Here is a 57,671-nt window from a genome sequence, read left to right as displayed (position 1 = left end):
GACGTTCACCATCTGATGGATGCTGCTCTTCAACAGGTGTTTGAATGGAATCTTCGTCTTTGGAATGGATATTCACTTTAACATCCGTCTCCGACTCAGTTGCAGGTTCATGGGCAACTGCAGGCGCTTCTTCCTTTTCATCATGAGAACCATATCTGTTCTTGCTTGGCTCGATATATTTGCCGGTTTCATAAAGGGACTTGATTTGTTCTTCTTCCAGTGTTTCCACCTTCAGGAGGGTTTGGGCAATCAATTCCAGCTTATCCCGATGTTCAAGAAGCAGCTTCTTGCATCGATCATATTCTGCCTTTACAAATCGCTGAACTTCCTGGTCAATTTCAAAAGCGATTGCATCACTGTAATTTTGCTCGTTCTGAATATCGCGTCCAAGGAACACTTGGCCGCTGTCATTATTACCAAACTGCATTGGTCCAAGTTTGTCGCTCATACCAAATTCGGTAACCATGCGGCGAGCAAGATTGGTGACACGCTGCAAGTCGTTGCTCGCTCCGGTCGATATTTCGCCAAATGTGATTTCTTCTGCTACACGACCGCCGAGCAACCCGCAAATCTTTTCAAGGAGTTCCGGCTTCGTCATGAAATAACGATCTTCTTTAGGAAGCGAAACGGTATAACCGCCCGCCTGTCCACGCGGAATTACCGTTACTTTGTGCACCTCATCAGCACCCTCTAAAGCGAGGCCAATGATGGTATGACCAGATTCATGATACGCAACGATATTTTGTTCCTTTTGTGAAATGACACGTGATTTCTTGGCGACACCAGCAATAACACGTTCTACTGCTTCATCGATGTCTTCCATGTTAATCACTTTTTTATTTGCTCGAGCAGCTACCAGCGCAGCTTCATTAAGCAAGTTCTCCAAATCAGCACCTGAGAAGCCTGGGGTCAATTTGGCAACAGTCTTTAAGTTAATTTCTTTTGCCAACGGCTTATTTCTCGCATGAACACGAAGCACTGCTTCACGTCCTTTAAGGTCCGGACGACCGACAGGAATCTGGCGGTCAAAGCGTCCGGGACGGAGAAGCGCAGGATCAAGAATATCCGGTCGGTTGGTTGCGGCAATGATGATGATTCCCTCATTTGCACCAAATCCGTCCATTTCAACAAGCAATTGGTTCAAAGTCTGTTCACGCTCGTCATGTCCGCCGCCAAGGCCCGCACCACGCTGGCGCCCTACGGCGTCAATTTCATCAATGAAAATGATACATGGTGAATTTTTCTTAGCTTGATCAAATAGGTCACGGACTCGAGAAGCACCGACACCGACAAACATTTCAACAAAATCTGAACCGCTAATAGAGAAGAATGGGACACCAGCCTCACCCGCAACAGCACGCGCGAGCAACGTTTTACCAGTACCAGGAGGTCCCTCAAGCAATACGCCCTTTGGGATCCGGGCACCAAGTGCAACGAACTTCCTTGGATCTTTCAGGAAATCAACAATTTCTACTAATTCTTGTTTTTCTTCATCGGCCCCAGCAACATCTCTAAAGGTTACTTTCTTCTTGTCCTCTGAATAGAGCTTTGCCTTGCTTTTGCCAAAGTTCATCACACGGCCGCCACCGCCCTGCGCCTGATTCAGAAGGAAAAAGATCAGGAAGAAGATGATCGCAAACGGGATAAGTGATGTGACGAACGTGATCCATCCGCTTGTCCGTTCCGCCGGTTTTACATCCAGATTATATTGCTTTGCTAAATCTGTGACCTGATTAACCGCTTTATCGCTTGCCGGCAGATACACTTTAAACGTTGTATTTTTATCAGCACTCTTCAAATGCCCCGTTGCCGCGTAGACACCGCCTTCCGGTTGTAAGGTTAACTGATCCACATTGCCATCGCTTAAGTTTGTCTGAAAAGCGCTGTAAGTCATCGGCTTTACAGTACGGTTAGTCTCTGTCAGCCAACTAACGATACCGATGATGACGAGAGCAATAAACAAATATATAATAATGTTCTTAAAAAGTCGATTCATGCCTTACCTCCTCCCGCTCTAAACCAAATCATACTTTATAGTACCACATAAAAATGAAAAGCCTCAACAAATTGCATTTCTGCAAGCAACATAGCAAATCCGACTGACCTTAAATTGCAAATCATGTCTTAAGCAGTGTAAATCTCAGGTTTCAGAATTCCGATAAACGGAAGGTTGCGGTATTTCTCCGCATAATCGAGACCATAGCCGACAAGGAACGCATCGGGAACGGTAAATCCTGATAAATCAGGTGCAATATCCGACTTTCTGCCGGACGGCTTATCAAGCAGCGTCACAATCTTTATAGATTTTGCCTTTCTGGTCTTAAATAATTCGACCAAGTAACTCAGGGTCAGACCGCTGTCAATAATATCCTCAATAATCAGAATTTCCCTGTTTTCCACTGAAGTATCCAGATCTTTAAGAATCTTTACTTCTCCTGAGGAAACTGTAGAGTTACCATAGCTGGAAACATCCATAAAATCAATTTCGATCGGCGTTGTGATCTGTTTGATCAAATCAGCCATAAAGGGCAGTGCCCCCTTCAGTACACCAATCACCAGTGGAAAGGACTCCGCATATTCATCGGAAAGCTTCTTTCCGAATTCACGCACCTTTTCCTGAATCTCTTCTTCCGTAATTAATATTTCCTTGACATCTTCCTTCATGCCTACGTCCTCCCAAAACCAGCAAACGGTATAAATTTAAGCTTCAAATAGTTTGTTTTGTCAGCTGAATGATTGGCCGGCAACGCCAATCCCCGCTTTAATAACGGCAGCCACAGTACACGCCCCTCAGCATCAGTAACTAACGGCCAAAACGTCCGCAGGTCACGATCAACCTTTTCATTAATAAAGATACGCTGAATTTTTTGATCACCCTTCATTCCATTAGGCCTCATGCGATCACCCTGATGAGCGGTGCGGATGAAAAGCGGGAATGGGACCTTATTGCCGTCGACAATCAGGCAATCACTTCCCGTGTCGCATCGGGATAAATCGTCCGCTTCTAAATATTCAGCCTCGAAACTTCCCGCAATACATAAGGTTTCACCGGGAATCTGCATTTTTAATTCCTCAGCGACTTTTCGAAATTCCGTCATAAAACCGATCCAGCAGCGATCATAAGATTTTCTAGCCGTAAGCCCTTTCGGAAAAAAAGTGCCTCCGGAAGGATGACCGGAGCGTATCAACTGCAATAATTGCTCAATATGTATAGATTGGTGCAACGGCTGTAGCTGTTTATTTGTGTACAGATAACATAATACTAGATGAATTGTCCGCCTTTGTAAAGCTGGATGAAGGCTCAGTAATCTGGGAATTGAAAGCGCATATTTTGCTTTGCTTTTCTCTAAAATCACCTCTGCCAACTTCTCCTCTGCCATCTCTGATAGCAAGGATTCGTCTTCTGCAATGCGCTCGCTTTCGTATTGAAATTTGAGATGTACGGATGGGTTTTCTTTTTTTAAAAAGGGAAGAACATATTTCCGGAAACGATTCCTCGTATGCTCATCAGATTCATTGGTAGCGTCTTGCCTCGGAACGATCCCATTTTGAGCACAATAATGTTCAAGTTCCTGCTTCGTCAGTGTAAGCAACGGGCGAATAATTACCTTACTGCCAAATGGACGTCTAACAGGAATGCCTGCCCTTCCTGCACCGATGTTTCCACGAACTTGGCGCATGAGCATCGTCTCCACCTGATCATCTCCATGATGGGCCAGCACAAGTGTGCCTGCGTCGAATTCATTCAACGCTTCAGCAAAAGCCTGATAACGCAGCTCACGCGCTGCCGTTTCAACACTTATTTTTTCCCTGCTGCAGTATGCCTGCACATCTACTGTTTTCCCAATAAAAAGGATATCCCTTTTCTTACAGAATGATGCGACATAAAATAAATCATTGGCACTTTCCGATCCTCTGAGTTTATGATCAACTGAGCAAACAGCAAGTTCCAGCTGCCATGACAGTCTTTTTGCGTGAAAATAGTGAAGAAGGGCCATTGAGTCAGCACCTCCGCTGACACCGAGTACGAGCCGATCTCCTGTACGAATCAAGTGGTGGCTTTCAATAAATTTTGTAACTGTTTCATCGAATGTCATCTCGGATTTCTCCTTATAGAATCTGTTCAAAAAGGAGGACAAAAAGAGCCGAGGTCAGGCAAAACGCCACGTCCTGTAGCATACCTGACACTAGCCCGTCCTAGGCGTCGAAGATATAAATCCATTCATAATCTAGGTATGTCCACCATACTCCAAATATTACATGACGTAAATAATGACAAACAGGATATAAGCAGTCAGCAGAACAGAAGCTGCAAGCCAAGCAGATCTCCAGTTCTCCCGATTGCTTACCACTCTTTTTCTCCGAGTACTCCTTAACGGTGCCTGCTTTTCATCTCTCTGATGCGCCATAATTACATGCAATAGGTCATGACGCATTTGATCAGCAGTTGTATACCTCCCAGTTAGTGCATTCATGATGACTTTACGAAAAGGGATCAGTTTTGGCTGCATTTTTACTTGTTGGAGCAGCTGCATTTCAGGATTATTCGAACGATCTATACGTTTTCCAGTTGCGGCGTACAAAAAAATCATTGCGCAGGCAAACAAGTCATAACTTGGTTCCGCTCGCCGGCTACCGAATCCCCAGTATCCGCGGTCATAAAATTCGGTATACTCTCTTACCGATCGTCCTATCCGTGTCGCACCGCCAAAGTCTAGACAGCGGATCGAGTGTCCGGGATGCATCAGAATCAGATTTTCCGGTTTTAAATCACCGAAAATATAACCGGAATCATGCAGTTGCTGCAGTTGTTTTAACAGCTGAAGCACGTACACCAGTGCCCAATCAAAAGGCTTTTTCTTTAGAGCTTCTTCAAGTGACACACCATCCAGATATTCCATAACACAAAAACCAATAGTTTTTCTGTCGGTCAGCCAGTCATCACTATCATATAAAGAAGGCCCCAAAGGATCCCCTTGGAGCTTTTCAAACTGCTTCAGTACATTGGCCTCCGAGATCAACGACGCGCGATCCTTTGCCAATTTTATCGCGACTGTCTGCGTACCGCTTTTTCCTAGATACACAGTACCCTGAGCACCGCTTCCGAGCCACTTAATCAGCTGATAACGTTGTCTGTGCCATTTGCCTTCAATTACTGTGCCAGGCGCAAAGCGTAAATTATCTTGGCCCGTCATCATAAGCCTCATGCTCATCTTCGTAAATAGCAGTTTTTCTTGAAACGGATTCAAAGCTTCTCACTGCTTCTTTAATTGCAGGGCCCGTCGGTGTTACACCATGTGAACTGATTTTATCAAACGTCCGTTCAATACTGTCCAATTGCGGCGTCCACGAAATAACCTTTTGAACCGACTTTCTTTTCCCGGGAAATAATAACAGGCAAAATTGATTTTCTCCCATACGCGCGGACAGGCTTAGTGACAGATCAGTGAGCGCTTCTCGAACAGTAGGCAGCTTATTTTTCATGCTCGCACTCGTATCAACTAAAATGCAAACGTGCAGATCTGCCGTTTCGCCTAGTTCATCAACGACTTCCATCACTTTCCCGCGCTTTTCCGGGGGCAAATCCTCTACGGTTCCTGATTCGCCAAGAATATCTTGAAGCTGCTGATTGATGACACCCTTAATGGTTTGCGTCATTGCCTGCTTAGTCACCATTTGTACCGTTTGCGCCAGTTGCCGGGTTTGAACAATCTGGCTAATTCCGCCGCCCGCCTGAGCGATGGCTTCTACTTCCTGAAGTCCTCTGCCGTCTTCCGAATCATAACGATCCAGCACGCCGATTACATTTACGGTAATGCCTTGTTCCTTGGCGAGTGCTGCCATGGCTACCGGATCTTCGCCTTGATTGGAACAGCCATCGGTGATTAACAAAATTTGTTTTAACGTCCCTTTCTTCACTATCTATTCACTCCTCCTTGAATCTAGCATTATGATAGACAGGAAGAGTAGTTTCTATACTGCTTTCACGAATTTTTAAATCTAGTGACCTGTCATTCAAGCATGCCATGGTGAAAATCATAGATCCGGTTTAGTGCTTTCTGTTATTCTGCCCGACTGAAACGTTTTTCACCTCGATCCGTTGAAAAAGCTGACCACTCCGGGATATGGTGACTGATTCGCGCAGCGATTACCGTCATGTCATCGTCAATACTTCCGTCACCAACCCTGATCACTTCTTCAAGCAGTAGATCCGCGATTTCTTGAGGATCATTAGTCTGCAACTCTTTAATCTTTCTCTTGACCCAAGCTTCTTTGTTTTCAATATGTTTCGGTGCATCGAATATGCCGTCACTCATCATAATTAATAGATCACCGGACTTTAATTGTTCTGTCTTCACATCCACATCAAAATCACGGATGATTCCGATCGGCAAGTTGCCGGCGTCAAGCATGATGACACGGCCGCCACGCTTGATAAAGCTTGGATTTGAGCCAATTTTTAAAAATTTCGAAGTTGCATTTTGCAAATCGATTAAAGCAAGATCTAAAGTCGCGTAAATTTCCTCAGTTGAACGCAGGGACAATATGGAATTGATCGACTTGATCGCCAGCGTTTCATGTATACCGGATTTGAGTACCTTTTTCAGCAGCTGCAAGGTATCCTGACTCTCCATATCCGCACGCTCGCCATGCCCCATTCCGTCACTGATCGCCAACACATATTTTTTTGAACCAATTTCAAAAAGGGAGTAATTATCTCCGGAGACGAATCCGCCGCCCCGTGCAGCGGTAGCAACTCCTGTTTCAAGGTCATAGGCTCTTGCAGATATGAAGACAACTCGGCTCGGCCCGCCTGGAAGATCAGATGCCTGCTTCTTCTCAACGACGATACTCTCTCCTAAAATATCAGAAAGGAGTGGCGCAATGACCTTTTCGCAGGCACCATAATTATCATTGGGCAGCACAGCCTCAATATCAATGGCTCCAGATTCAAGATTATAGATTTCAATGCTTTCCACACGAAGACCGACACCATTCAGTTTGGATAAAATCATTTCTTCCTGCCACTCATGCAGCCCGCGCTCACGCTTCATTTCACTGGCGAAATCCCCCATCACCTGCGAAACACCTTTTAGCTGATCCGCTACAAGACGACGACTTTCCTTAACATTTCTCCTCATTTTTTCCTGAAGTTCCGAAAGACCTTGCTCTTTGCGAATCACATCCATCGTTTTATCCGCTTTCGAACAATGCTCGCGCCACAGACGATGAAGGTGAGCATTTTCATCCCGATTTCCCTTTCTCGATTCCTCTCGCAGTTCAAGCATTAAATGCTGGGTCTGTTCGAAATTTTTCACCCAGCAGGACTCTTTTTTGAAGCAGTTCTGGCAGGTTTTCGCAGTAACCTTGCTCAAAAACAGATCGTCATCCGGGCGATCCTCCTCGGCAGGAGGATAGAAGCTTTTGGCAAGTGTTTGAAATAATCCTGAAAACTGTTCAACTCGGCCAACGGTTACGTCTCTGAGTTTCCGAACATATTGCTGCTGCTCCGCTTGATATTCACGAGTTCCCGGGATAAAAGAAGCCATTTGCCGAATTAGGCTTTTCGGAGTGAAAAGAAACAATATAAGTGCCGCAGCAGAGTCAATCACTTCACTACCGAGACCTGCATAACCTCCGCCATACACTCCAATGAGCAGGGTGGCAATCAGCAAGCCGGCAGCAACGCCTGTTTTTCCTGCTTCCTTCAGTAATCCGCCAAGCACACCCGAAAAGGCGAGCAAACTCATTTGATAAAGGCTGGTCACACTGGCCATGCCTAGAATCAGTCCGATCACTACCCCAACTGTAGAACCAATAGCCGCTCCTCCCGCATACGCGAACAGCAGCACTGCATATCTTGCAAGCACATGATCGACTGATAAATCGTACACATGCCACCCGATCGTACCGGCAAGAACCGATGATATAAGGATAACAAAGCAAATAATTTCTTCATTTCTAAAAAGCTTATGATTCACCCGAGTCGACATAAGCGGCACACTCTGCATGAAGATCAACGTCACCAACGCGGACAACGATGCCTCCGCACCAGCTGTTAGAACATCCGTCCATACTAAGTTGAGTGTAAACGCAGCCTGGCAGAGCAATCGGACCAGAATGCCGGCAATGAAGACAAGCGCAGGCAGCCAGCGCTCCTCATGCGCGCGATGAAATGCAGTCATGATCTGTCTTCCTGCCAAAAAAATAAGCAACGCCAGCAATCCATAAAAGGCTTGTCCAACTGAAAGGGTCAGTCCGCCGGCTAAAACAGCCAGCGAATCCGCCCATCTCTTTTTGCGTTTCATCCAGAATACGGTTGCAAAAAACGGGAGAACAAATGGGGTCAGGCTCGTGATAATGACCGCGCGCCCAAGTAAAAATCCTGCCGCCAAAAAAAACAGATCCGTTCGAAACAACACACCCAGCAGAAAAGTTTGAAAGGATCGACCTGTCTTGGTTTTCCCTTGATTTGCTCGCTCTCTGTTCACATAAGGGTCCATTGCGCCTGCAGTCAGACTACCAAATTTTTGAACCATACCACTCGCCGCCTTTGTAACTTATGATTGTATGATCCATTAAAGCATAATAGACGTTCGTAATTTGTCAGAATCGCGATACAGTTCTCAAAAAAACTTCGACGACTTTCCTGATGGTCAGCCACAAACGGCATTTGTACGCATGTGCTGTCGATTCGGCTCTATTCATTTGTCATTCGATTCGGACCATAAGCGGTCCGTATGTACCAATCACTACACCATTGAGCTTTAACATAGCCTAAATTTAAAAACACCCAGGCTTTATCTGCCTGGGTGCTTCACATTTTGTATTTAGAAACGTTTAGAGGTTGCCTCAGCCTCGTCTTGCGCCGCGGCCCCCACGTTTGGATTCCGTTTGGCGTTTAATCGTTGAAAGACGATCTTCACTATCCTTCAGATATTGGGAGATTTTGTCTTCAAAGCTTGGTGCACGTGTAGTAAATCGTTTGCCTCCACCATGTCTCGGACCTCTGGAAGACGACGTTACCTTTGGTTTATCGACAGCTTTACGGATCGATAGACCAATCTTTCCATCAGGAGCGACCTGCAACACCTTTACAGTTACTTCATCACCCACTGACAGAACGTCATGAATGTCTTTCACGTACCGATCCGCAACCTCACTGATATGAACCAACCCTGTTTTTCCATCGGGCAAATCTACGAAGGCTCCGAAGTTCGTAATTCCTGACACTTTACCCTGCAGCTTGCTGCCTGCTTCAATTGACATAAAAAAAAGCTTCCTCCTAAAGTGGTATCACTAATTATATTATTATACATAGCAAAAAAAGTGCCTGTCAATCCTTGTTGTGATCGGGTTTTGAAAAAATAATTTCGCCTTTGTTCGATAAAAGATAATCGCGTCTTGCAATCTCGCCAATGTATTTTTTGTTATGAAGCAGCTGAATGCGTTTCTTCAATGCACTCGCTTGTTGCTTCGAATCAACAAGTTGTTTTTCAAGTCCGGCCTTTGTCTCCAGAGCTTGGCTCAGGTGGTGTGACTGCGAAAGCAGAGATGAAATCATGAACGTACAGGCAAGAGCGAACACAACAAAAAAAGCGACTAAGCGGCGGACTAAACCTTTGCGCCTTTTTCTTCTTCTTTTTTCATTCATTTCCTGCGATTGCAGATAGCTTGTCTGCAGTCGCGTCACTCGCTCTGCACCAGCACTTTCCATGCGATTTCCCCCCGCTCATTTACGTCTTTTCAGCATCGTCATCCATTGCCTGAATTTGTGCTCAATCTGAATGCCTTTATTTCTCAAAAAGATCAGCCAGCGATCCGGCACAATGAGCCGAATTATACCTCTAAGAATCTTAAGAGGAATGGCGAGCAGAAAAAGCACAATCTTCAAAACAATGCTTACTGTCATTCTACACAATCTGTAGACGAGCATCAATAGATAAAAGAGCGGATACAGCAATAATTGATAGACAGTTTTTGCGATAAAACGTCCCGTTCGGACAACAGCAGTTACAATTTTGACGAATAAGAACATAAATGGTTTTTCCAGCAATGCTTTATAAAATGCGTAACCGAGCGCAATGCCCAGAAAATAATAGAGACGCAATTGCCCCTCGTTGACGGGCAGAAGCAAAGAAAACAGCAACAAAGCCTGTACAATCCAAAAGAGAGGGTCTGAAATCAACAGAATCCAGCGGCGCCCTTTTCTCGGATGCACATAACGCTGATAAACCGAAAACGAAGCGCCAATCCATACACCCATAGCGATCATCAGAATGAGCGAGACGTATTGTTCCTGAAGTGTCATCGAAACAGCTTGCTGAAGAAGCCCTTACCGGTTTCTCCGCCCTGATCGTCCAGATAGCTGATTTCAATGATATGACCCTCAATCAATACTTGTCCCTGCTCAACATTCAGATTTTGCATCTTCAAACCCGAGCCTCGGACGGCAAGATAGCCGAGTACCGTCTCCAGCAGGAATTCTTCATGATCAAAACTGTCTACATGTTTGACTCCTGTGATCTCAATCGACTTCCGGTTTTTAACGACAATGTTCTGATTTTGCACCGGCTTGTCTTTATTCGGGACCTGCGACGAATAGAATTGACTCATTGGACTCCCTCCTCTTTTTCATAAGCTATGAGGAAGCGGATTGGTTTAGAACCCTTGACGAGCGCAATGAGCCAATTGTTTTAACTGTATTATTATTTCTCTGCTGCTTGTTCGTTAACGACCTCGTAGAGTGAAGCAGCTTCTTCTTTTTTAACGACTTCTTTTAATAGCAGGATACGGACCGTCATCGGTTTCTGACCAAAATGAAGCGTCAGCGTATCGCCGACAGCGACATTTGAGCTCGCTTTCCCTGGTTGTCCGTTAATGTCGACACGGCCCTGGTCGGCGAGTTCTTTCGCCACGGTTCGCCGTTTGATCAGTCGTGAGATTTTCAAATATTTATCAAGTCTCATTTTTTCACGGCATCCTTTAATTTATTGCCCGCCCTGAATCCGGGAACGCGAGTCGCCGGAATGGTGATCGTTTCACCGGTTTGCGGATTTCGGCCAGTCCGGCTTGCACGTTCACGCACTTCAAATGTGCCGAAGCCGACAAATTGAACTTTCTCGTTTGCATTCAAAGCGCTGATCACTTGTTCAAGTGTTTCATTGACTACTGTTTCTGTTTCTTTTTTCGAGATTCCTGTCTTCTCAGCCACTTTTTGGATCAGTTCATTTTTATTCATTAAAATCATTCCTCCACATGAAGTATTCATTATTTTAAAGCATACTTAGCCATCATTTTTCATTCATTTTATCATAAGTTGCCGGCCGATCACAGTTTCCGGGACTTGCCCGAAATGCCAATCGTTTTCGTGTTGGATCGTCTGAATGTTTTCCGATAACGAGAAATGGGAAGTCGGCTCCAGTCGCGCTTGTCCAAGTAATGGACAAAATAAAGGATGGTCATAAAAGTTAAACCGCCGAGAATTGCGCCAAAAAGTGCAGTCACTGCAGCAAAAGGGCGAGGGGCAAGGGCTGCTGACCAATGCATCATCCCAATTTTCCAAAAGAGAACAGCGCCAGTCATGCCTATGATTGAAATGCTTAATTTTGCCAGCGTCTTCCATGAAAGACGCTTGGTTAGCTGCACGCGCCTCAGATAACGAAGACACAATACCGCTGTTACCGCCGTCCCAAGACATGTCGCTGCCGCCGCACCTGCAATCGACAGGCGGGGGATTAATAAATAATTTCCTACACATTTCACACACGAGCCGATAAGAAGAAAGTAAAAAGGAATCCATGGTTTTCCGGCCGATTCAAGTATGCCTGATGCTGTCAGGATCAGAGATAGTGTCAGCATTGTCAACGCTGCAATGGCAAATGCGAGCGTCCCATTAGCATTTCGAAATAACATAATGTTGACTTCACGGCTGATTGACATGAGCCCCGCGGCGGCGGCGGCGCCAAATGCCAGGCTCACCTTAAGCGCAAGTGTCGCCTCAAGCTGATAGGCACGTTTTCTTCGAAGTGAAGCAAGCTGGGCAAGACGCGGAACGATAGCCGCCGTCAGTGACGCTGCAGCTATCATTCCAAATTGAGTCAGCTGATAAGCACGGTCATAGATCCCTTTTTCAGCGCGCGGAAGGGCAAGATGCGCTTTTTCCAGAAGACGAAGTACCGTCAGAGAATCGATGAGCTGAAAAAGAAGGAGCGGCAGAGCAAGGATGGAAAACAAACAGCCGCTGACAATCAGCTCCTTAACCAACGGCCAGTTTACCGGAGCAGTAACCTGACCAAAGATATTTTTAAAGAATGCGCCTTTCCCAGGAAGAAAAAGCATTAGAATAACCATTGATACAAGCGGTGCAAAGGCAGAACCAGCTGTCGCCGCAAAGCCAAATTGATAAGCGTTGCCATGATTAACAAACAAATACCATGAAACGCCAAGAATGAACAGGACTCGAGTCGCTTGTTCCCCGATTTGAGACAGTGCTGTTGGCAGCATATTTTCCTTGTCACCCTGGAATGTTCCTCGCAAGATCGCGATGATTGGAACAAAGAGATAGATGGAGGCTGCAATACGTATTAGATTAGTGAGCTGACGATCACCAATGATTACTGTTAATGGACGGGCAAAGAAAAAAAGAACAGCAAAAAACAGGCTGCAAAGAATGAGCAGGGCAAGTAGAGCATGCCTCTGTACGGACGCCTTGTCCTGTCCCGACTTCCCGTTCGTTTCTGCCATATATTTGGATATCACAATTGGAAAACCCGTGCTACCTAGCGCGACTGCAAGTGCATAAAAAGGATAAACTTGCTGATACACATAAAAGCCGACATCACCGGCAAAGTTTTGATAGGGAAGTCGGTATAGTGCGCTCATTAGCTTTACTAACAGCGCCGCACCGGTCAGAATGGCAGCACCTCTCCAGACCAAGTGGCTTTCCCTTTTTTCGTTGCGCATGACTTCTCTCGCTTTTCCCTGAATTCTAAATTGGATTATACCATATCTTGCCGCATTTGAAAGTTAGCTCCTCATGTTACTGCTCTTTGGATGACTTAACTCAACTTGTCTATTGATTTTCATGCCATGTGCTCGCTTTGCATGGGCAGCAGGTTCCCAGAAAATTTTCGTAAAAAAGGAGGCGAGTTCATCGCCTCCTTTTGAGCTTTTCTTCAATGTTCCATTTGTCTGCCGAGAAACCCTGCAGCTGTCTCCGCGAGCTTCACTTCCACTTCGCTCATTGCTTTCTTATCCTTGTCGATCAGGATGATGGTACCGATGGGATCGCCTCCAGCGATTATCGGTGCAATGACGTAAGGACCGGATAAGTTTTCATGCGATTCGATCAAGGGTTCGCCGCGATTCTGTTCAAGAATGGTCTGCCGCTGCTCCATTGATTTTTCGGGTAAGGAAAGCAGCCTTTTCTCCAAATAATCCTTTTTGGGCCCGCCTGCGACTGCAATCACGGCATCACGGTCGCTGACCAGTGTCAATTTGCCTGAGTTCTCAGCCAATGATTCCGCATATTCCTTTGCGAAATCTCCGAGCTCGCTCATCGGTGAATATTTTTTTAAGATCACTTCACCGTCATGATCAACAAAGATTTCTAATGGATCGCCTTCGCGAATACGAAGCGTTCGCCGTATTTCTTTGGGAATAACCACCCGCCCAAGATCATCGATTCGGCGGACAATGCCAGTTGCTTTCATACAAGGATGTCCTCTCTTTCCGCTTCTGCAAAAATCATCTATTCCTTGCATTATTATCTGCGCTCCTGGACAAAGTATGCATTTTCCGCCAAAATTAACCTACTTTTTCGGATGCCTTCTGAATCTGCTCAATACCGCTTAGCAGTTTAGCGACTTCCTCCAGCATTGGACCCGCGTGCCGCATGTTTTGTTTCATGGTGACCTTCATTTTCGTACCGTCTGATCCAAGTCCGACACCCGACCCCATTCTACTGATGGACTTAAATAAGGATTCACGATCTAACGTTTTCCAGCCAAGCTCCGAAAAGATAATGGTGACCTCTGCATTCTGCTGTTTAATTTCTTCAACCATCAAGTTATTAGCGATCACACGCACTTCGGCAACCTTGAACAGATCAGTCACTTCCCTCGGGTAATCACCAAAGCGGTCGATCATCTCATCCTTCAGTTCTTCAATATCTTGGAGTGATTCCGCCGCCTTGAAACGTTTGTACATATCAATCTTCTGCAACGAATCTTCAATATATAGATCTGGAATATACGCATCTGTATCCATCTCAATGGTAACTTTTGGCGGCAATTTATCTGCCGGTTCTTTGCTACTCCGTTCCGCGATCGCATCTTTAAGCATTTGAGAATAGAGATCAAAACCAACAGAGTCAATAAATCCATGCTGCTCGGCACCCAATAAGTTTCCTGCCCCGCGAATCGACAAATCACGCATGGCAATTTTGAAACCGGAGCCCAATTCCGTGAATTCTTTTATTGCTTGAAGCCGCTTCTCAGCCACTTCGTTCATGACTTTATCCCGCTGATACGTAAAGTAAGCATAGGCGACACGATTGGAACGCCCGACTCGCCCGCGCAGCTGATACAGCTGAGATAGCCCCATACGGTCGGCATCATACACAATCAACGTGTTGACATTCGGAATGTCGACACCGGTTTCAATGATTGTCGTGCTGACCAGTACGTCATCATTCCCGTCAAGAAAATCGATCATTGCTGATTCAAGCTCAGATTCTTTCATCTGCCCATGTGCAAAGGTTACCGCGGCATCAGGAACAAGACTGGAAATAATTTCTGTCATGCGCTGAATGGATTCCACCCGGTTATAAAGAAAATAAACTTGACCTCCGCGTGCCATTTCCCGTTCAATTGCTTCCCGGATCAGCGACGCATTGTATTCCATCACAAAAGTTTGGACTGGAAAACGGTTTTCCGGCGGCGTTTCGATAATCGACAGATCACGCACGCCCAGCATCGACATGTGCAACGTACGAGGAATTGGTGTTGCCGTTAACGTCAACACATCGATATTCGCCTTCAGCCGTTTAATTTTTTCCTTATGTGTAACACCAAAGCGCTGCTCTTCATCGACAATCAACAGACCTAGATCTTTGTATTGAACGTCTTTAGAAAGCAGGCGGTGTGTGCCAATCACCAGATCAATGGTCCCTGCCTTTAAACCTTTAAGCGTTTCCATTTGCTCTTTTCTCGAACGAAACCGGCTGAGCAAGCCGATTGAAACAGGAAAATCTTCAAAACGCTCGCGCGCCGTCTCAAAATGCTGCTGAGCCAAAATAGTTGTCGGAACAAGGAGCGCAACCTGTTTCCCGTCAGCAATTGCTTTAAAAGCAGCGCGCAAAGCTACTTCAGTCTTTCCATAGCCCACATCGCCGCAAAGAAGACGATCCATTGGCTTGTCATTCTCCATGTCTTTCTTGATTTCCTCAATCGCCTGAAGCTGATCCACAGTTTCCTGGTATGGGAAAGCCGCTTCAAATTCTTGCTGCGCTTCACTATCTTTGCCAAAGGCATAGCCTTTGCTTGCCTCTCGCTTCGCATACAGCTTAATCAAATCATCCGCAATATCCTGAATTGAGGAACGTGCCTTGCTTTTGACTTTCTTCCATTCGCTGCCGCCAAGCGCATAGATCTTTGGTTCCTTGCCTTCCGAACTGACATATTTCTGTACCTGATCAATGTGTTCCACAGGTACATAGAGCTTGTCATTGCCTTTATAAATAATTTGCAAATAGTCCTTATGCGTTCCATTGACTTCAAGAGTCTCAATACCAGCATAGCGTCCGATTCCGTGGTCTACGTGGACGACATAATCACCGACTTTAAGCTCGCTGTAATTTTTTAAGCGTTCCGCGTTTGACAGCTTTTTCGCTTTGTGGGCTGCTTTTGCAGCTTTTTTTGTAAAGACTTCTCTTTCAGTCACCACGGCTATTTTTTTTAACGGCAACTCAAAACCGTTTTCAAAATGACCGATGGTAATCTGGCTGATGCCATGAACGGGAGGTGTATCTGGCTCAACCGACTCTGACTGTACGCCGTAATCAGACAGCACCTGGGCGAGACGTCTCGCCCTTTCCTTATCTGAGGCAAGAAAAGTTACAGCAAAACCGCTCTTCTGCCAACGCTCCATTTCCGTCTTGAGCAGCTGAATCTGCCCATGAAAATTCTGCATGGCTCGGCAGGTCATGCTAATCACATTCTGCGGTTGGAACTGTCCATGATATCTGAGAAAGAGGGAGAGAAGAAGGAGCGGATGAGAAAGACGTTCAGTCAGCTGCTGCCAATCCATGGTTATCGGGAGTCCGCCAACCATTTCTCCTCTTTGCAGCATGTCAACCTGCCACTCGCCTTCCTCACGGTCCAGTTGCTCAGACATTTCTTGAATTCGGCTGATCTCATCAAACATGATCAGTGCGTTCTCTGGTAAATAATCACTAATTGTTGTCATCTTGCTATAGAACAAAGATGTATATTTAATCATTCCGTTAAATGGCTGATGCTGTTTCAAAGCCTCAATGTCCGCACCAATCCGTTCACTAAGCAGTTCTTGGGCTTTTTGGTCCGTCATCCTGGAAAGCGTTCGCGCAAACTCACGTTCAAGCCCTTCTGCAGCAGCTGAATAACTCTCCTCATAGAGTAAAAGTTCTCTCGCCGGCCCAACCAGCACACTGCCTCGAACCATTTCAAGTGAACGCTGGGACTCACTGTCGAAAAAGCGAACAGAGTCAATTTCGTCATCGAACAATTCAACACGAATCGGATGCTCTTCAGTCAATGGAAAAATATCAATAATGCCGCCACGAAGGCTGAATTGTCCCGGTCCGGTGACCATTGTCTCCCGTTCATATCCGATCGCCGCCAATTTGTGCAGCAAATCATCGAGATCGACGCTTTTACCCGTCTCAAATCGAATAAGGCTTGCTTTCCACAGATACAGCGGCGCAAGCAACTTCTTAAGCCCGGCGACCGGAATGATCACTAAACATTTCCGGCTTTGTGCCAGATTATTCAGTACTTCGATACGCTGGGCTAGCAATTCCGGGCTAGCCACAGCGAGTTCTGACGCAATCAGATCATTTGCCGGGTACAAAAACAGCTCCTCTGAATCTATTAATCCTTCTAGATCATTATAGAGTTTCTGTCCTTGATACAAATTATGCGTCACCACAACAGACGCTTGTTTTCTTTTCTGATAAAGCGCCGCGATCCAAAGTGATTTCGCGCCGCCGGAAAGTCCGGATACCAGCTGCTGCGTCATGCCCTGTTCATAACCTTCAAGAACGGTTTGGATTTCATCAATTTTTTGTTGGTAATAGTGGCTCAGGCCAAGCATTGGCTACCCTCGCTTTCTTTAAACCGAAAAACGCTTTGGCGTACGCCAAAGCTCTGGAATTATTCCTCAGAACCTTAATAAACTGAAATAAACTTCTATGATTATGCCCGCGCGCCGGATTACTTATTCGCATTATAAGTATTCATCACCTGCGGAAAAGGTAACGTCATCCAAGCTTCAGCTGCCTTGGCTGCACGCTCGATTGCAGAATCGATCTCCATCTGTTCTTCACCCGAGAAGCCTTGCAGCACATGGCGGACTACAGCTTCATGTGTGCGCTGTGGATGCCCGATACCTACTTTGATTCTCGCGAATTCCTGTGTCTTTATATGCTGAATCAGTGATTTAATGCCATTATGGCCGCCTGCGCTCCCTTTTTGCCTCAATCGGATTTTCCCCACCGGCAAATCCATGTCATCCTGGATGACCAGTAGATCTTCTGCCGACAATTTAAAAAAGTGAAGCAGCGGACCGACCGCTTCTCCTGAAGCATTCATATAAGTAAGCGGCTTCACAAGAAGAAGTTCTTGACCGTCAATCGTCCCTTTTCCAAACAGTGCATTGAATTTTGTCTTTGTCAATTGAATGCTGTGCTGCCCGCTGAGTGCGTCGATGACTTCAAAACCTATGTTATGCCTGGTATGGGCAAATTCAGAACCGGGGTTTCCCAGTCCAACGATGACTTTCACATTTCTTCCTCTCTTTCATAAGAGATAATCCTCCATGAACACTCATTGCCAGTACCCTAATATCTATCGGTTCTGCTTATTAAAGAAAACTAGGAGAGATCATGCCTTTTTGTACAGCAAGATCCATAGTTTCTTGTTCATCTCCATTTATCTCTAAACTTATATTCCTTCTTGCTCGTATGAAAAAAGACGTAACGCATTGGTTACGCCCTTTCCCGTTATTTCCAAAAGTTCGGTTATTCTGCAGCGCCATCGCCTGTTGATTCGGCAGCATCAGCTGCTTCCTCTGTTTCTTCAGCCACTTTGGCACCGTAAGAAAGCGTGACAATAACTTCTTCCGGGTCGCCGAGAATAGTATACTTGCTTGTACCTGAAGCCAGATCGCTGACACGAATCGCATCACCAACAGCAAGCTTGGACACATCGACTTCGATCGTACTTGGCAGATCATTAGGAAGCGCGCGTACAGTCAGTTCAGACAACTGGTGGTTTAGAACAACGTCTCCTGCTTCAACCGCTTCAGCACCTTGGAGCACAACCGGTACAACAGCATCGATTTCTTCGTTCATATTGATTTCCAGAAAATCGATATGGCGAACTGTACCTTTAATTGAATCAAACTGCAGTTCGTGAGCCATCACCGTGTACTTCTTTTTGCCTTCAATATCTAAGTTGATAATTGCGTTACGTCCTTCGCTGCGGAACAGCTTGCTCACTGCGCCTGCATCAACTGCTACAGATTCATTGCCTACTGTTTTTCCATAGACAACGGAAGGAATCTTTCCTTCATTTCTCAATTTTTTTGCGTATGATTTTTTGAATTCACCGCGAATTGTCGCATTTAATGTTGCCATGCGTTGCACTCCCTTTCAACGAAATACATCTTTGTAATTTTTAACATGTTACATCTTATCTAACCCTGTATTACACTAAATTCCGATCGATGCTTAATTAAACAGCCGGCTGACGGAAAGCTTCTCATGAATACGGATAATCGCTTCCCCGATCAAAGGCGCTACAGACAACTGCACGATTTTGTCAATTTTCTTATCTTCAGGCAGTGGAATTGTGTTCGTTACAACAAGCTCGCTGATTGCAGACGCCTGAATACGTTCGATTGCGGGACCCGACAAAACAGGGTGTGTACAGCAAGCATACACCTTTTTAGCGCCGCGCTCAACCAATGCGTTGGCCGCCAGCGTGATTGTTCCCGCAGTATCAATGATGTCGTCAATAATGATGCAGGTCTTTCCTTGGATATCGCCGATAATATTCATGACTTCCGAGACATTCGGACGAGGACGGCGCTTGTCAATAATCGCGATCGGTGCTTTGAGACGGTCAGCCATTTTTCTGGCACGCGTTACACCGCCATGATCTGGAGAAACAACGACGATATCATCCAGCTGTTTGCTCATGAAATATTCCGACAGTGTTGGAACACCAAGCAACTGATCCACAGGAATATCAAAGAAGCCTTGGATTTGCGGCGCGTGCAGATCCAGCGTTAGAACTCGGGTTGCTCCCGCGGTCTCCAGCAGGTTTGCAACAAGCTTGGCGGTGATGGGTTCTCTTGCACGCGCTTTACGGTCCTGACGTGCGTACCCATAATAAGGTATAACCAAATTGATCGTTTTCGCGGATGCTCGTTTTAATGCGTCAATCATGATCAGCATTTCCATCAGGTGCTGGTTTACCGGATCACTCGTAGACTGGATGACATAAACTTCACTGCCTCGGATACTTTCTTCAATACTAATTTGTATTTCGCCATCACTGAATGACGAAACGATGCATTTTCCGAGCTTGATGCCGATGTGTTCGGCAATTTGCTTTGCAAGATCAGGATTGGAATTAAGGCTGAATACTTTCAAATTTGGATCTAAATAGCTGACCATCTAATGGTTCCCTCCAGTTAATGGTTTGCCCTGTAGTTCAATTTTAAGGCATAGTTTTCTTTGTTTGTCTGCCTGGATCTTGCGATGGCAAGTGCGTTGTTATTCACTGATTGGGTAATTGTCGAACCGGCAGCAACAAATGCACCTTCTCCGATTGTCACGGGAGCAACTAAATTGGCATTACAGCCAATGAAAGCTCCGTCACCAATCTTTGTCGCAAATTTATTTTTGCCATCATAATTAACCGTTATTGTGCCACAGCCCATGTTGACATCTTTTCCAAGTGTTGCGTCGCCGAGATAAGTCAGGTGTGAAGCCTTGCTCCGCTCTCCAATTTCCGTGTTCTTGACTTCAACAAAATTACCCACTTTTGCCTGATCATGGATTTTGGACAGCGGACGAATATGGGCGAAAGGCCCGATCTGCACGTGGTTGCCAATCCAGCTGTCCTCCAGCACAGACTGTTCAATCTGCGTTTCATCGCCGATCACGCAATTTTTGATTTGCGAATGAGGGCCAACCGTGCATCCACTGCCTATACGTGATTGCCCGGAAATGATCGTGCCAGGATAAATAACCGTGTCATTGCCGATCGTGCATTCTGCTGAGAGATAAGTTGAGGCAGGATCAACGAGCGTCACACCATTTTTCATCATCGTTTGGTTGATGCGCTCCTGCATATATTTCCCAGCAGCGGCCAATTGAATTCGATCATTGACACCAAGCGTCTCTTCAAAGCTCTCCGTTTCATAAGCAATCACTTTTTCAGAGCCCTGGACAAGCAGGCCAATCACATCGGGCAGGTAGTATTCCCCCTGAGCGTTATTATTGGTCACTTGTCGTAAAAGAGTGAACAATTTACGGTTATTAAAACAATAAATACCCGTATTTATTTCTTTTACCCTTTTTTCGTCTGAATTAGCATCTTTATCTTCGACAATTTTTGCAACGTTTCCGGAAGCATCGCGAATCACACGTCCATACCCCGTCGGATCTTCAATGGTTGCGGTGAGAACTGCTGCAGCCGCATGTTGCTCCTCTTGAATATGAATCAGCTTTTCAATCGTTTGATGCGTAATAAGTGGCGTGTCTCCATAAAGCACAACTGTTGTTCCATCCAAATCGGCGAGTTGATCTGCTGCTTGAAGGACAGCATGCCCTGTGCCCAGCTGCTCTTTCTGTAATAGACATTCAGCGTCTTTACCAACAGCTGCTTTGACGTCATTTGCCCCGTGACCGACAATCACATAAATTTTAGAAAAGTCGGCCCGGCCTGCTTCGTCCACAACATGGCGTATCATCGGTTTTCCACAAACCTGATGCAAAACTTTATATAATTTCGATTTCATTCTCGTGCCCTTGCCGGCAGCCAAAATGATCGCATATCGATTTGACATGATGAACCCCCATAGCTTTCGCTGATCCTTAGCGTCCATTTTAGACTATAGCTTAAAAACAGCCCTTTTTCAAGATAACAATGGCGAAAGTTACTTTAATCTGTCTTCGTTTTTAGAGTTAGAAAAACCAGGCTTCGCCTGGTCCTTTACTCTCACTCTATATGCGGCTTTGAATCATCAATCTTGTGCTTAACGACACTTCAGCTGCTCGCTTGCCGCGGGCGATCCGTGAGCCTCCTCAAACAAGCAGTCATCTGCGGGGTCTCACTTGGCTCGCGATTCCCGCAGGCGTCTCACGCTTCCGTGTTTGAATCAGAATTTTTTCCGAGTATTACGCCGCTAATATGAACCCTGAATTCACTCGAAATTTTATATAATTTCTTTACTTGCAAGAAAAAAGGAACCTCTAAAGGTTCCCTTTTCATCTATTCGCGCCTTATTACGAAGCGCCAGCTTGTTCGAATGAAGGATCGCCTTCACACGCATGCTCGTATTCACTAAGAATTGCGGACTGTATTTTCTCTCTGGTCCCTGATGTGATGGGATGGGCAATATCCCTGAACTCCCCGTCAGGTGTCCGCTTGCTTGGCATTGCGACGAATGTGCCGTTGTTGCCGTCAATCACCCGGATATCATGAACCACGAATTCCTTATCGAGGGTAATCGAAGCAATCGCCCGCATGCGCCCGTCAGTATGCACAAGCCGCAGTCTGACATCTGTAATCTCCATTAGTAAGACACCACCCTTTTCCCTTATGCGTAACTCTAATACTTGTTTCAACATAAAAAGTGGGAAATCCTGCAAGTAGCAAAAGAAAAATAAATATTTTTAATTCTTTACGCATATGCTGGAGGACGGTGCCTAAGATATTATGAAAATTCATCCTTTATTCACTGATCTGTGATACGGGAATCGACAGCCATTTTGCCACGTTACCGTTTTCAATAGTCAGGGTGTCTTCTTGCTCAAGAATGGACAATTTGAGGAGGGATACATACTGATCAACCAATTTTGGCCGTTCATCGTTTTTTTCGACAAACACTGCCATTCCGGCAACCTCAGCGCCAAATTCCTTGGTTAAATTCATCATGCCTTTCATGGTCCCGCCAGCCTTCATAAAATCATCGACGATCAGGACACGCGCATGTTCTTTGAGACTGCGACGTGGAAGGACCATTGTCTGAATCCGCTTTGAAGAGCCTGAAATATAATTAATGCTTACGGTCGATCCTTCAGTAACCTTGCTGCTCCTGCGCACAACGACAACTGGAACACTGCACTGGGAAGCTACCGCATAGGCGAGCGGAATACCTTTCGTCTCCATAGTCATGACCGCGTCCAGTTTCTTGTCGATAAAAACAGAAGCAATCAGACGTCCGATCGCATTAATGTAGTCCGGCTTTCCAAGGATATCGGTCATATATAAATAACCTCCTGGAAGAAGCCGTTCTTTCTGAGTTATTTGACTCTGCAGATCGCTGAGCAGCTGATTCGCTTCCGTACAACCCATGCATGGCATGTAGCATACTCCGCCTGTCGCCCCCGCCTGTGTCTGAAGTTGCCCGATTTCCTGAGATTCAAAGTTCTCTTTGATAATCGTCAGATCTTCGCTAATCGAGGATTTGGCAGATTCGTACCGTTCCGAAAAGTAGGAAAGCGGGATCACCTGATGAGGATGCCGCAGCAGATATTCCGTCATATCCACAAGTCTGCTGCTTCGCTTGAGTTTCATGATAATCCTCCAAATCCGAATAATTTAAGGCAATTCTACACCATTATTCGTATTCAGACAAGAGGGCAAACGGTTTACAGAGACGAACAGCGAAAACTTGTGAACAATAACCTTTCATTCCATTCATCAGGCGCTGCATTCGCGACTCATGCTGGGTAAGCGCAAATACAGTTGGCCCGCTTCCGCTCATCAGGATACCTTCAGCGCCAATCCCTTTCATATGTGCCTTAATTTTGGCGATATCTGCTACTTTTTTCATGGTCACCGCTTCAAGCGTGTTGCCAAGCAAATGGCAGATACCTTGAAAATCTTCACGTTCAATCGCTTTAATCATTTCATCAACGTTCGGGTGCTTAGCAGGCTGGCTATCCAGATCTTTATAGATTTGCGCGGTTGACACGGATACCGCCGGCTTGACCAAAATCACCCAACACGGAGGCAAAGAAGGCAGCGGAGCGATTTGTTCGCCCCGCCCGGTTGCGAGTGCTGTTCCTCCCTTGACACAAAAAGCGACATCAGAACCAATCTTAGCCGCAATCTCCAGCATATCCTGATAAGTCATGCCAATATTCCAAAGCCGGTTCAAAGCGCGAATCGTAGCTGCCGCATCTGTGCTGCCTCCGGCAAGGCCAGCTGACACAGGTATATTTTTTTTAATTGAAATCTCTACTCCACGGTGAATACCATAAGTTTCCTTAATACATTTCGCTGCCTGATAAGCGAAATTCCGCTCATCCTCAGGCACATAAGGTGCTGATGTCCGAATAGAAATCGTATCTTCCGGCAAATCTTCGCATTCCACTCGATCCGCTAGATCAATCGAGGTCATCACCATTCGCACCTCATGATATCCATCGGCCCTTTTTCCGAGAACGTCCAAGGACAGATTGATTTTGGCGGGCGCTTTCTCAAGTACTCTCAAACAGTTCCCCCACTTCCCATTACTATCTACACTATATAGGAAACAAGCATGAAGAAAAAGGGGGTTCCATCCGTTTCCGGACAGAATCCCCTCTTTTCATGCTCAATCATCGCGCTTTTCTGCGTTTGACAGCTGTTGTTCAGCTTTCTGGATAGCAAGACGTACCATGTTACCGGCGTCTCGGGCTTTGATGCCGCCCCATCCTTCTGTTTTCACCGTATCATAAAAACCCAGCTCTTTGGCAAGTTCCTCTTTAAACGATTCAGACATGATGCCTCTGCGTCTGGCCATGATCGGCACAACCCCTTTCCAATGGTCGAGCAAAATTAGGTTGTGCCAATTTGCTTCCTTCTATTCGCTAAACGTGCTAAAATGAATTTTGACGATGAGCATTATATAAAGCATAAACGCGCATCATCAATTTTGTTCTCACAGTTGGAACAAAAATGTGTGCGCGCATCCGCTAATATAATTGATCTGTTATCATAGAAAACGGACAAGCTCATCATTACTGGCCGCTCGCCATTTCCTCCAAAAAGGTGAGTTCCACCGAGTCCGTCAAAACGTCTGTGTAGCTGTAAGAAACGCGATCATATGCGTTCGAATCTTTGTCCAGCCTCACGATAAATACTGACGGATAGGTCCCTTCCAAAACACCAATGCGTTGAATCGTTTTGCGCCTGCCACCGTTTGCCTTCAATGTCAAACGTTTGCCGACACGTTCATCTAAAGCGCCCTTGATATCATCAATGGTTTTTCCCATCCCGACAATCCACCTCGCTTAATTATAAGTATACCACAATGGATGTCAAAAAATCAAATAGTATGAATTATATCAGGAAACCATTATGACTGTCAATATATTTGCGGCTTCTTTTATCCATTTTTTTCTGCTCAGATTCGACCTAATTTTCACTTCTCAAACAGGTTAATCCGTAGGATAGGGGAGGCCTGTACGCAGCATGCCTCGACTCTCAACGCCGCCAAGGCCACCCGCTCCTGTCAGCGTGTTTCTCAGAACTTCCCACACATTCACGCTATCCATAAAAGAAGTGAAACTGATTCTGGCTGCTAAATACACCGGATCAAGTGCATGAATATTGATCCGGTCAGGCGAACTGGCAAAATTAGCGCCAGCGCGGATCAGGTATTCAAAATGAGATTGGCACGCCCCTGAAAAAATAATCATTTGGTCAAGACTCGGCCAATGATAGCGCACTTCTTTTACAGTTCTAATGAAATATCCCGAATTTCGGTATGCCTTAATATCATCCGCCATCCCCTTATTTTTCATGAACGCGTCATGACCGGTCAGCACAAGAATATCCGGGCGAATCTGGCCGACAAGCTTAGGCACAAGATCAGGCATTTCTGACTCCGGCATGTATTTTCCAATCACCGGCACTCTAAGCTTCTCATAAAAAGCGAGACACTTCTTTAAATAATAAGGATCACCGTCTATATGAAGCACGCGTCCGGGCATTTCAAAATAAGAGGTGTCTTCCCGATAACCATTCGTCGCCGTATAGCCCCGCTTAAGCTTCATCCGCTTGTAGTCCTGCCTGAAAAGCTTGTAGGATTCCGCCTCCTTGGAACTTGTTATTTTTTCGTATTTCTCCCGTTCATCTTCAGTCACTGCCACCAGATCATCCAGTGGAGCATCCGCATAAAGGCGCAGCTCATGGCCAGTTAGTTCAGCGCTCTTTGTATCTTCATGAATCGCCACCACACGAAAAGGAAGATCGCAGTGGTACGAAGTCCGCGCCACGAGATCCCCAACTTGAATCGTCATGTCCCTCTCCCCCCGCGTCCGGCACCTGCAAGCATCAGAGCCATCCTTTCATACTATGATTGCCTGTATTAAAATATGCGCATTTTTAATGGGACTCCTTATATAAAGCTGTTTGCCGCCTTTTTTTCGTAGGTTCTGTAAAATTTTTATGTTGTTTTTTCAGTACGGTGATCTATTTATGCTTCGGCTGCTCACATCAACAGGTGCGGCGCGTGGGCAGAGCAGGAGCCCCTTCCGATAATCCTGCTTGCATTCTAATTTTTCGAATCCAAAAATGGACAAATTAAAGCTGAAAAAAACGAGCCATATTGCGGGCTCGCTCTTTATTAGAGTCTGTTCGAAAAGGAGGACAAAGGATAGGTTTACAGGCTAAGAACGCAACATCCTGTTGCAACGCCTGCACTAGCCCATCCTGGGCGTCGCAAGAAGNCACCGGAGCGTATGCGAATAATACGTGAGGAGCGGAAAAGCAAGTTGACACAGAGATTCGCCGGTAATTTTTCCCGGACTTTTCGAACGCCCTCTTATTACGATTTATTTATGGCTTAACACGTCGCTTAGCCGAGCAAATTCCTCGATGGTCAAGGTTTCGCCACGACGACCGGGGTCAATGCCTGTTTGCTCTAATACCTCAAGAAGCTGTTCTTTTTGTGTTTTATCATACAGATTATTGATCAAGTTATTCATCAATGTCTTCCGGCGTTGCGCAAAACTTGCTCGAACTAATTTATAGAAAAAAGTTTCATCATCCACCTTCACTTTTTTCTCCGGCCGAATATCCAGTCGAATGACTGCCGAATCAACATTAGGCTGAGGTACAAAAACCGTTTTCGGCACCGTCATCACAATTTTCGGCTCAGCAAGATACTGGACGGCAATGGATAACGATCCATAGCTCTTTTCCCCGGGCTCAGCCTGAAGACGACCGGCGACTTCTTTTTGAATCATGACGACAATGGTCTTAATTGGTAAGCCATCGGTAAGCAGCTTCATCAGAATCGGTGTCGTTACGTAATAGGGTAAATTAGCAACGACCTTCACCGGCACACCGGGCGGGCACTCTTGATCGATGATTTGATGAAGATTCAACTTCAGAACATCACCGAAATGAACCGACACGTTGTCAAAGTCTTGAAGCGTGTCTTTTAAAACAGGCTCCAGACGCTGATCAATTTCCACTGCAATGACTTTTTTTCCTCTACTCGCAAGCACCTGCGTAAGCGCGCCGGCACCTGGGCCAATTTCAAGCACATAGCTTTCTTCGTCAATATCGGCGGCTGATGCTATGTTATTCAAGATGTTCTCATCAATTAAAAAATTCTGTCCTAAGCTCTTCTTTAATGTAAATTGATGCTGGCGAATGACATCCTGCATAGTCTTAGGTGAAGAGATCCGTTTGTTCATGACACTCATTCCTCCAATCGGATGGCATCTATCGCCTGCATCAAGTCGCCTTCAGCGATTTGAAAGATGCGCAGCCGCTTGTACAATTGTTTTCCATTAGCGTAACCGATGTTCAGCTGATCGCAAAGCCGTTCACGCAAAGTCCTGGAGGTCTTCCCCCCGAGCAACCCCAGAGTTCTCAATGTCTGCATACTAATCTTTTCTTCAGGCGCTTCAAACTGAGTGTAGACCTTTTCAAGTGCCCGAAGAATCGCGCGCGGAGATGCATGCTCAATGCCCAAGCTTTCATTTGCGGCCCCTTGGCCCTCTACCCGCGTGATAAATGCGTGCTTGCAGCCAGGTACTGCGCTACTGACGATCTTACGGATCCGTTCACCGGGATAATCAGGATCTGTGAACACGATAACACCGCGACGCTCCTGGGCATTTTGAATCGCACGAATCGTTCGCTTGCTGACGCGGGATCCATTTGTTTCTATCGTGTCCGCATCAAGCGCGCGATGAATGGCCTCCGTGTCACTTCTGCCTTCTACAACAATAATTTCTTTAACAATCATTAGACTTCTCCTTGCTCAGTCATTTTCAGGCAGTGCTTGAATGCGGAAACAGCTCAAGGCATTTTCGGTCGTTATTTTTTCAATCGCATCCAGTGGCATCCCTTTGATTTCCGCGAGTTTTTCAGCAACGAGCCGGACGCGTGCCGGTTCATTTCGTTTCCCCCGAAATGGATGCGGACTCAAGAACGGACAGTCCGTCTCGATCAGCAGTCGATCCAATGGCACTTGAGCAGCCGTCTCACGCTGCAATTGTGCATTTTTAAAAGTCAGAGGTCCGCCAAAACTAATGAAAAAGTTCAGATCAATAAATTGTTGGGCCCATTCCCAATTATCGCTATAGCAATGCATCACACCGCCAACGGTCTCGGCATGCTCCTCGCGAAGAATACGTACAACATCCTCTGTTGCTTCACGATTATGAATAATCAGAGGCAATCCTGCTTCTTTAGCCAGACGAATCTGTCTGCGGAACACATCATGCTGCACCTTTTTCGGTGATTTATCCCAATGGTAATCCAGGCCGATTTCTCCCAGCGCGACGATACCCGGATGACTGAGTTCCTGTTTAATCATCTGAAAGTCGTCCTCAGTCATATCGATCGCATCTTCGGGATTCCAGCCAATCGCACCATAAATATATTTATGCCTGTCGATAATCGGAAAGACCCGTTTAATGGTCGACCGGTCAACACCGACAACGATCATCCGTCCAACACCCGCTTCTTCTGCTCGCGTCAGGACATCATGAAAGTCTTCATCAAACGATTCATCATTAATGTGTGTGTGCGTATCAAATAACATGACCGCCCTCCTTGCCTATCCTGTTTCAGCAAATTAACTCAAAAAAAGGCGGGATCTGCGCCCAACCGCTCATTTCCCGCCTTCCTGTTTCAATCAATAATAAATAATCAGCGAATTTTGGTACCGTTCGGCAGCGGACCCGAGACTGTTGCTACTTTTAATGTACCGTCTGCGTCTCCCGCCAGCAGCATGCCTTGAGAAAGTTCTCCTCTCAGCTTCACTGGTTTCAAATTAGCAATCACAATAATCTTCAAGCCGATCAATTCTTCAGGTTTATAAAATTCAGCGATTCCGGAAACAACTTGACGTTTTTCATAGCCTAAGTCTAGCTGAAGTTTCAAAAGTTTGTCCGCGCCTTTTACTTTATCCACTTTTAGTACTTCAGCAACGCGCAAATCGACTTTCTGGAAGTCATCGATGCTAATCTCCGTCGGAGCTTCCACAGGCGCTTTCGATTTCTTTTCTTTATTGCCGTTTGGTTTTGTATCCGCCGCACCACGCATCTGTGACTTGATATAAGCCACTTCCTCTTTAATATCAAGACGCGGGAAGATCGGATCTTCCTTGTGTACGGTCCATTGCCCCTTGTTGGTATCTGCGTTACCAATCGTTTCCCATGCCTGATCTGCCTGATCCTTCACACCAAGCTGACGGAAAATTTTCGTTGGTGTCGAGGTGAAGAACGGCTGGATCATAATCGATACAGCTCGGATCGTATTCACCAAGTGTTCCATAACCGAAGCAAGTTCACTCTTTTTCGTCTCATCCTTAGCCAAAACCCATGGCTGTGTATCGTCAATATACTTATTTGCCTGGCCAACGAGTTTCCAAATCGCAGACAATGCCACGGAGAACTGCAGGTTTTCCATCTGTCCTTCAACAACCGACACCGCATCTTGTAGGGCTGCTTCAAGACCCTTGTCGAATGCAGTTACCTGCCCAGCGTGAGCCGGCACTTTTCCTTCAAAGTACTGGCTGACCATCGCAACGGTCCGGTTAAGCAGGTTCCCCAAATCGTTGGCAAGGTCGAAATTGATGCGTTCCACAAATGCTTCTGGTGTGAAAAGTCCGTCCGAGCCGAAAGGCACTTCACGGAGCAGATAATAACGCAGCGCATCCAAGCCATAGCGGTCGATCAACGGTTCCGGATCGACAACGTTACCTTTAGACTTAGACATTTTTCCATCTTTCATCAGCAACCAGCCATGGCCGAACACTTTTTTCGGCAGCGGAAGGCCCAGCGCCATCAGCATAATTGGCCAATAGATTGTATGAAAACGAACGATTTCTTTGCCGACCAGATGCACATCAGCTGGCCAGAACTTTTTAAAATTCGTTTCATCGTCCGAGCCGTAACCGATCGCTGTTATATAATTAATCAGCGCGTCCAGCCACACATAGACCACATGCTTTGGATTACCCAGAACCTTGATTCCCCATGTATAGGATGTACGGGAAATTGCCAGATCTTCCAAACCAGGCTTAATGAAGTTGTTAATCATTTCGTTCTTGCGCGACTCCGGCTGAATAAAGTCCGGATGTTCTTCATAGTATTTCAACAGGCGATCGACATACTTGCTCATCTTGAAGAAATAGCATTCTTCTTTAACTTTCTCAACCGGGTGACCGCTGTCCGGACTTTTTCCGCCGATGACTTCGCCCTTGTCGTTCTTTTCGATATCCACGAGCTGTGATTCAGTATAGTATGTTTCATCAGGGATACTGTACCAGCCTTCATACTCACCCAGATAAATGTCGCCCTGTCTTTCCAACTGCGCGAAAATCTTTTGAACGACTTTCGTATGCCTTTCCTGCGTCGTGCGGATAAAGTCATCGTAGGAAATATCAAGCTTCTTCCAAAGCTGTTTGATTTGGGCCACCATGCCGTCCACATACTCAATTGGCGAAACGCCCTTTACTTTCGCTTTCTCTTCAATTTTCTGACCATGTTCATCAGTACCTGTCAGGAACATCACATCATAGCCGCGCAGTCGTTTATAACGGCACATCGCGTCCCCAGCCACCGTTGTGTAAGCGTGGCCAATATGTAATCTACCGCTTGGATAGTATATAGGCGTCGTTAGATAAAATGATTTGCTTTCCTCAGTCATAGAGCCCGTGCAACCTCCTTATTTATACCGTTTCCAAAAGATCCCTATCTTTAAAAACTATACGTTCCACTTGATTGAATGTCAAGAAAGCAAAGATCGCGCCAATCCACTTCCGGCGTACGATTTGCTTGGATTTGTTCCAAGCTTTTCCTTGAATAAAGCATGCTATTCATTTATTTAAATAGTGATACAAATTATATAAGAAAAACCGGGCAAAAAGCGCCCGGTTTTTCGATGTCACTCTTTATGCGGCTTTAATTCACCAAACTTGTGCTTCAATGACACTTCAGTTGCTGGCATCAACTGGTGCGACCGCAGGCAGTCCAGGAGCATCCTCGGACATACTTTTGCTTGCGATCAACAGGATCGCTCCGCAGGAATCTCACACTTTTGTGTTTGAATCAGAATTTTCCCCCGAACATTACGCCGCTGATATGAACCCTGAATTCACTCTAAATTTTATATGCTTTCTTTTCTTGTAAAAAAAGACTCACGCGTACGTGAATCCTCGGCTCAGCTTTCAATTTGATGATAGATCCGGTAAATCTCGCGTTTCGGCAAGGCGCGATCGGCTGCCGTCTGTTTGATTGCATCCTTCACAGTGATCTGCTGCTCCCGAACATAGTAATCCACATGCTCCTGAACGGAGAGAGCCGACCACCACAAGTCTTCCGAACGTTCCTCAGATTTGCTGTTTCCTTCGATGATCAGACAAAACTCGCCTTTAGGCATCTCGCCTTTGTTGAGGAACTCAATCACTTCATCAATTGATCCCCGAATAAACGTTTCGTACCTCTTAGTCAGCTCGCGGGAAAGTGAAATCCGGCGATTTTCGAAGGCTTCGGAAAGATCCTTCAGTGTATCTTTCACGCGAAAGGGAGATTCATAAAAAATGATTGAGTACGGAAATTGGCGCAATGATTCGAGTGCCTGCCCGCGTTCTTTCTTCGCTCGCGGGAGAAAACCATAGAATAAAAAGTGATCGGTCGACAAACCGGAGGCGATCAATCCTGTAATCGCAGCATTTGCCCCAGGCAACGGAACTACTGTAATCTCACGCTCGATGCAGGCTGCAGCGAGATCTGCGCCCGGATCAGATATACCCGGTGTTCCGGCATCAGTTACCAGCGCGATTGTCTTTCCATCCTCAAGCTCAGCAATCAGCTTGGCTCCGCTCGTCTTCTTGTTATGTTCATGATAGCTGACAAGCGGAGCGTGAATGTCAAAGTGTGAACATAGCTTCATCGTATGCCGGGTATCTTCAGCAGCTAATATATCCGCCTTTTTCAACACCTCAAGCGCTCGAAACGTCATGTCGTCAAGATTGCCGATTGGAGTTGGGACAAGGAAAAGCGTCCCTTTTCCATCATGATCGTTTTGAAAACTGCGCTGTTCCCACATCTGTGCCGCCCCTTTGGATTAATTCCTGCTTTTCCTTCCGTGTCAAATGCTTAATTGCCCATTCACGCTGCATCGCAGCGGGCTTATCCGATAGTTCTTCCTGATAGACAATCCGTACTGGTTTATGGCTGCGCGTGTATTTTGCACCTTTTCCGCTGCAATGAAGAGCGAACCGTTGCGCCACATCGACTGCGTAGCCCGTATAAAGGCTTCCATCTGCGCATTCCAATATATATACACTATAATGTTTCAAGGTTTAGGCCACACATCCTCTGTGTAGCGGCCGTCCGAGTGATAGACGACAATTGGCGGAAGCACCGAAACGCCAGGCTTGCCGCCTTTTGTCCCCTCAACCAATACAATATTTGCAGGCTTGTTACGATGAGGATGCACATATTGCAACCGTTTCGTTTCAATCCCTTCCGCACGCATACCTTCTACAATATCGACCAGCCGCTCCGGACGATGAACCATCGCGAACTTTCCACCGGGCTTTAGCAGGCTACTGCCGATCTCCAGAACATCCGCGAGCGTGATCATCAGTTCATGCCTAGCAATCGCCAAATGACGATTCAGCTTGATGTCGCGTGCTGCAGACATTGTAAAATAAGGCGGGTTGCACGTGACAATGTCACAAGTTCCACGCCCTATTTTACCTGTAATTTGCTTTGCATCTGCACATAGAAAATCGACTCGGTCTTCCAAGTGATTGAGTACGGCCCCACGTTCAGCGAGCGCACAAACTTCAGGCTGAATTTCGATCCCTGTGATCTGTCCCTTCGTCCGTTCGGATAAAAGGAACGGAATGACACCATTTCCGGAACATAGATCCACTAGCTTGCCACGTTGTATCGGTACATAGACAAATCGGGCAAGCAAGACGGAATCCAGCGAGAAAGGAAAAAGATCACTTGACTGAATGATTTTTAAATGCGTATGAAAAAGATAATCAATTCGTTCGTTTTTGTGATCGTATTGCTCATTCATTCTTTTCACCCATGCTGCCCTAACCACGTGATCATTTTTTATTCAGAAATGAGAGGCAAAACAAGCAGTCGCCATCATTGCGGACGCTGCCGTAATGCAGATTGCAAATATGGAAGCCCTCTTTATACAACCTCGCCAAGTTATCATACCCTTCACCGACGTCCGGCTCAGAAATGGTTCCTGATTTGCGCGTTGTCCGATTGGTCATGCTCTGATCCGTGTGATCGGCATCCTCAATGCGCTTTCTCAAGTTACGATTTTCTAAAGTAAGATTCTGATTTTCTTCCAATAGCACGGTGAGTTGAGCTTTCAAATTTCCAAAATCTACGTAGATTTGCCCCAGCTGTTCCTCCAAATGACTGACTTGTGAGAAAATGTCCTTCTTCTCCAAGTTCATCCACCTCTTATTTAGTTGCTTGCGAAGAAATAACCCCTTCTTCAATAAGCTCATCCAATGTATACTCAACAACTCTATTTTGTTCCTTTAATTCGATCTGAACCAAGTGCTCTAAAATATTCAGCCCGACGACGCGACCGGGACCATAGCTGACATCAACCGACTGGCCAATATCCGGAAGCGCCTTTTTGGCAGATTCATACTGATCATTTTCGTATTTCAGACAGCACATCAGCCGTCCGCAAACGCCTGATATTTTTGCAGGATTCAATGACAGATTCTGATCCTTCGCCATCTTAATCGACACCGGTTCGAAATCGCCAAGGAACGTTGAACAGCAAAGCATACGCCCGCAAGGTCCAATGCCGCCCAGCATTTTCGCTTCGTCTCGGACACCAATTTGCCGTAATTCAATTCTTGTCTTAAATACAGCCGCAAGATCCTTGACCAGCTCACGAAAATCAACGCGGCCGTCCGCGGTAAAATAAAAAATAATTTTATTGCGATCAAATGTATATTCAACATCCACCAGCTTCATTTCCAAGTGGTGATTGTATATTTTCTGAAGGCAGATATCCATTGCGGCCTGCGCGTCTTCCTTATTTTTGCTGACCTGCAATTCATCAGAATCCGTCGCAATACGCACCACTTTTTTCAGTGGCAGGACGACATCTTCTTCGTCAACGGTCTTTCTGCCGATAACAACTGTTCCGCATTCAATGCCTCTTGTCGTTTCCACGACAACATGTGCATTTTCAGGAATGGACAGCTGCTCCGGATCAAAATAATAAACTTTTCCGGCCTTCTTAAAACGAATGCCGACAATATCGTATTTCATTTATGGTTACCTCCTAACCTGATCACCAGCCGCTCCATGACGCTTACTCCATTGACATGCGCGTCCAGCTGCCTGCGGCCATCCAGAATAAATGACATCGCCCGAATCGTTTGATCAGATGAAAGCGAGAGCATTTGCTCCTTGAGTCCATCAACCTGATCCTCAAAGACAATCTCTTCTTGGCGGTTCAAATGAAGCGACAGAAGATCTCTATACCAAAACAGCAATAAGTCCAGACCGACAGCCATTTTCTGATTATTATCGAAGTTGGGAGAAAATTTTTCATAAATATAAGGCAGCACTGATTCTGAAGACTTGTGCAGTCTTTGCACCAATTGTAACACTTGGGAACGTGCCTCGGCAAACCATTCCTCTTTGCATAAAAGTAAGCCTTCTTCGTAATCATGAGTCAGTGCAGCAGCCAATTTCACCAATTGCTTTGGCTGACCATCCTGTGCCAAACGTCGTTCAACCGCCCGATCAGAAAGCGGAATAAAGGAGAGAACCTGACATCTGGAAATAATAGTGTCCAGCAGTTGATGGATGTGCTCAGTCACAAGAAGCGCGAGTGTCCCCGGATGGGGTTCCTCAATAAATTTCAGTAGACTGTTTTCAGCTTGAGTGGTCATTTTCTCTGCCTGCTCAATAATGAATACCTTTCGCCCCGACTCTACACTTCGGAATGCAAACTCCTTCATCAAATAGGCGATCTGTTCTTTTTTTATCGAAGCTGCCCCTTCATCAGGAGTGATCCAAATCACGTCCGGATGATTGCCCGAAGCGATTCTCCGGCAATTTCGGCACTCCATGCACGGTCCCTGATCTGAAAGCGATTCACAAAACAAGGTTTGCGCAACGAGCAGCGCTGTCTGGCGCTTGCCGGTCCCTTTTAGGCCTTCCAACAAATACGCATGTGCCAGTTCGTTTCTTTTTATAGCGTGCCGAAGAACCTTCGCCACGGTTTGTTGCTGCTCGCTTAGCTCCTGCCAGTTCATGCTTTTACACTCTCTTATCTAGTATTTACTGTATTTATACATATAAATTGATCAGCAAGCCTCGGATTTCGTCCAGTTGATCAAGCAATTTCAGTTCACCTTTATTTTTATCAAGCAAATCATTTGTCATCGTAATTAATTTCTGATCCACGGTCTTAACTAAAGTCTGTTGCGCTCCGCCTTGCTGCCATGAACGGGATTGCGCGGTGCCCAGTCCCGTCTGCACTGCCTCTTGAAGAAAAGAACGAACATAGTTCTTGTATACTTGCAGATCCCGGATTGTACGCGACACAGATACGCGTTTGGCTTGTTCATCAACTTTATTCAGCAAAGCTTTCAACGCGTCGGTTTTCATCGAACTTTTCTGTGTGGTTAAGGTGCGCTCAAAGGTCACGTGCGGCTGCGCTACGGAACTCTCTCGCTTTGATACCGATTCACTGATACCCGAATGCTGATTTATTTTTATCGCCATTGATGGATCCCCCAAGCCTTAGATGAATACGTCAAAAATGTTTAAATTGATCAACATCAAGAACAAAGACAGTCGCTCCGCCTACCTCGACCTCAACAGGATGCATCATATAGCCATCTGTATTGGCATCAAGCGAAGAGATAGGGGAAATTACCTGATTGCGGCTGTGACAATGCTCTCGGATAAGTTCAAGCAGATCTTCCACTTGATGATCTTCTGTGCCAATGATGAATGTCGTATTGCCCGACCGTAGGAAGCCGCCGGTACTAGCCAGCTTGGTCGCATGAAAGTCAGCATCCACCAACGCTTGCTGTAAGAGGTTACTGTCCTTGTCCTGAATTACGGCTACAATCAGTTTCAACGCAATCATCCTCTCGTACTGTAAATTTATAATTAGGGCATAAAAACATTATTCCGTTGCTTCATAAAATGGCGAAAATCTTCGATAATGTCCGAAAAAACTTGCCCATTGTCTTGTTCGCCATTAACCAAACAGACTCTAGATTTATTTTCTTCATAGATCGCGAGAAATCCTTTTCTTACCTGCTGATGATAAGCAAGCGCACGCCTTTCAATTCTGTCAAGGTCGCTTGCAGAGCTAGTGGCACCTTTCTCAGGGCTGCCACTTCGGCTTTTCATTCTGCTCCGTCCTGTTTCCGGGGAAACATCGATCATATAGGTCCGATCCGGCGTGATACCGCCTGTTGCAAAATGGTTGATCTGTTTAATTGTTTCTATAGGCTGGCCGAGGCCGTATCCCTGATAGGCAATTGACGCATCAACAAAGCGATCGCACAGCACAATTTTTCCTTCTCTGACCGCTGGAAGGATTTTTTCAGAAACATGCTGGCTTCTTGAAGCAGCGTAGAGCAAAATTTCCGTCTTATCCGCCAGCTCCGAATGATCGGGATTTAAAATAATCGATCGAATGGTGTCGCCGATCTCCGTTCCCCCAGGTTCACGAGTGAGCAGATAAGGAAGATGCCGATTTTCCAGTTCTTCAGCAAGCCGATGAATCTGTGTTGTTTTTCCTGAACCATCCGGTCCTTCAAATGTGATAAAAAGTCCTTTTTGTTCCATTTTTATGATGCTCCCGCCCGGTAAATCTTAATTTTTTCTTGATTGCTGCTGTCATTTTGGAAAACCGCTCCTGCCCGCTGCCAATAGTGGATCAGATCCAGACTGCTCTCCGTTATTCGCTCGCCTTGAATAACAACAGGAATACCCGGCGGATAAGGAATGACATGTTCAGCCGCCACAAGCCCGACCGCTTGATTCTGATCAACTTCATCTACACTCATTAAAGAAAGGTTCCGATATGAATCGGCAAGCTCTTCGCTCGCTGGAAATGCCGGTGCACGTTCTGGGTGTACTGAAGAACCTGCAGGACACCCGGACATCACTTGTTTTATCCGACAAAGGGCGCCGTCATAATCAATATGGTCCGACAGTCCGAGAACAAGCAGCACATGACGCGGATCAGCCATTTCCGGATAGAGTCCTAATTCAATCAATTTCCCTTGAACCTCAAATCCCGTTTCCTGTGTGTCCAGCTGTAATGTAACCTTAAACGGATCAACCATGAACCGACTTGGATTGTCTTGCAGTACACGCAGCCGATCTGTAGCTTGGAGACTATGAACGAACGCGTCCCGTTTTGAGAGAATAGTACTGATGCGGGCTGAATCAAGTGTCGCCATAAAATGCCTCGCTAAATCCAGCGTTGCCATAATCGGATATGAAGGACTTGAGCTTTGCAGCATTGCGCGAACAGACATGACCCTCTCAGCCGAAATGCGCACTGAATTGATATGCAGAAATGCGCCCATCGTCATTGCGGGCAACATCTTATGTGCAGAATGTACGACAAGATCCGCACCCATTTCCAATGTTGTTGCCGGGACAGGATTTCCCATTTTAAAATGCGGGCCATGCGCCTCGTCAACCAGTACCAATAGCCCGTTTGCATGCGCGTGCCCAATCAATTGGCGAACAGAGTGAGCAGCAATCCCATAATAATTAGGATAAGTCAGAATGAGTGCCTTAGCCTGTGGAAACTGGCGAAGACTTTCGGCAAATGAATCGAGTTCAATCCCTATAGGCAGCCCCGACTCTTCATCTATTGCCGGTGCTAGAAAAACAGGGTGAATATCCGCCAGTTTCAATGCGTTAAAAATTGATTTATGACTGTCCCGTTGCACAAAAACAACATCACCGGGGGAACAGGATGCCAGCACCATTGTCAGATTACCCACCGTTGATCCACCGACGAGGAAGTAGCTGGCACGTGTGCCATAGTAATCAGTGAGCAGCTGCTCTCCCTCACGAAGGATGCCTTCCGGATGATAGAGATCGTCCAAATGAGCGACTTCTGTCGCATCAAGCGCAAGAATCGGCTTAAAAATCGAAGAAGCTTTTTCTGGGAAAATGAGCCCATCCTTGTGCCCCGGCACATGAAAGGAATAGGCCTGCTTCTGGCTGTAGTCTAGTAATCCGTCAAAAATGGGAGTCCTGTTCTGATCCATGTAAAGCTTCCTTGAAATTTGATATCTTCATTTTAGCATAGTAGGGGAATTTTCAACCAATATTAAATAGAGGGTGTTCGGAAAGTCCGGGAAAAATTACCGGCGAATCTCTTTGTCAGCTTGCTTTTCCACTCCTCACGTATTATTTGCATACGCTCCGGTGCTCAAAGCTGCGCTTCCTCGACCTTCTTGGTCCTTTTTGTCCTCCTTTCGAACAGACTCTAATACAACCCGTTCATTAGAAAGGATTGTTAGACAGGCATTAAAAGTATGAAAGATTTAGCGATGTTGAGGGAAGCTGCATTAATTAATTATTTTTTCCCGATCTTGATTGTCAACTCTGTTGCGCCAATAATAAGCAAGGCGGCAACAAATAGGATAATGGCTGAAGAATGATTAATTACACTTGTATTCAAGACCAAGAGACTGAGACAGAGGAGCAGGACTCCGATAATAAATCCGGCTGTATGTTTCAACATATTCATCTCCAAAGAGAGTGATCTTATAACACTGAGGTAAATGACTGGGAGGTTCAGTGATGCCCAAATTACTTCATCACATTGCGAAAGAACACCTGTTGTTGATGCACTGCATGGGGTTTTATCTCGTTGACATTGTTTCTGAAATATAGTCTTTCATCCATTGCATTTTTTGCATCCAGTAAAAAAGAAAGGCGCCGATAACTACACCAAATGCATTGAGGATTAGCGCGTCAACATCGAAAAGATGTTTCGGAAATTGAGGAATGTTGTTCATTAGGAAGAGACCACATTCAATCAGGAAAGAGGCGGCAACACCGATGGTAATCAGTCCGGTGAGTGACATGCGTCCACGCGCTGCGAAACCGACAAAAAACATGAAAGGCATAGGCAGAAAAATACTCCACATGAGAATCCAATGCCCTTGACCGCTTTGCGTTTGCATCATAATGTTTCTAAATGGATGAAAATTGACCAATGTGCCTCCGGGACTGATAAGTGATCGTTCCGCAACACTCATCGGCTGCACAGTGAGCAACAGCGTAATAAGCAAGTAACCGATTAATAGAGACAAATATACCCCACGGTTATAAGTCAGTGTTCTTCTCACGTATTTTTCCCACAGCAAACTTGTAGAAAGGAGCACACTATAAGCCAGAAAAAACTCAAAAATCGTCGGATTTAGCACATGACTCATTCTTCCACCACCTTTCCGGTTCCCCTGATTTTCTTATACCCATCATAATACAAATCAGTCCGCATCAACCCGCATATTTGATGCGTGATACCGCATAAATCATGCGGGGGTACGAAGCCGCCGGAACGCGTGGTGAGATTAATGACAGCGTTAACTGTTCGTTTGATTTTGTTCGGCCGTATTCAGCTTTTTACGGAGATCCGGACTAATACCCAATTCATTCACTTTTTCAGCCGCTTCAACGCGTGAATGAACGCCTAATTTTTGGAATATACCCGTCAGATATTTTTGTACAGTCCGCTGCCCGATCAGAAGATTCTGAGCAATTTCACGATTTGTGTCGCCGTGCATCACACCAGCCAGGATGTCTCGCTCATTTTGATTAAGGTGTAGTTTTGATGATTCAATTCTAATTGAATCATTCACACGCAGCCGCTGAAACAACCACATCGGCAAAAGTACTTCATCGCGAAGCGCCGCATGAAGTGCGGCAATTAACGAATCAATAGATGCGGATTTACTCACAACTCCGGATATGCCTCGTTCAATCATCGATGCAAACAAAGGCTCAATCTCTGTCTCATATCCAGTATAAATGATAATCTTCGCATCGGCGTCCAAATCCAGAATCAGATCCGCAGCAGCCATTCCGTCCATATCCGGCATGTTTAAATCAACCAGAAACAGATCATAATGCCGTTTGCTCAAAATAAGCTGAATATTCTTTGCTGATTGCTGCGTCTCCACTTCGAATCCTGCGTTCTGCAAAACCGTCTTTGTTCCGCTAGCGACAACCGCATGATCGTCGATAACTAATACTGATGTCATACACCCAACCCCTTTAATGTCCTAATTAATTCATCGGCAGCTTGATCCGCACGAACAAGCCGTTATTATAGTCATCCATTATGTGTGAGCGAAAAGCAATGTTCCCGCCAAGGCCCTCTACCCTACTGATCAAGCCAGGCAACCCCGTTGTACTAAAAAAAGGAACAATCATCTGTTCATCCAGACCTTTCCCGTCGTCCTGATAGTTGAGAAGGCATCGCGTTGCTTCATAAACAAGATTCAACCTGACATGCGTTGCCTGGGAATGTTCGATGGCGTTGCGCAATAATTCCTGAACTGCACGGTAAAGACACAGCGCGCATTCCTTGGTCAGTGTGTGAGGCGCGTTTTCGACTTGTGTCTCCAGGTGAAAATCCGCAGTCAAATTCACACGTTGGAAAAGCGCATCGAGTGAACGATCCAGCTTTCCTCTAAAAATATCGGCAGGGTACCACTCCCTGATCATCTTGCGCATTCCCTCTGCATTGTCAAGTATTCGTTCACGGATATAGCTCAACCTGCGTACTGTCTCAGGATTGGAAAGCTTCTTCAATTCCGCATCGATATCACGCGCGATCGCCAACTGATCTTGAATATTTGTATCATGCATATCTCTAGATAGATGAGCTCGTTCCTGCTCAGAAATCGTAAAAAGCCAACGATTCATCGCTTGCGGGATCTTTTTACGGTCCGTCTCAAGATTATTAAACTCGCGCATTAACCCTTCCATTTTATAAAGATTGTCAACCACGACCCGGGCGTAGTTGATCAATGTTTCGAGCCACATGCGTTCATCAAAATTTAAGCCGCGTCCCGGTTTCATCCACTTGCCCGCAAGTATAACCTTCCGATCACGCTCACCCTTCAAGACCGCAGTAAATCCGATTTCATTTCTCTTCAGAACATACGCATGATCAAAGGTGATCTGAATGTTCTCCATCGATTTTTCCAAACGTCGGTTAATCTGGCGAATACTGCCATCCCTATTCACAACGAATAAAGCTGTTTCCTGAACAGGAAGCTCTGACAAAACAGCCCGGCGCAACATCAATTCGACATGACGCAGCGTATATTCAGTTTTTGACTTCTGAAGAAATCGGTTCAGCGTTTCCTGATGCGGCTCTCTCTTGGGATGGAGATATCTTCTTAATCTGTAATCCATATATTCCTTAATATAGAGAGTAATCAGACCAAGGCAAAAACTAAGTGCGCCGAGACGTGCGATATCCGAAGGGTTTTCCGTTAGATGACGCTGCACGAAACCGAGACATCCAATCAACAGCAGCAACGTAGCGGCAAAGCTAAGCGCGCAATAATAGCCCAGTCTCCCAATATAAAAAGACATATCAATGAGAGAAGAAGACAAAACGATATAGCAAAGCGTGATCGGCAACAGAATCGTCCACGGTGTGGTCCATTCCACAGGGACTATTGATGTCCCAATAATCATATTTGGTAAAGCATACAGGGCGATAAACGGAAACATCGCGAGAAAAAAACCTGCCATGATAATGTGGATGATCCTTCCGTATTCAGAAGCTCTGATCTGATAATACAGTCGAGCTAATTGAATGCAAAGCAAACCGAAAACAAAAACCGAAAAGACCAGTTCCTGCTGGTAGTAGGCGCTGACCTCCCTCGACGTAAAAAAGCAGCTGTTCAGGACAATCAATGTCCCGCATAGATAAAGACAGCCAAGCAGCCAGTTGGACACAAGCAGAAAGCCACATACCGAAAAATAGTCTCTTAAAAAATGCACGAGGAAGATCAGGGTGAACACAAGGGCCACACTCGTCAGCCTCAGACTCCAGCTATCGTGCCGGGTATTGGCTGACATTTCAAGAAGAACCGGGCTGACAGTGACTAGTAAGGCGATGAGCGTACGTACCACCGGGCTGCTTTCTTTGCGTATGTATAAAAAGAGAACGGCTACGAAACACGTCATAAAAAAAGCGAGCGGGCTAATTAAATAAAACAGTAATGCCCATTTGGAAGCACCATTGTCAATACTCAAAGTAAATTCGGATGGTCCACGCTCTAGGCTGATCGACTTGGCCTGTCCAACCATATCAAAACTTGATATGTTCCGATTTTCAAATGCGGGTTTTCCATCAATACGGATCACTGTATCTCCCGGTTGCACATTTGCCGAATCCGCCCAACTGTACGGCGCGACAAAACTGACGGTTACCCTATAGCCTTCACTTACTGTATAAATACCGACATAGGGACGTTCCAAGATTGCGTTCATGAAATGGATGGCAAGCGTCAGCGAAGAGACAAGAGCAGCAAGCAGCACAACCGAACGTCCCCACTTCTTCCAGTTATTTTCGATCATTTTAACCGCCCCCTTCTGATCATTTGGCATCATCCGCTGTTCTTGCCCATTGAATGGTAATCTTCAGACCACCACCTTGTCCTGATCGAAATTGGATTCGTCCGCCAAGTCCTTCAACGCGCCCAATCATGCCAGGGAATCCCATTGTTCCGAATGATTTACCGATTTTTGAAACATCAAGACCAACACCATCATCTGAGTAATCTAAAGTGAACGCATCATTTGCCTTACTCAAGCTTAACGTGACAAGATGCGCACGCGAATGTTTTTGAGCATTATTTAACAACTCTTGGACAACTCTGTAAACAGCCATTTCCCACTCACGCTGAAACCCATCCATCTGTTCATCGATCGTCGCACGCAATGTAAAATCAGCGCGTAAATTAACTTTATCAAACAATTCCATAAGTGCTTTTCTAAGTCCCGTTCTATAGATAAATTCAGGATGAAGATCATTAATGACCTGACGGAGCACATAAACGCTATCTAGGATTTGTTCGCGAAACTTCACCATCAGAGCTTTTGTTTTCAGATCGCTTGCGTTTGATCCCCAGGAGTCTAATTGACGGGCTATATCTAGCTGATCCTGCATATTGCGGTCATGAAGACTGCGTGATAATTTCCAACGTTCACGTTCTGAAATTCTCAGCATCATCTTCTTAATGGTAAGCGGAACTGAAGTACTCTGGGCGGATGTTTCTTCCAGTTTCTGCATCATGTCCTTTGTATTCGCCAAATTTTCAATAACCATCTGCGCATAACTGGTTAAAGCGGCAAGCCAAATACGCTCATCAGGGTTCAAGCGTCTTCTCGGCAGTTTCCACTTGCCTTCCAGCACCACTTTTCCGTTTCCGCTCTCAGATAATAAAATCCGGAAACCATCAGGGGCATTGACGATCTTTCCAAGTTCGTCCTGCAGTTGATCTGAACCTTGATCACCGGTACCACTCGGCATCATCGTTGTCCGTTCGTCACTTGGATCTCCTTTTCCCACCATTGACAGCCGGACATGATCAACCGGTAAACATGCTTCCATTTCCCGTTTCATAATCCAGCTAAAATCATTTAAATCATAATCACTTTTCATCCATTGCAAAAAACGATTCAGGCTTGTCTGAACATCCTGTTGTTTGGGGTAGAGCCTTTTTCTTAGATAATAATCCAAATACTGCTTTATGTATAAGATCGTAAATAGAGAGATGAACGCGATAAGGCCAAACCGGTAGGCGTTGTTGCGGTCAGAGACAATCACGCCCCATTCAGTCATCTCCTGAAATGCAGCGCCAAGAATGAGTGCAGGAAGCGCCGCAACCAAGGCGCAGTAGGTAACACCAGTCACCATAAAAGATGCATCCATGAATCGGTCAGAAATCATTAAATAAAATAATGTTAAAGGCAGGAATAAGAGGAAGAGGCCGGAAATCGGATGGAACACAAGCGTATCTTGCCACAAAGCCGGGAAAACAGATAGGGCAAGATTAGGTATGAACGCAAGCGACAGACCCAGCAGCAGCACTTGAAGCATAGGCTTAAACACCACCTGGTCATATCGCCGATAGGCCCAGACAATGTGCGCAAGGATGAGGACCATTAATGCTGCAACAAATACCATAGCCAGCGATTGAGCACCACCTATATCCATACCTCGGCCAACCGTCACGAGAATACTTATAGATGCAGCACAGGCATCAATGGTAATAAGGGAGCGTTTTGACATCCAAACAAGATTCCAAAATGCGAGATAGTTGGTGATCACTTTTATGCAAAGAACAAGCCCCAAGATAAAGGCAAGCAGATACACATCTTGGCAAACAAGCCGGCCATAATCCGTTCGTCCTGCACTCCAAGCAACCAATAAAGTCCCGAATAACGCGAGAAAGAGAACCAGCATCTGTTCCCCTTTCGCCGATTTATTCATTACCCACAAGTAGATTCCTAGTCCAAAGCAGAAAAGAAAGAAGAGTAAGGACAAACCCGCATCGAAAACAGATGCGTTACTTGGATCTCTTATGAACATGAAAAAAATAGCAGCTAGTAAAGAGATACACAGACAGGCAAAGATCAGCCATCTCTTCCATAAACTGTTTGAGTTGGCAGGCATGCGACCGCCCTCCCAGGATTTTGATTCAGTAGCATTTGTCGCTTCAAAGAGCAGAATCCGTTGATCACTCCGGCTTGTCCATGAATACGGCGTGCCACTTCCTTTGCATCCAGTGTAGCAGAAAAAGAATCCGCTCGTAAAATACAAATCACACAACGGCCGCATCTGGTCTGAGATAGAATTGGTTGATTAAATAACGTTGAGCAATCAAAAAGAGAAGCCTCAATGTTTGCCTGCTTCTCCTCCTGTTCCTGCATGAATAACGTTCGCTTCCTTCGTACATTGGGTTAAGTTAAGCCGAAGTTTCGCCAATTTATTCATGTAGTATTTGTATTTCCAATCTGTTACTTCTGTCTCAACGATTTTCTTCTGGCAAGAATCGCAGATTAATTGATTGCATATGTGGATACCTTCTACTTCATGCCTCCCGCAAATCAGGCAAGTTTCCTCTGCGGGCACTTGTTCCTGCATCGCCATATCACCACCTCCTATCTCAGTTTCTCCCATACATTCAAAATCTATTCATCAATAGGCTATCAAACTATTTGCCGATGCTCATTCATGTCATGATTCTAAGCATCCCTGACTTTCTTAGTGTATGTTTTCTGGGCTTGCCCCGTGTCTGCACGAGAGCAGGCTGCACATGCAACCATCAATTCTGCCAACAAGGATTGACATCAAGACATAAGAATGATTATAATTTATAAAAATTATTAAAAAATTTATAAAATTCATTGGGTCCGTGACTATTCAAAAAAGGGGTACTCATTCTTTTTAACTCTGTTCAAAAGGGTCGAACTTTTTGAACATCCTCTTTTAGGATAGCCCTCCTTTAAGGGAGACGAGTCTGTATGTTTACGATCGATCATTCGAAAACAAGCTGTTTCAATGAAATGTTTTTGCCAGACGGACAGATCAGGTCGCACTATCAGAAACTGTTTGACTGTCTGCAGACTCTGGGAGAAAGCGAATTACTCGATCGTTCCAAAGAAATCAGGCAGCAGATGGTGCGCCAAGGTGTCACTTTTCAATTGTATTCAGCCAACCACACAAGTGAGCGTATTATTCCCTTTGATATCATACCGAGAATTATTCCGCATGAAGATTGGGAAAAAATCAGCTCCGGACTGAAACAACGGGTAAAGGCGCTGAACCATTTTCTCCATGACGTATACCATGATCAGCACATGATTACAGACGGACTGATGTCCAGACGCCAGATTGTTAATAATCCATATTTTTTGCCGGAAATGTCCAATGTCGAGGTACCGGAGGACGTCTATATCGCACTATCAGGGATTGACTTGATTCGTGATGAGAATGGGGCGTACTACGTGCTGGAGGATAACCTGCGCACACCATCTGGTTTGTCTTATGTTTTTAAGAATCGTTCGCTTATGATGCATTATTTTCCTGAACTCTATTTCTCTTCACATGTCCAAAGTATCGAGCAAGGTACGCAAGATTTGCTTACTGCACTTCATGATCTTGCCCCGCATCACAAACAAGATCCTGTCATTGTCCTTCTTACCCCGGGGCGGTACAATTCAGCCTATTTTGAACATGTGTTCCTTGCACAGCAAATGGGCATTGAATTAGTGGAAGGATCAGATTTGCGTGTCGTCGATCAAAAAGTATACATCAATTCAATCGAAGGTCTAAGACAGGTAGACGTCATTTATCGTCGCCTAGATGACAGTTTTCTAGACCCACTTACTTTTAATCCTAATTCCTTGCTCGGCGTCGCAGGATTAATGAATGCTTACCGGGCAGGCAATGTCGCCATCGCAAACGCGCCCGGTACCGGTGTCGCAGACGACAAAGCAGTTTATACCAAGGTACCGGACATGATCCGTTATTATTTGCACGAAGAGCCTATTCTGAAAAATGTGCCGACTTACCATATGAAGAAAAAGGAAGACCGGGAATTTGTTCTCGACCAGCTTGAAAAAATGGTCGTAAAAGAAACATCACTTTCCGGAGGATACGGCATGCTGATCGGACCACAATCAACTCCGGACATGATTGAATTATTCCGAAAAAAAATTCTCGAACACCCAGAACGCTATATTGCACAACCGACCATCAGCCTCTCAGCTGGTCCAACACTCACTGACGGGCGCATCGAAAACAGACATATTGATCTACGGCCATTCATCATTCAAGGGAAACAGATATCTGTCATCTCAGGGGGATTGACGCGCGTCGCATTAAATAAAGGTTCGCTCGTTGTCAACTCTTCCCAAGGAGGCGGAAGTAAAGACACTTGGATTGTATAAACCCATTCTGAACCGCTCTTTAAGCATCACAAAAAAAACAAAAAATGGAATCAGTAAGAGGGGATCCCCATGATCGGTAGAATTGCAGAATCGCTTTACTGGCTCGGGCGCTATCTTGAGCGCATCGAAAATCACGCCCGACTTATTGATGTCGACTATCATCGACAGACCACACATACAGAGCGGGATCAGTATCCTTGGAAAGAACTGGTCGAAACACTTGCAGACGTCGGCATATTTCAAAAACAGAACCCGACGTACACAGAGTCTGCGGTACTCAATACAATCGTGTTTGACCAAAATAACACAAATTCCATTCGCTCCTGTGTGACAAGTGCACGCAGCAATGCGCAGGCAATTCGAGAGCGGCTGCCCAGTGAGCTTTGGGACGCAATCAATGGATTCCATTTATGGCTGAATGACCAAAAGTTAAAGGACATGCTGACGTATCCGCACACCTTTTTTGAGCAAATTAAAAATCAAACCGCACTATTTCAAGGCATTTCAGCATCAACCATGTTGCGCGGCCAGGAATGGCATATGCTGCAGGTCGGAAAATATCTGGAGCGCGCCGAGAACACGCTGCGCATCCTGCGTATCGTCTACCGTGAAAACGGCATGGATCTTTCTTATGGTGATGCGCTTGCTCTGCTTAAGTCAGTCAGCGGATATGAAGCATTTCGAAAATGCTTGTCTAATAAAATGTCAACAGATAACATCCTCGACTTCTTGATGCTCAGCCCTGTATTTCCAAGATCCACCCGTTTCTCGCTCTGCCATCTGAACGAACATCTTGCTCGTCTTTCTGATTTTCGGGGTGGAATTTCCCCTTCAATCGAGAACGTTCGGAAATCCATTGGAAAAATGCATGCACAATTGGATTATATGGATCCTTCCGAAATTGTTCGTACGGGTGTCGCCGATTTTCTGGATTTAGAAGTGCGCCGTTGCAACGCGATCGGCTCAGCGATTGGAAAAATGTTTTCTGCAAAGGGGGTCAGCGTGCTGTCTTTTTGATGATCCGTAATCTGATCAGACGCGCGCCTAGCAATGAAATTTCAAATTCTCCATACCACTCACTATCAATATGACTCAGATGTGGCGGACAGTGTCAACGAAATTCGCCTATCTCCGCGAACGAACGGAAATCAGTCATGTTATCAGCACTCAATTACCACCTATCCTCATGCGCCGCTCTATGCTTATGAAGATTATTTTGGAAATCGTGTGCATGCGTTCTCGGTCGCCGAGCCTCATTCCCAGCTGACCATTACCGCCCGATCAATTGTCGTGACTAATGATCGGGCAGTGCCTAAAGAAAGTATTCTTCCCTATGAACAGGAACGGGAAATCATGGACAGTGAGCCGTTTCTCGATCGTTTCGCCGAATACCTTGCTCCGACAGATTACACGCAGAATACAACCGACGTTCAGCAGATCGTGCAACGTTTTCTAAACACATCTGTGGAATCCGTATCGCAGCTTCTGGCGACGATCACAACAAGCATTAAACAGGAGTACACCTATGATCCCACCGCAACACAAGTGCAAACGAAAATTGATGAAATGATCAAGATACGCCGGGGTGTTTGCCAGGATTTTGCACATTTGATGATCGCTCTTTGCCGTTGTATCGGGATTCCCGCGCGTTACGTCAGCGGTTATCAATACATACTTGATCTAAGTGGGGGAAATGCTGATTTTGAACAAGCCTCCCACGCCTGGATCGAAGCGTACATTCCCGAGGTTGGCTGGACAGGATTTGACCCAACCAATGATGTTCCCGTCGGTTGGCGGTATATCATTCTGGCATATGGGCGCGATTATAAAGACATCGTTCCTGTCAAGGGTGTCTATCATGGCACACCTCAACAAAATCTTAAAGTTGATGTCGATGTAAAAAAAATCAGCTGATCAGATGGTTTGAAATGAAGCGGCACGGGCGTTCCCTGCCGTTTTTTTCAATTCGAAATTTTTCGATCCACTCCCTCGCGTAACGTAATTGGTGTTACTATGCAATTGGCGCACGAATAAAGTTAAATAAAATCATAGATTGCATGATAAAGCTACAGAGACAGGTAAAGGTTGCTCCCCTTTACCATATATCATTGACATAGTTTAACCGTGAAAGGAGCACTGTGGTGAAAACGAAGGATTACGATTTTATGATCGATGTATTGGAACAAATAACACATATTAAATGCTCTGAAGAAGACAGAGCGAATGTAATGGAAACCTTTACGCCCCTTAAATTAAACAAAAACGAATTCTTTCTAAGGGATGGGGATTTGCCAAGCAAGTTAGCCTTCAACGTTTCGGGAGCACTCAGATGTTTTTATATAGATAAAAACGGCAATGACTCAACCAAAAATATTTTCTTCGAAGGTGCTGTTCTAGGGTATTCAGCATTAATTTCAAATCAGAAAGTACCCTATTACATTGAGACGTTAGAAACATGTCGTTTATTGACAATAGACTATACTTCTTTAGAGAGAATGATTAAAGAAAACACCACGTGGTTAAAAATCATCAAAGAATTACAGGATCAAGCGATCATTTACAAAGAAAGACGAGAACGTAGTTTTTTACTAGACGACGCAACACAGCGATACATTCATTTGATCCGAGAATTCCCAAATATAGAAAAACGCATCAAGCAGAAACATATTGCATCCTACTTGGGTGTTTCACCTGTTTCTTTAAGTAGAATAAGAAATAAACTAAATCATTTACAAATGTAAATGAAATCATTCTTTTCTTAGTATATGTTGCGTTAGAACAGCAGAATACTAGGAGGAGACTAATGAACCTTTTAAATAATAGTGAAAACTATACACTGGTTACAGGGGCCAGCAGCGGTATTGGCAAAGCAATTACCAAAGAATTTGCAGAGAGAGGCCATAATTTAGTTTTAGTTGCAAGAAATAAAAAAGTTCTAGAGGAGTTAGCAAATCAGTGGAGCACCTACTATAAGATTAATGTACTTGTTGTATCAATAAATCTACAAGAAGAAAATGCTGCTAAATCAATTTACGAATGGTGTCAAACGCATAATATAAAAGTTGATGCCCTTATTAATAATGCAGGAATTGGTTTGTTTGGAGCGTTCGAAAAATTAAGTATAGATGAACAAATAAAAATGATTGCATTGAACGTCAATAGTCTCGTTCGTTTAGCTTATTATTTTGTTCCGGACCTAAAGAAACATAAGAAGGGGTATATTTTAAATGTAGCTAGTATAGCTGCCTTTTATCCATTGCCCTATTATAGTGTCTATGGCGCAACAAAAGCATTTGTTTTATCATTTACAGAAGCATTAAGACATGAATTAAGACACTCGACTATTACGGTAAGCTGTCTATGCCCAGGAGATACCAACACGAATTTTTTCAATAATGCTGGAAATACAAATAAAAAGAGATCCTTGATGTCGCCAAAAAGTGTTGCCAAGGTAGCCATTGACTCATTATTTGATAATCAATCCGTTATTTTTCCAGGAAATATGAAACTAGTATCAAAAGTTCCAAGATTTATTCTAAAAAAAATAATCGCTAGAAGAGTGTCAAAATATAAATTATGAAAGATCACTGCTGCGCATTTCTTACTAACTGCCTGTCACTAGTTAAATAAACAAAAAGGATCGGCAAAAGACCGGTCCTTTTTGTTATATTTCGTTCAAATTGCTCAATATATTTTTAATTCCATGCGTTGCGTTTTGTGCAGCTGTCATCCGGTCAATATAATCGTATCTGTTCTTGTAGACATTATCAATTGTCTTTTGCAGTTCCTCGGAAGTCAGTGAATCATTTTCCATTACTTCACACAGCTCTTTTTTCTTAAAAGAGTCCGCATTTAAAATTTGATCACCTCGGCTTGCTCGAAGCGGGAGCGGAATAAGGATCATCGGCTTCTTAAGTGCCAGGAATTCGAAAATCGCATTTGATCCCGCCCGTGATAAGATGATTGAGGAAGCCGCCATGACATCGGGCAATTCCTTATCCACGTATTCATATTGATTATAACCCGTGGTCTCCGTCAGTTTTGTGTCAACATTGCCTTTACCGCATAGATGCACAATCTGATACTTTTTCAATAATTCCGGAAGTGATTCCCGAACGACCTCATTGATTTTCTTTGCACCAAGACTTCCTCCCATAATCAGAAGCACTGGTTTGTCCGAATGAAAACCAAGAAACTGAAGCCCTTTGTTTCGGTCGCCCTTAAGTAAAACGTCACGGATTGGAGCACCGGTATATTCCACTTTGTCTTTCGGCAAATGAGCCGCTGCTTCTTCAAACGTGACAAAAAGCTTTGTCGCAAATTTTATTGCGATCCGATTGGCAAGACCTGGCGTTATATCCGATTCATGAATATACACCGGGATACGGTTCAGCCAACCGCCGATAACTACCGGGACGGAAACAAACCCGCCCTTGGAAAAGATTACATCCGGTTTAATTTTCTTTAAGATTAAATATGCCTGCATAACGCCGGCAAGAACCTTGAATGGATCTTTGAAGTTTTTCATATCGAAGTATCTGCGCAGTTTTCCGCTGGAAATTGCCCGATAAGCAATACCATGCCCCTGCACCAGATTTTTTTCGATTCCATTTTTTGAGCCGATATAGGTAATGTCCCAATCTTTCAATTGATCAATAAGCGCAAGATTTGGTGTGACATGACCTGCCGATCCTCCGCCTGTAAACACGATTTTTTTAGTCATTACTGTTCCTCGTTTCTTCCTTTTCCTCACTTTTAAAAGTGTAATACACCTTCCTCGAAAGTAAAACTAAAAATTAAAATTTGAATAAAAAAAATCGGGACATCGCCCGATTGTTATTATTCTTGAATTGGTCAGCTAATTTCCCGATGCTCAGCATCTTCAGCAAATTGGCTGTTGTAGAGATCTGCATAAAATCCTTTATCTTCCAGAAGCGAATCATGTGTGCCCTGTTCAATCACGCTTCCATGGTTCATCACCAGGATCAAATCGGCTCCTTTGATTGTGGAGAGTCGGTGTGCGATCACAAAGCTGGTCCTGTTCTTCATGAGCGCCTGCATTGCCTTTTGGATGTGCACTTCCGTGCGGGTATCGACACTACTTGTCGCCTCATCAAGGATCAGGATGACGGGATCGGCGAGAATTGCCCGGGCAATGGTAAGTAGTTGTTTCTGCCCTTGGGAGATGTTACTCCCTTCTTCATTCAGCACCGTATCATAGCCATCCGGCAGCGTCCGAATAAAATGATCGGCGTGCGCCGCCTCAACGGCCCGCACAATTTCCTCTTCCGTCGCATGCTCACGACCGTAAGCGATGTTATCGCGTATCGTCCCTTTAAAGAGCCAAGTATCCTGAAGGACCATACCAAAAAGATGATGCAAATGCTCTCTTTTCAGATCACGGATATCTGTTCCATCAACGGTTATTTTCCCCTCACGGCAATCATAAAAGCGCATCAGCAAGTTCACCAGCGTGGTTTTTCCAGCACCGGTAGGACCAACGATAGCCACGGATTGACCGGATTTCGCTTCAATACTCATGTGCTCAATTAATGGCTGCTCTTCTTTATAGCGGAAGGATACGTTATCAAATCGGACATGACCGCTTGAATGATCGAGTATTCGTGCGTCGGCACGATCCGGAACGTCTTCTGCTTCATCCAAGATTTCGAAAATACGCTCAGCTGATGCAATCGTTGACTGAATAATGTTAGATATATTCGCGATTTGGTTCAGCGGCTGCCCGAATTGCCGCGCATATTGAATAAACGCCTGAATATCACCAATTTCAATTGAACGTTTTACGACAAGGATACCGCCAACTACTGAAATCAGAACGTAGCCGATATTGCCAACGAACATCATCATCGGCATCATTATTCCGGACAGAAACTGCGCTTTCCAAGCAGAATGATAGAGACGATCATTGATTTCGCGAAATTTTCCGACCGACTGGCGTTCACGGCCGAAAGCCTTAACGATCTGGTGGCCGGTGAACATTTCCTCAACATGGCCATTCAAATTGCCAATCTGCGCTTGCTGCTGTTTGAAAAAATTCTGTGATCGTTTCGCAACCAGCATAATACCGCCAATACTCAGCGGAATCGTCAACAGAATGACAACGGTCATAAGCGGACTAATGGTCAGCATCATCACAATTACGCCAAGAAGGGTGACGATCGAAGTGATTGATGCGGTCAAACTTTGCTGAAGTGTATTGCTGATATTTTCCGAATCATTCACTGCCCGGCTGAGCACATCTCCATAAGGATGAGAATCAAAATAGCTGACCGGCAAACTGGCTATCTTTTCGTTGACCTGTCCGCGCAGCTTATAAACCATTTTCTGAGAGATACCACTCATCAAATACTGCATGATATAGGTGAATAGCGAGCTGAGCACATACAGAATAATCAGCGTGACAATGATGTTCCCTATATAACCGAAATCGATATGCGCACCTGGCACACCTCGCATTTTCATTATCATGCCTTGAAAAAGTTTGGTCGTCGCGTTACCCATGAGTTTTGGCGCGATGATTGTGAATACTGTACTTATTATGGCTGCCGCGAATACGGCAATCAATGTTACCAAATGCGGCCTCAGATAGGTAAGCAGTCTGTTAAATGTCTTTTTAAAATGCTTCGGCTTCTGAACCGGCATGCGCATATGTCCGGGGCCAAATCCGCCATGAGCATTGCGGTTTCTTTGTTCATTTTTACTCATGCCAGTTCCTCCTTATTGAGCTGTGACGCAACAATTTCCTGATAGACCGGACAAGTTTCCATGAGTTCATGATGCGTTCCAATCCCAGAAATTGCGCCGTCATCCAGAACAATGATCTTATCTGCGTGAAGTACGGTGCTCACGCGTTGGGCAACAATGATCAGTACCGCTTCGCGAGTTGTTTTCGCCAGCTCTCCCCTAAGTCTGGCATCCGTACGATAATCGAGTGCCGAAAAACTGTCGTCCAGCAAATAGATATCCGCTTTCCTTGCCAGTGCACGTGCGATCGCTAGTCGCTGCTTCTGTCCGCCGGAAACATTTTTTCCTCCCTGTGCGATGACCGATTGGTACCCGTCGCTCATTTCACGGATAAATTCATCAGCTTGCGCAGTTCGCGCTGCTTCTGCCAGTTCCTCGTCCGTTGCCTGATCATTCCCGTAGCGAAGATTATCCGCCACTGTTCCGGTAAAAAGTACCGCTTTCTGCGGAACGTAACCGATCATTGAGCGCAGCTGTTCCAATGGAATCTCTTTGACATCCGTGCCGTTTATCGAGATACTGCCGCTTACCGCATCAAAAAAACGAGGAATCAAATTGAGAAGCGTAGATTTTCCTGCACCTGTTCCGCCAATAATCGCGGTTGTCTCTCCCGGACGGGCAGTGAAAGTAATATGGGATAGTGCCGGTTTTTCTGCACCCGGATAACCGTAAGCCACATCATGAAAGGTTACTCCTTGCTCCTCTCCTGCTGCCGTTGTATTCATCAGTCCTTCGGTATCGCGAATATCCGGCTGAATGCCAAGCACTTCATTGACCCGGACCGCTGAGACTTGTGCCCTCGGAATCATGATGAACATCATGGCACCCATTAGAACTGAGAACATAATCTGCATCGCGTATTGGATAAAAGCCATCAAATCGCCAATCTGCATGTTTCCGCTATTGATTCTAAGGCCGCCGAACCAGACAATCGCGACCGTCGATAAATTCATGATCAACATCATTAACGGCATCGCTGCAGCCATGATCTGGTTGATTTTGATTGAAGTCTGTGTAATATCCCAGTTAGCAGCGTCAAACCTATTGATTTCATGCTTTGTCCGGTTAAAAGAACGGATCACGCGGATACCGGTCAGTTCCTCACGCAGCACTAGATTCAACCGGTCCATTTTTTTCTGAATCACCTTAAAATAAGGAATTCCTTTTTTGGCCAATATCGAAATTCCCGCGATAAGCAATGGCAATGTGACAACAAGCACCAGTGAAAGTTTGGCATCCTTGTAGACTGCCATAATAATTCCGCCGATGCACATTAATGGCGCCATTGTCATCATTTTGAGTATCATCATATAAACTTGCTCAATTTGCGCAATATCATTGGTCGTTCTTGTGATCAGAGAACTGGTCCCGACCTGATCAAATTCCTTTAGAGAAAAGGACTCAACATGCTCAAACATTGTATTGCGCACATCGCGGCCAAAACCGGTGGCGACCTTTGAAGCCAAATAGTTGGCAATAACGGTGAAGGCGCCGGCAACAAGCGTCACGACCAGCATTAATGCACCCATTTTATAGATATAAGGCAGGTCTCCCTTAACAATTCCAGTATCTACAATATCCGACATTAATGTAGGAAGATAAAGGTTTGCCATTGACTGCAAAAATACAAAAATAATGGAAAAGATAGCGGGCCACATATAAGGCCTTAAATACTTTAAAAGACGAATCACTATTTTTCATCTCCAATCTTAAAACAAATTAAAACGCCATTGATCTCTCCGTAGCCGATAAATATCATTTACAATTTAAAAAAACAAGCTTAATCTCCAATCATCTTAATCCGCTTTTTCAGTTTACTTTTTCTATATGAACCGAATGTGAATCCTATAAAAATATCAGAAGCAATCATTGACAGACTCCTTAACAGATCCGCGTAATTTTTTTAACAAGGACTGCAGTTAATCGGACTTTACATAGTTCTGCCATTGCTATTAAAAGCGCATTGTTCATGATACCAAAAAAGCACGCATCTCTCAAAATTGAAGAATGCGTGTTTTTCCATTTGTGCTTATAAAACTCCCACGACCCGCTTTGAGGGGTGCGGGACACCACCGGTCATGAAAATGTAAGGATGCGTTTTCTTCTATGTAAGAATGGATAAAAGTAGAATAGGGACAGGCAAAGGTCGGTATTTTTTTGGAGGCAATCATTGACCCCGTTTATAAAACCGATCTCATGCACCTTTGAGCACCGCCGAGTGTCGCTTCTTTCAAAGCACGTGTACAAAAATTCGTACACTCAGGTGCACCACCTGTCCCTCCTTCATTTTATCATGATTAGAGGGGATGATGAATCATGGATGTCCTATTAAACTGTTGTGCGGGTTTGGATGTTCATCAAAAAGAAATCGTTGCCTGTGTGTTAAAGGGCGAAAAAAAGGTTCGGAAACAGATCCGTAACTTTGGCACGACCACTAAGGAACTCCTTGCCCTTAGCGATTGGTTGCAGGAATCTCAGTGCACGCATGTCGCCATGGAAAGTACGGGTGTCTATTGGAAGCCGGTTTGGAATATTCTAGAGGGTTCAGTCACCTTAATTCTCGCCAATGCGAAAAGGATTAAGAATGTTCCCGGAAAAAAGACGGATATGAGTGATGCCCAATGGATTGCTAGACTCTTGCGCAATGGATTAATTGAATCCAGCTTTGTTCCCCCGGAAGCGATCCGTAACTTGCGTGATCTGACTCGGTATCGGAGAAAGCTGCTGCAGATGGCAACGGAGCAGAAGAATCGTATTCATAACGTCTTGCAGGATGCCAATATCAAGTTGACAAGTTATATGAGCGATGTCTTCGGTGTTTCCGGACGCGCATTGCTTGAGGCGATCATGAATGGGGAATCGTTAACCCGGGAACAGGTTCATTCCCGAGTAAAAACTCAGCTGAGAGTGAAAGTACCTCAGCTATTAGATGCCCTGAACGGGAAAATCCGACGGCATCATCGACAAATGATTCGTCGGCAGTATGATCTACTTCTTGATTTAGAAAAACATAGTGAGGAACTGGAACAAGAAATCGATCAATACATGCAGAACTATCAAGAGGAAGTGAGTCTACTCAAAACGATTCCGGGAATTAATCAGGGTGCAGCGGCGGTCATCCTAGCGGAAATCGGAACAGATATGACTCAGTTTCCAAGCGATGCCCACCTGTCCTCCTGGGGCGGACTGAGTCCGGGAAACAATGAGAGTGCCGGAAAAAAACGATCATCCAAAACGACGAAAGGAAATAAAGGCTTAAAGTCCATTCTTCGTCAGGCCGCGTGGGGAGCAGTCCGGAGTAAGAACACGCGCTTATCGGCTTACTATTACCGATTGGTCAAGAGACGGGGACCGAAAAAAGCAATTATGGCCTTAGCGCATCTCGTTTTGAAGATTACCTATCATGTCTTAAAAGAGAAGCAACCCTATAAAGAGCTCGGTCCGGATTACCTGCCAAAGAGAAAGCAAAGCGCCAAGTACCATCAACGACAGTTGGAAAAACTGCTCGGTTACGAAATAGAAATTCACGAAAAAACAGCATGAACTGAAAAAAATTCAGTTCATGCATCAGGAGCAGTCTTTTTTTACTTTTTTTCAGCGTCATCACATTTACGTACAAAAAAATAATTAACCCGCACACCTCTCATTTCTGAAAAGTGTGCGGGTATCATTTGCCTGGCAGTGACCTACGTGTAGATACTACACTCCGGTGCTCACTCTCTTGTTTCCTCGACCTGCTTGGCCATCGAAACCCTCGCTGTGCTCTTGGTACGTATAAAATAATAAACCCGCGTACCTCTCGTTTCCAAGAAGTACGCGGGTTTCATTTGCCTGGCAGTGACCTACTCTCACAGGGGGACAGCCCCCAATTACCATCGGCACAGAAGAGCTTAACGGCCGTGTTCGGGAT

Annotated in this window: 55 protein-coding genes and 1 rRNA gene (1 of these 56 running past the window's edge); 6 read left to right on the top strand and 50 right to left on the bottom strand. The window is 45.2% G+C overall.

The window, feature by feature from the left end; genetic code table 11:
- The 46 genes from ftsH to P343_RS0119315 form a co-directional block, all read right to left on the bottom strand.
- On the bottom strand, positions 1-1,996 hold the 5' portion of the coding sequence (ftsH, locus tag P343_RS35710) for an ATP-dependent zinc metalloprotease FtsH (RefSeq protein ID WP_023511729.1). It extends 20 nt beyond the left edge of the window; 1,996 of the gene's 2,016 nt are visible here — the first part of the coding sequence; the start codon lies at positions 1,994-1,996; the stop codon falls past the left edge of the window.
- A 128-nt stretch (positions 1,997-2,124) separates the two neighbouring features.
- Positions 2,125-2,664 (bottom strand): hypoxanthine phosphoribosyltransferase, encoded by a 540-nt coding sequence (gene hpt / locus P343_RS35705; protein ID WP_023511728.1) that lies wholly within the window; start codon positions 2,662-2,664, stop codon positions 2,125-2,127.
- Between the two features lie 2 nt (positions 2,665-2,666).
- Complete coding sequence (tilS, locus tag P343_RS35700) at positions 2,667-4,097, bottom strand: tRNA lysidine(34) synthetase TilS (protein WP_023511727.1); 1,431 nt, start codon at positions 4,095-4,097, stop codon at positions 2,667-2,669.
- A gap of 159 nt (positions 4,098-4,256) precedes the next feature.
- The gene (locus P343_RS35695; RefSeq protein WP_236620379.1) at positions 4,257-5,195 is read right to left on the bottom strand and encodes a serine/threonine protein kinase; all 939 of its coding nucleotides are present in this window, start codon (positions 5,193-5,195) and stop codon (positions 4,257-4,259) included.
- A complete protein-coding gene (locus P343_RS35690; RefSeq protein WP_023511725.1) occupies positions 5,179-5,919 on the bottom strand; it encodes a VWA domain-containing protein in 741 nt (246 codons plus the stop codon). Before P343_RS35690 ends, P343_RS35695 begins: the two co-directional genes overlap by 17 nt.
- A 143-nt stretch (positions 5,920-6,062) precedes the next feature.
- Positions 6,063-8,540, bottom strand: coding sequence for a stage II sporulation protein E (gene spoIIE, locus P343_RS35685; protein WP_023511724.1), 2,478 nt, complete (start codon positions 8,538-8,540; stop codon positions 6,063-6,065).
- 313 nt (positions 8,541-8,853) lie between these two features.
- Positions 8,854-9,270 (bottom strand): S1 domain-containing RNA-binding protein, encoded by a 417-nt coding sequence (locus tag P343_RS35680; protein ID WP_023511723.1) that lies wholly within the window; start codon positions 9,268-9,270, stop codon positions 8,854-8,856.
- A gap of 67 nt (positions 9,271-9,337) precedes the next feature.
- The gene (locus P343_RS35675) at positions 9,338-9,718 is read right to left on the bottom strand and encodes an FtsB family cell division protein (RefSeq protein WP_023511722.1); all 381 of its coding nucleotides are present in this window, start codon (positions 9,716-9,718) and stop codon (positions 9,338-9,340) included.
- A 15-nt stretch (positions 9,719-9,733) separates the two neighbouring features.
- Positions 9,734-10,312: a spore cortex biosynthesis protein YabQ gene (gene yabQ / locus P343_RS35670; protein WP_023511721.1), complete on the bottom strand. Its 579-nt coding sequence runs from the start codon at positions 10,310-10,312 to the stop codon at positions 9,734-9,736.
- The gene (yabP, locus tag P343_RS35665) at positions 10,309-10,617 is read right to left on the bottom strand and encodes a sporulation protein YabP (RefSeq protein WP_023511720.1); all 309 of its coding nucleotides are present in this window, start codon (positions 10,615-10,617) and stop codon (positions 10,309-10,311) included. Before yabP ends, yabQ begins: the two co-directional genes overlap by 4 nt.
- 92 nt (positions 10,618-10,709) lie before the next feature.
- Positions 10,710-10,970 carry an RNA-binding S4 domain-containing protein gene (locus P343_RS35660; protein WP_023511719.1) on the bottom strand — a complete coding sequence of 87 codons (261 nt, stop codon included), beginning with the start codon at positions 10,968-10,970 and terminating at the stop codon, positions 10,710-10,712.
- Entirely contained in the window at positions 10,967-11,242 is a 276-nt protein-coding gene (locus tag P343_RS35655) for an HU family DNA-binding protein (protein ID WP_023511718.1), read from the bottom strand. Before P343_RS35655 ends, P343_RS35660 begins: the two co-directional genes overlap by 4 nt.
- Before the next feature lie 89 nt (positions 11,243-11,331).
- Positions 11,332-12,966, bottom strand: a complete 1,635-nt coding sequence (locus P343_RS35650; protein WP_023511717.1) for a putative polysaccharide biosynthesis protein — start codon at positions 12,964-12,966, stop codon at positions 11,332-11,334.
- Positions 12,967-13,178: 212 nt separating this feature from the next.
- Positions 13,179-13,715 (bottom strand): stage V sporulation protein T, encoded by a 537-nt coding sequence (spoVT, locus tag P343_RS35645; RefSeq protein ID WP_031264268.1) that lies wholly within the window; start codon positions 13,713-13,715, stop codon positions 13,179-13,181.
- Positions 13,716-13,809: 94 nt separating this feature from the next.
- Positions 13,810-17,355 carry a transcription-repair coupling factor gene (mfd, locus tag P343_RS35640; protein WP_023511715.1) on the bottom strand — a complete coding sequence of 1,182 codons (3,546 nt, stop codon included), beginning with the start codon at positions 17,353-17,355 and terminating at the stop codon, positions 13,810-13,812.
- A 119-nt stretch (positions 17,356-17,474) separates the two neighbouring features.
- A complete protein-coding gene (gene pth, locus P343_RS35635; RefSeq protein WP_023511714.1) occupies positions 17,475-18,044 on the bottom strand; it encodes an aminoacyl-tRNA hydrolase in 570 nt (189 codons plus the stop codon).
- A gap of 236 nt (positions 18,045-18,280) precedes the next feature.
- On the bottom strand, positions 18,281-18,898 hold the full coding sequence (locus P343_RS35630; protein WP_023511713.1) for a 50S ribosomal protein L25/general stress protein Ctc: 618 nt from the start codon (positions 18,896-18,898) through the stop codon (positions 18,281-18,283).
- Positions 18,899-18,991: 93 nt separating this feature from the next.
- Positions 18,992-19,942 (bottom strand): ribose-phosphate diphosphokinase, encoded by a 951-nt coding sequence (locus tag P343_RS35625; protein WP_023511712.1) that lies wholly within the window; start codon positions 19,940-19,942, stop codon positions 18,992-18,994.
- 17 nt (positions 19,943-19,959) lie between these two features.
- On the bottom strand, positions 19,960-21,339 hold the full coding sequence (gene glmU / locus P343_RS35620) for a bifunctional UDP-N-acetylglucosamine diphosphorylase/glucosamine-1-phosphate N-acetyltransferase GlmU (RefSeq protein ID WP_023511711.1): 1,380 nt from the start codon (positions 21,337-21,339) through the stop codon (positions 19,960-19,962).
- 439 nt (positions 21,340-21,778) lie between these two features.
- On the bottom strand, positions 21,779-22,069 hold the full coding sequence (spoVG, locus tag P343_RS35615) for a septation regulator SpoVG (RefSeq protein WP_023511710.1): 291 nt from the start codon (positions 22,067-22,069) through the stop codon (positions 21,779-21,781).
- A gap of 157 nt (positions 22,070-22,226) precedes the next feature.
- Entirely contained in the window at positions 22,227-23,072 is an 846-nt protein-coding gene (gene purR, locus P343_RS35610; protein WP_023511709.1) for a pur operon repressor, read from the bottom strand.
- A gap of 43 nt (positions 23,073-23,115) precedes the next feature.
- Positions 23,116-23,994, bottom strand: coding sequence for a 4-(cytidine 5'-diphospho)-2-C-methyl-D-erythritol kinase (gene ispE / locus P343_RS35605; protein WP_023511708.1), 879 nt, complete (start codon positions 23,992-23,994; stop codon positions 23,116-23,118).
- Between the two features lie 102 nt (positions 23,995-24,096).
- Complete coding sequence (locus tag P343_RS35600) at positions 24,097-24,285, bottom strand: small, acid-soluble spore protein, alpha/beta type (protein WP_023511707.1); 189 nt, start codon at positions 24,283-24,285, stop codon at positions 24,097-24,099.
- A 217-nt stretch (positions 24,286-24,502) separates the two neighbouring features.
- Positions 24,503-24,757, bottom strand: coding sequence for a Veg family protein (locus P343_RS35595; protein ID WP_023511706.1), 255 nt, complete (start codon positions 24,755-24,757; stop codon positions 24,503-24,505).
- A 165-nt stretch (positions 24,758-24,922) separates the two neighbouring features.
- Entirely contained in the window at positions 24,923-25,786 is an 864-nt protein-coding gene (gene yabG, locus P343_RS35590; protein WP_023511705.1) for a sporulation peptidase YabG, read from the bottom strand.
- Positions 25,787-26,320: 534 nt separating this feature from the next.
- Positions 26,321-27,190, bottom strand: coding sequence for a 16S rRNA (adenine(1518)-N(6)/adenine(1519)-N(6))-dimethyltransferase RsmA (rsmA, locus tag P343_RS35585; protein ID WP_023511704.1), 870 nt, complete (start codon positions 27,188-27,190; stop codon positions 26,321-26,323).
- A gap of 5 nt (positions 27,191-27,195) precedes the next feature.
- Positions 27,196-27,747: a ribonuclease M5 gene (gene rnmV / locus P343_RS35580; RefSeq protein ID WP_023511703.1), complete on the bottom strand. Its 552-nt coding sequence runs from the start codon at positions 27,745-27,747 to the stop codon at positions 27,196-27,198.
- A gap of 15 nt (positions 27,748-27,762) precedes the next feature.
- The gene (locus tag P343_RS35575; protein ID WP_023511702.1) at positions 27,763-28,548 is read right to left on the bottom strand and encodes a TatD family hydrolase; all 786 of its coding nucleotides are present in this window, start codon (positions 28,546-28,548) and stop codon (positions 27,763-27,765) included.
- Between the two features lie 107 nt (positions 28,549-28,655).
- A complete protein-coding gene (metG, locus tag P343_RS35570; RefSeq protein WP_023511701.1) occupies positions 28,656-30,659 on the bottom strand; it encodes a methionine--tRNA ligase in 2,004 nt (667 codons plus the stop codon).
- A gap of 513 nt (positions 30,660-31,172) precedes the next feature.
- The gene (gene rsmI / locus P343_RS35565; protein ID WP_023511700.1) at positions 31,173-32,060 is read right to left on the bottom strand and encodes a 16S rRNA (cytidine(1402)-2'-O)-methyltransferase; all 888 of its coding nucleotides are present in this window, start codon (positions 32,058-32,060) and stop codon (positions 31,173-31,175) included.
- Positions 32,026-32,313, bottom strand: a complete 288-nt coding sequence (locus tag P343_RS35560; RefSeq protein WP_023511699.1) for a GIY-YIG nuclease family protein — start codon at positions 32,311-32,313, stop codon at positions 32,026-32,028. Before P343_RS35560 ends, rsmI begins: the two co-directional genes overlap by 35 nt.
- Positions 32,310-33,047: a tRNA1(Val) (adenine(37)-N6)-methyltransferase gene (locus P343_RS35555; RefSeq protein WP_023511698.1), complete on the bottom strand. Its 738-nt coding sequence runs from the start codon at positions 33,045-33,047 to the stop codon at positions 32,310-32,312. The genes P343_RS35560 and P343_RS35555 overlap by 4 nt, the downstream gene beginning before the upstream one ends.
- 31 nt (positions 33,048-33,078) lie before the next feature.
- Positions 33,079-33,438 (bottom strand): DNA replication initiation control protein YabA, encoded by a 360-nt coding sequence (gene yabA / locus P343_RS35550; protein ID WP_023511697.1) that lies wholly within the window; start codon positions 33,436-33,438, stop codon positions 33,079-33,081.
- 13 nt (positions 33,439-33,451) lie between these two features.
- Positions 33,452-34,282: a PSP1 domain-containing protein gene (locus tag P343_RS35545; protein ID WP_023511696.1), complete on the bottom strand. Its 831-nt coding sequence runs from the start codon at positions 34,280-34,282 to the stop codon at positions 33,452-33,454.
- Positions 34,279-35,277: a DNA polymerase III subunit delta' gene (holB, locus tag P343_RS35540; RefSeq protein WP_023511695.1), complete on the bottom strand. Its 999-nt coding sequence runs from the start codon at positions 35,275-35,277 to the stop codon at positions 34,279-34,281. Before holB ends, P343_RS35545 begins: the two co-directional genes overlap by 4 nt.
- 34 nt (positions 35,278-35,311) lie before the next feature.
- Entirely contained in the window at positions 35,312-35,749 is a 438-nt protein-coding gene (locus tag P343_RS35535; protein WP_023511694.1) for a YaaR family protein, read from the bottom strand.
- Between the two features lie 31 nt (positions 35,750-35,780).
- Positions 35,781-36,110: a cyclic-di-AMP receptor gene (locus P343_RS35530; RefSeq protein ID WP_031264266.1), complete on the bottom strand. Its 330-nt coding sequence runs from the start codon at positions 36,108-36,110 to the stop codon at positions 35,781-35,783.
- A 32-nt stretch (positions 36,111-36,142) separates the two neighbouring features.
- Entirely contained in the window at positions 36,143-36,829 is a 687-nt protein-coding gene (gene tmk / locus P343_RS35525) for a dTMP kinase (protein WP_023511692.1), read from the bottom strand.
- Between the two features lie 2 nt (positions 36,830-36,831).
- Positions 36,832-38,274 carry an aminotransferase class I/II-fold pyridoxal phosphate-dependent enzyme gene (locus P343_RS35520; protein WP_023511691.1) on the bottom strand — a complete coding sequence of 481 codons (1,443 nt, stop codon included), beginning with the start codon at positions 38,272-38,274 and terminating at the stop codon, positions 36,832-36,834.
- Between the two features lie 311 nt (positions 38,275-38,585).
- The gene (locus P343_RS37295) at positions 38,586-38,753 is read right to left on the bottom strand and encodes a hypothetical protein (RefSeq protein ID WP_023511690.1); all 168 of its coding nucleotides are present in this window, start codon (positions 38,751-38,753) and stop codon (positions 38,586-38,588) included.
- Between the two features lie 121 nt (positions 38,754-38,874).
- Positions 38,875-39,450, bottom strand: a complete 576-nt coding sequence (locus tag P343_RS35515) for a VanZ family protein (RefSeq protein ID WP_023511689.1) — start codon at positions 39,448-39,450, stop codon at positions 38,875-38,877.
- A gap of 150 nt (positions 39,451-39,600) precedes the next feature.
- Positions 39,601-40,278, bottom strand: a complete 678-nt coding sequence (locus tag P343_RS35510) for a response regulator transcription factor (RefSeq protein ID WP_023511688.1) — start codon at positions 40,276-40,278, stop codon at positions 39,601-39,603.
- A gap of 25 nt (positions 40,279-40,303) precedes the next feature.
- The gene (locus P343_RS35505) at positions 40,304-42,616 is read right to left on the bottom strand and encodes an ATP-binding protein (RefSeq protein WP_023511687.1); all 2,313 of its coding nucleotides are present in this window, start codon (positions 42,614-42,616) and stop codon (positions 40,304-40,306) included.
- Between the two features lie 19 nt (positions 42,617-42,635).
- The gene (locus tag P343_RS35500; protein ID WP_023511686.1) at positions 42,636-44,717 is read right to left on the bottom strand and encodes a sensor histidine kinase; all 2,082 of its coding nucleotides are present in this window, start codon (positions 44,715-44,717) and stop codon (positions 42,636-42,638) included.
- Positions 44,678-44,974, bottom strand: a complete 297-nt coding sequence (locus tag P343_RS37290; RefSeq protein ID WP_168371041.1) for a hypothetical protein — start codon at positions 44,972-44,974, stop codon at positions 44,678-44,680. The genes P343_RS35500 and P343_RS37290 overlap by 40 nt, the downstream gene beginning before the upstream one ends.
- Complete coding sequence (locus P343_RS0119315; RefSeq protein ID WP_023511685.1) at positions 44,940-45,194, bottom strand: sigma factor G inhibitor Gin; 255 nt, start codon at positions 45,192-45,194, stop codon at positions 44,940-44,942. The genes P343_RS37290 and P343_RS0119315 overlap by 35 nt, the downstream gene beginning before the upstream one ends.
- 374 nt (positions 45,195-45,568) lie before the next feature.
- Here P343_RS0119315 and P343_RS35495 point away from each other — a divergent pair, with 374 nt between their 5' ends.
- From P343_RS35495 to P343_RS35475, 5 genes are all read left to right on the top strand, one after another.
- Complete coding sequence (locus P343_RS35495) at positions 45,569-46,996, top strand: circularly permuted type 2 ATP-grasp protein (protein ID WP_023511684.1); 1,428 nt, start codon at positions 45,569-45,571, stop codon at positions 46,994-46,996.
- A gap of 69 nt (positions 46,997-47,065) precedes the next feature.
- Positions 47,066-48,013, top strand: a complete 948-nt coding sequence (locus P343_RS35490) for an alpha-E domain-containing protein (RefSeq protein ID WP_023511683.1) — start codon at positions 47,066-47,068, stop codon at positions 48,011-48,013.
- Positions 48,014-48,046: 33 nt separating this feature from the next.
- Positions 48,047-48,910 carry a transglutaminase family protein gene (locus P343_RS35485; protein WP_023511682.1) on the top strand — a complete coding sequence of 288 codons (864 nt, stop codon included), beginning with the start codon at positions 48,047-48,049 and terminating at the stop codon, positions 48,908-48,910.
- Between the two features lie 227 nt (positions 48,911-49,137).
- Complete coding sequence (locus P343_RS35480; RefSeq protein WP_023511681.1) at positions 49,138-49,737, top strand: Crp/Fnr family transcriptional regulator; 600 nt, start codon at positions 49,138-49,140, stop codon at positions 49,735-49,737.
- A gap of 62 nt (positions 49,738-49,799) precedes the next feature.
- Positions 49,800-50,576: an SDR family NAD(P)-dependent oxidoreductase gene (locus P343_RS35475; RefSeq protein ID WP_023511680.1), complete on the top strand. Its 777-nt coding sequence runs from the start codon at positions 49,800-49,802 to the stop codon at positions 50,574-50,576.
- Positions 50,577-50,660: 84 nt separating this feature from the next.
- Here P343_RS35475 and P343_RS35470 read toward each other — a convergent pair whose 3' ends face one another.
- The 3 genes from P343_RS35470 to P343_RS35460 all read right to left on the bottom strand — a co-directional run bounded on the left by P343_RS35470 (position 50,661) and on the right by P343_RS35460 (position 55,452).
- Positions 50,661-51,719 (bottom strand): undecaprenyldiphospho-muramoylpentapeptide beta-N-acetylglucosaminyltransferase, encoded by a 1,059-nt coding sequence (locus P343_RS35470; protein ID WP_023511679.1) that lies wholly within the window; start codon positions 51,717-51,719, stop codon positions 50,661-50,663.
- A 131-nt stretch (positions 51,720-51,850) separates the two neighbouring features.
- A complete protein-coding gene (locus tag P343_RS35465; RefSeq protein WP_023511678.1) occupies positions 51,851-53,722 on the bottom strand; it encodes an ABC transporter ATP-binding protein in 1,872 nt (623 codons plus the stop codon).
- A complete protein-coding gene (locus tag P343_RS35460; protein WP_023511677.1) occupies positions 53,719-55,452 on the bottom strand; it encodes an ABC transporter ATP-binding protein in 1,734 nt (577 codons plus the stop codon). Before P343_RS35460 ends, P343_RS35465 begins: the two co-directional genes overlap by 4 nt.
- A gap of 625 nt (positions 55,453-56,077) precedes the next feature.
- On the opposite strand from P343_RS35460, the gene P343_RS35455 reads away from it, so the two are divergent.
- The gene (locus tag P343_RS35455; RefSeq protein ID WP_023511675.1) at positions 56,078-57,304 is read left to right on the top strand and encodes an IS110 family RNA-guided transposase; all 1,227 of its coding nucleotides are present in this window, start codon (positions 56,078-56,080) and stop codon (positions 57,302-57,304) included.
- A gap of 286 nt (positions 57,305-57,590) precedes the next feature.
- On the opposite strand, the gene rrf is transcribed toward P343_RS35455, so the two are convergent.
- Positions 57,591-57,671: ribosomal RNA gene (gene rrf, locus P343_RS37855) — 5S ribosomal RNA — on the bottom strand; the annotation flags it as partial.

The sequence above is a fragment of the Sporolactobacillus laevolacticus DSM 442 genome, from assembly GCF_000497245.1.
In the GTDB taxonomy this organism is placed as follows: Bacteria; Bacillota; Bacilli; order Bacillales; family Sporolactobacillaceae; genus Sporolactobacillus; species Sporolactobacillus laevolacticus.
Note: the sequence above shows the minus strand (reverse complement) of the source record. Positions and strands in the feature narration are given on the sequence as shown.

Bases quoted from the DNA above. Each gene is read 5' to 3' on its own strand.
- hpt (WP_023511728.1), bottom strand. From the start codon at position 2,664: ATGAAGGAAGATGTCAAGGAAATATTAATTACGGAAGAAGAGATTCAG.
- tilS (WP_023511727.1), bottom strand. From the start codon at position 4,097: ATGACATTCGATGAAACAGTTACAAAATTTATTGAAAGCCACCACTTG.
- P343_RS35695 (WP_236620379.1), bottom strand. From the start codon at position 5,195: ATGACGGGCCAAGATAATTTACGCTTTGCGCCTGGCACAGTAATTGAA.
- spoIIE (WP_023511724.1), bottom strand. From the start codon at position 8,540: ATGGTTCAAAAATTTGGTAGTCTGACTGCAGGCGCAATGGACCCTTAT.
- P343_RS35680 (WP_023511723.1), bottom strand. From the start codon at position 9,270: ATGTCAATTGAAGCAGGCAGCAAGCTGCAGGGTAAAGTGTCAGGAATT.
- P343_RS35675 (WP_023511722.1), bottom strand. From the start codon at position 9,718: ATGGAAAGTGCTGGTGCAGAGCGAGTGACGCGACTGCAGACAAGCTAT.
- yabQ (WP_023511721.1), bottom strand. From the start codon at position 10,312: ATGACACTTCAGGAACAATACGTCTCGCTCATTCTGATGATCGCTATG.
- yabP (WP_023511720.1), bottom strand. From the start codon at position 10,617: ATGAGTCAATTCTATTCGTCGCAGGTCCCGAATAAAGACAAGCCGGTG.
- P343_RS35660 (WP_023511719.1), bottom strand. From the start codon at position 10,970: ATGAGACTTGATAAATATTTGAAAATCTCACGACTGATCAAACGGCGA.
- P343_RS35655 (WP_023511718.1), bottom strand. From the start codon at position 11,242: ATGAATAAAAATGAACTGATCCAAAAAGTGGCTGAGAAGACAGGAATC.
- P343_RS35650 (WP_023511717.1), bottom strand. From the start codon at position 12,966: ATGCGCAACGAAAAAAGGGAAAGCCACTTGGTCTGGAGAGGTGCTGCC.
- spoVT (WP_031264268.1), bottom strand. From the start codon at position 13,715: ATGAAAGCAACTGGCATTGTCCGCCGAATCGATGATCTTGGGCGGGTG.
- mfd (WP_023511715.1), bottom strand. From the start codon at position 17,355: ATGCTTGGCCTGAGCCACTATTACCAACAAAAAATTGATGAAATCCAA.
- P343_RS35630 (WP_023511713.1), bottom strand. From the start codon at position 18,898: ATGGCAACATTAAATGCGACAATTCGCGGTGAATTCAAAAAATCATAC.
- P343_RS35625 (WP_023511712.1), bottom strand. From the start codon at position 19,942: ATGGTCAGCTATTTAGATCCAAATTTGAAAGTATTCAGCCTTAATTCC.
- glmU (WP_023511711.1), bottom strand. From the start codon at position 21,339: ATGTCAAATCGATATGCGATCATTTTGGCTGCCGGCAAGGGCACGAGA.
- spoVG (WP_023511710.1), bottom strand. From the start codon at position 22,069: ATGGAGATTACAGATGTCAGACTGCGGCTTGTGCATACTGACGGGCGC.
- purR (WP_023511709.1), bottom strand. From the start codon at position 23,072: ATGAAACTCAAGCGAAGCAGCAGACTTGTGGATATGACGGAATATCTG.
- P343_RS35600 (WP_023511707.1), bottom strand. From the start codon at position 24,285: ATGGCCAGACGCAGAGGCATCATGTCTGAATCGTTTAAAGAGGAACTT.
- P343_RS35595 (WP_023511706.1), bottom strand. From the start codon at position 24,757: ATGGGAAAAACCATTGATGATATCAAGGGCGCTTTAGATGAACGTGTC.
- yabG (WP_023511705.1), bottom strand. From the start codon at position 25,786: ATGACGATTCAAGTTGGGGATCTCGTGGCGCGGACTTCGTACCACTGC.
- rsmA (WP_023511704.1), bottom strand. From the start codon at position 27,190: ATGAACAAACGGATCTCTTCACCTAAGACTATGCAGGATGTCATTCGC.
- rnmV (WP_023511703.1), bottom strand. From the start codon at position 27,747: ATGATTGTTAAAGAAATTATTGTTGTAGAAGGCAGAAGTGACACGGAG.
- P343_RS35575 (WP_023511702.1), bottom strand. From the start codon at position 28,548: ATGTTATTTGATACGCACACACACATTAATGATGAATCGTTTGATGAA.
- metG (WP_023511701.1), bottom strand. From the start codon at position 30,659: ATGACTGAGGAAAGCAAATCATTTTATCTAACGACGCCTATATACTAT.
- rsmI (WP_023511700.1), bottom strand. From the start codon at position 32,060: ATGTGGGAACAGCGCAGTTTTCAAAACGATCATGATGGAAAAGGGACG.
- P343_RS35555 (WP_023511698.1), bottom strand. From the start codon at position 33,047: ATGAATGAGCAATACGATCACAAAAACGAACGAATTGATTATCTTTTT.
- P343_RS35545 (WP_023511696.1), bottom strand. From the start codon at position 34,282: ATGAAATACGATATTGTCGGCATTCGTTTTAAGAAGGCCGGAAAAGTT.
- holB (WP_023511695.1), bottom strand. From the start codon at position 35,277: ATGAACTGGCAGGAGCTAAGCGAGCAGCAACAAACCGTGGCGAAGGTT.
- P343_RS35535 (WP_023511694.1), bottom strand. From the start codon at position 35,749: ATGGCGATAAAAATAAATCAGCATTCGGGTATCAGTGAATCGGTATCA.
- tmk (WP_023511692.1), bottom strand. From the start codon at position 36,829: ATGGAACAAAAAGGACTTTTTATCACATTTGAAGGACCGGATGGTTCA.
- P343_RS35520 (WP_023511691.1), bottom strand. From the start codon at position 38,274: ATGGATCAGAACAGGACTCCCATTTTTGACGGATTACTAGACTACAGC.
- P343_RS37295 (WP_023511690.1), bottom strand. From the start codon at position 38,753: ATGTTGAAACATACAGCCGGATTTATTATCGGAGTCCTGCTCCTCTGT.
- P343_RS35515 (WP_023511689.1), bottom strand. From the start codon at position 39,450: ATGAGTCATGTGCTAAATCCGACGATTTTTGAGTTTTTTCTGGCTTAT.
- P343_RS35510 (WP_023511688.1), bottom strand. From the start codon at position 40,278: ATGACATCAGTATTAGTTATCGACGATCATGCGGTTGTCGCTAGCGGA.
- P343_RS35505 (WP_023511687.1), bottom strand. From the start codon at position 42,616: ATGATCGAAAATAACTGGAAGAAGTGGGGACGTTCGGTTGTGCTGCTT.
- P343_RS35500 (WP_023511686.1), bottom strand. From the start codon at position 44,717: ATGCCTGCCAACTCAAACAGTTTATGGAAGAGATGGCTGATCTTTGCC.
- P343_RS37290 (WP_168371041.1), bottom strand. From the start codon at position 44,974: ATGCAGGAACAGGAGGAGAAGCAGGCAAACATTGAGGCTTCTCTTTTT.
- P343_RS0119315 (WP_023511685.1), bottom strand. From the start codon at position 45,194: ATGGCGATGCAGGAACAAGTGCCCGCAGAGGAAACTTGCCTGATTTGC.
- P343_RS35495 (WP_023511684.1), top strand. From the start codon at position 45,569: ATGTTTACGATCGATCATTCGAAAACAAGCTGTTTCAATGAAATGTTT.
- P343_RS35490 (WP_023511683.1), top strand. From the start codon at position 47,066: ATGATCGGTAGAATTGCAGAATCGCTTTACTGGCTCGGGCGCTATCTT.
- P343_RS35485 (WP_023511682.1), top strand. From the start codon at position 48,047: ATGAAATTTCAAATTCTCCATACCACTCACTATCAATATGACTCAGAT.
- P343_RS35475 (WP_023511680.1), top strand. From the start codon at position 49,800: ATGAACCTTTTAAATAATAGTGAAAACTATACACTGGTTACAGGGGCC.
- P343_RS35470 (WP_023511679.1), bottom strand. From the start codon at position 51,719: ATGACTAAAAAAATCGTGTTTACAGGCGGAGGATCGGCAGGTCATGTC.
- P343_RS35465 (WP_023511678.1), bottom strand. From the start codon at position 53,722: ATGAGTAAAAATGAACAAAGAAACCGCAATGCTCATGGCGGATTTGGC.
- P343_RS35455 (WP_023511675.1), top strand. From the start codon at position 56,078: ATGGATGTCCTATTAAACTGTTGTGCGGGTTTGGATGTTCATCAAAAA.